The organism is Flagellimonas yonaguniensis (assembly GCF_029193885.1).
GTDB lineage: Bacteria > Bacteroidota > Bacteroidia > Flavobacteriales > Flavobacteriaceae > Flagellimonas > Flagellimonas yonaguniensis.
The window spans coordinates 1-57,671 of record NZ_JARFVB010000012.1; the positions used below are offsets into that span (position 1 = coordinate 1).

49 protein-coding genes and 1 other RNA gene (1 of these 50 running past the window's edge) are annotated in these 57,671 nt (G+C 41.3%); 19 read left to right on the plus strand and 31 right to left on the minus strand.

Going from position 1 to position 57,671, the window contains the following annotated elements; all coding sequences use genetic code 11:
* Positions 1-23: 23 nt before the first annotated feature.
* From PY092_RS15090 to PY092_RS15100, 3 genes are all read right to left on the minus strand, one after another.
* The gene (locus tag PY092_RS15090) at positions 24-326 is read right to left on the minus strand and encodes a hypothetical protein (protein ID WP_275616641.1); all 303 of its coding nucleotides are present in this window, start codon (positions 324-326) and stop codon (positions 24-26) included.
* A gap of 264 nt (positions 327-590) precedes the next feature.
* Positions 591-6,491, minus strand: coding sequence for a DEAD/DEAH box helicase (locus tag PY092_RS15095; RefSeq protein ID WP_275616642.1), 5,901 nt, complete (start codon positions 6,489-6,491; stop codon positions 591-593).
* 5 nt (positions 6,492-6,496) lie between these two features.
* Complete coding sequence (locus PY092_RS15100) at positions 6,497-9,523, minus strand: hypothetical protein (RefSeq protein WP_275616643.1); 3,027 nt, start codon at positions 9,521-9,523, stop codon at positions 6,497-6,499.
* Between the two features lie 520 nt (positions 9,524-10,043).
* Here PY092_RS15100 and PY092_RS15105 point away from each other — a divergent pair.
* From PY092_RS15105 to pcaF, 8 genes are all read left to right on the plus strand, one after another.
* Positions 10,044-10,922, plus strand: coding sequence for an AraC family transcriptional regulator (locus PY092_RS15105; RefSeq protein WP_275616644.1), 879 nt, complete (start codon positions 10,044-10,046; stop codon positions 10,920-10,922).
* Between the two features lie 219 nt (positions 10,923-11,141).
* Complete coding sequence (locus tag PY092_RS15110) at positions 11,142-12,263, plus strand: muconate/chloromuconate family cycloisomerase (protein ID WP_275616645.1); 1,122 nt, start codon at positions 11,142-11,144, stop codon at positions 12,261-12,263.
* Between the two features lie 10 nt (positions 12,264-12,273).
* On the plus strand, positions 12,274-12,564 hold the full coding sequence (locus PY092_RS15115; RefSeq protein ID WP_275616646.1) for a muconolactone Delta-isomerase family protein: 291 nt from the start codon (positions 12,274-12,276) through the stop codon (positions 12,562-12,564).
* 50 nt (positions 12,565-12,614) lie between these two features.
* Positions 12,615-13,535, plus strand: a complete 921-nt coding sequence (gene catA, locus PY092_RS15120) for a catechol 1,2-dioxygenase (RefSeq protein WP_275616647.1) — start codon at positions 12,615-12,617, stop codon at positions 13,533-13,535.
* Between the two features lie 114 nt (positions 13,536-13,649).
* Positions 13,650-14,426, plus strand: coding sequence for a 3-oxoadipate enol-lactonase (pcaD, locus tag PY092_RS15125; protein WP_275616648.1), 777 nt, complete (start codon positions 13,650-13,652; stop codon positions 14,424-14,426).
* Between the two features lie 4 nt (positions 14,427-14,430).
* Entirely contained in the window at positions 14,431-15,774 is a 1,344-nt protein-coding gene (locus tag PY092_RS15130) for a 3-oxoacid CoA-transferase (RefSeq protein WP_275616649.1), read from the plus strand.
* 95 nt (positions 15,775-15,869) lie between these two features.
* Positions 15,870-16,265, plus strand: a complete 396-nt coding sequence (locus tag PY092_RS19720; RefSeq protein WP_417958237.1) for an FUSC family protein — start codon at positions 15,870-15,872, stop codon at positions 16,263-16,265.
* 13 nt (positions 16,266-16,278) lie between these two features.
* Positions 16,279-17,484, plus strand: a complete 1,206-nt coding sequence (gene pcaF / locus PY092_RS15140; RefSeq protein WP_275616651.1) for a 3-oxoadipyl-CoA thiolase — start codon at positions 16,279-16,281, stop codon at positions 17,482-17,484.
* Between the two features lie 81 nt (positions 17,485-17,565).
* On the opposite strand, the gene PY092_RS15145 is transcribed toward pcaF, so the two are convergent.
* The 7 genes from PY092_RS15145 to PY092_RS15175 all read right to left on the minus strand — a co-directional run bounded on the left by PY092_RS15145 (position 17,566) and on the right by PY092_RS15175 (position 25,014).
* Positions 17,566-19,653: a M28 family peptidase gene (locus tag PY092_RS15145; RefSeq protein WP_275616652.1), complete on the minus strand. Its 2,088-nt coding sequence runs from the start codon at positions 19,651-19,653 to the stop codon at positions 17,566-17,568.
* A 178-nt stretch (positions 19,654-19,831) separates the two neighbouring features.
* Positions 19,832-20,371 (minus strand): 1-acyl-sn-glycerol-3-phosphate acyltransferase, encoded by a 540-nt coding sequence (locus PY092_RS15150; protein ID WP_275616653.1) that lies wholly within the window; start codon positions 20,369-20,371, stop codon positions 19,832-19,834.
* Between the two features lie 36 nt (positions 20,372-20,407).
* Positions 20,408-21,535 (minus strand): iron-containing alcohol dehydrogenase family protein, encoded by a 1,128-nt coding sequence (locus PY092_RS15155; RefSeq protein ID WP_275616654.1) that lies wholly within the window; start codon positions 21,533-21,535, stop codon positions 20,408-20,410.
* Positions 21,535-22,239: an HAD family hydrolase gene (locus PY092_RS15160; RefSeq protein WP_275616655.1), complete on the minus strand. Its 705-nt coding sequence runs from the start codon at positions 22,237-22,239 to the stop codon at positions 21,535-21,537. Before PY092_RS15160 ends, PY092_RS15155 begins: the two co-directional genes overlap by 1 nt.
* Complete coding sequence (gene kdsB, locus PY092_RS15165; RefSeq protein ID WP_275616737.1) at positions 22,230-22,943, minus strand: 3-deoxy-manno-octulosonate cytidylyltransferase; 714 nt, start codon at positions 22,941-22,943, stop codon at positions 22,230-22,232. The genes PY092_RS15160 and kdsB overlap by 10 nt, the downstream gene beginning before the upstream one ends.
* Positions 22,944-22,983: 40 nt before the next feature.
* Positions 22,984-23,556 carry a DUF4126 domain-containing protein gene (locus PY092_RS15170; RefSeq protein ID WP_289623260.1) on the minus strand — a complete coding sequence of 191 codons (573 nt, stop codon included), beginning with the start codon at positions 23,554-23,556 and terminating at the stop codon, positions 22,984-22,986.
* Between the two features lie 24 nt (positions 23,557-23,580).
* A complete protein-coding gene (locus PY092_RS15175; protein WP_275616656.1) occupies positions 23,581-25,014 on the minus strand; it encodes an ATP-dependent DNA helicase in 1,434 nt (477 codons plus the stop codon).
* 195 nt (positions 25,015-25,209) lie between these two features.
* Between PY092_RS15175 and PY092_RS15180 the strand changes: the two genes are divergently transcribed.
* Genes PY092_RS15180 through PY092_RS15190 form a run of 3 tightly spaced genes read left to right on the plus strand, consistent with a single transcriptional unit; the run spans position 25,210 to position 27,219 of the window.
* On the plus strand, positions 25,210-25,860 hold the full coding sequence (locus tag PY092_RS15180) for a hypothetical protein (protein WP_275616739.1): 651 nt from the start codon (positions 25,210-25,212) through the stop codon (positions 25,858-25,860).
* 56 nt (positions 25,861-25,916) lie between these two features.
* Positions 25,917-26,675, plus strand: coding sequence for a DUF3822 family protein (locus PY092_RS15185; RefSeq protein ID WP_275616657.1), 759 nt, complete (start codon positions 25,917-25,919; stop codon positions 26,673-26,675).
* A 1-nt stretch (position 26,676) separates the two neighbouring features.
* On the plus strand, positions 26,677-27,219 hold the full coding sequence (locus PY092_RS15190; protein WP_275616658.1) for an RsmD family RNA methyltransferase: 543 nt from the start codon (positions 26,677-26,679) through the stop codon (positions 27,217-27,219).
* On the opposite strand, the gene rnpB is transcribed toward PY092_RS15190, so the two are convergent.
* An RNA gene (gene rnpB / locus PY092_RS15195) (RNase P RNA component class A) lies at positions 27,215-27,538 on the minus strand. The genes PY092_RS15190 and rnpB overlap by 5 nt on opposite strands.
* A gap of 107 nt (positions 27,539-27,645) precedes the next feature.
* On the opposite strand from rnpB, the gene PY092_RS15200 reads away from it, so the two are divergent.
* On the plus strand, positions 27,646-29,427 hold the full coding sequence (locus PY092_RS15200; protein WP_275616659.1) for a DNA polymerase III subunit gamma/tau: 1,782 nt from the start codon (positions 27,646-27,648) through the stop codon (positions 29,425-29,427).
* Here PY092_RS15200 and PY092_RS15205 read toward each other — a convergent pair.
* Genes PY092_RS15205 through PY092_RS15235 form a run of 7 tightly spaced genes read right to left on the minus strand, consistent with a single transcriptional unit; the run spans position 29,416 to position 36,165 of the window.
* The gene (locus PY092_RS15205) at positions 29,416-29,778 is read right to left on the minus strand and encodes a transmembrane 220 family protein (RefSeq protein ID WP_275616660.1); all 363 of its coding nucleotides are present in this window, start codon (positions 29,776-29,778) and stop codon (positions 29,416-29,418) included. The genes PY092_RS15200 and PY092_RS15205 overlap by 12 nt on opposite strands.
* A gap of 2 nt (positions 29,779-29,780) precedes the next feature.
* Positions 29,781-31,154, minus strand: a complete 1,374-nt coding sequence (locus PY092_RS15210) for an alkaline phosphatase family protein (RefSeq protein WP_275616661.1) — start codon at positions 31,152-31,154, stop codon at positions 29,781-29,783.
* Positions 31,151-32,341: a metabolite traffic protein EboE gene (gene eboE, locus PY092_RS15215; protein WP_275616662.1), complete on the minus strand. Its 1,191-nt coding sequence runs from the start codon at positions 32,339-32,341 to the stop codon at positions 31,151-31,153. The genes PY092_RS15210 and eboE overlap by 4 nt, the downstream gene beginning before the upstream one ends.
* The gene (locus PY092_RS15220; RefSeq protein WP_275616663.1) at positions 32,338-33,504 is read right to left on the minus strand and encodes a 3-dehydroquinate synthase; all 1,167 of its coding nucleotides are present in this window, start codon (positions 33,502-33,504) and stop codon (positions 32,338-32,340) included. Before PY092_RS15220 ends, eboE begins: the two co-directional genes overlap by 4 nt.
* Before the next feature lie 3 nt (positions 33,505-33,507).
* A complete protein-coding gene (eboC, locus tag PY092_RS15225; protein WP_275616664.1) occupies positions 33,508-34,407 on the minus strand; it encodes a UbiA-like protein EboC in 900 nt (299 codons plus the stop codon).
* Entirely contained in the window at positions 34,407-35,315 is a 909-nt protein-coding gene (locus PY092_RS15230; RefSeq protein ID WP_275616665.1) for a TatD family hydrolase, read from the minus strand. The genes eboC and PY092_RS15230 overlap by 1 nt, the downstream gene beginning before the upstream one ends.
* Positions 35,316-35,319: 4 nt before the next feature.
* The gene (locus PY092_RS15235; protein WP_275616666.1) at positions 35,320-36,165 is read right to left on the minus strand and encodes an EboA domain-containing protein; all 846 of its coding nucleotides are present in this window, start codon (positions 36,163-36,165) and stop codon (positions 35,320-35,322) included.
* Between the two features lie 94 nt (positions 36,166-36,259).
* Between PY092_RS15235 and PY092_RS15240 the strand changes: the two genes are divergently transcribed.
* Positions 36,260-36,841, plus strand: coding sequence for a MiaE family protein (locus PY092_RS15240; protein WP_275616667.1), 582 nt, complete (start codon positions 36,260-36,262; stop codon positions 36,839-36,841).
* Here the strand turns inward: PY092_RS15240 and ppk1 are convergent.
* From ppk1 to rpsA, 8 genes are all read right to left on the minus strand, one after another.
* Positions 36,838-38,913: a polyphosphate kinase 1 gene (ppk1, locus tag PY092_RS15245; RefSeq protein WP_275616668.1), complete on the minus strand. Its 2,076-nt coding sequence runs from the start codon at positions 38,911-38,913 to the stop codon at positions 36,838-36,840. The two genes, PY092_RS15240 and ppk1, sit on opposite strands and share 4 nt — an antisense overlap.
* Positions 38,914-39,402, minus strand: a complete 489-nt coding sequence (locus PY092_RS15250; RefSeq protein WP_275616669.1) for a SixA phosphatase family protein — start codon at positions 39,400-39,402, stop codon at positions 38,914-38,916.
* An 11-nt stretch (positions 39,403-39,413) separates the two neighbouring features.
* Positions 39,414-40,061, minus strand: coding sequence for a pyridoxamine 5'-phosphate oxidase (gene pdxH / locus PY092_RS15255; protein ID WP_275616670.1), 648 nt, complete (start codon positions 40,059-40,061; stop codon positions 39,414-39,416).
* A 65-nt stretch (positions 40,062-40,126) separates the two neighbouring features.
* Entirely contained in the window at positions 40,127-41,038 is a 912-nt protein-coding gene (locus PY092_RS15260) for a ribonuclease Z (protein WP_275616671.1), read from the minus strand.
* A complete protein-coding gene (locus PY092_RS15265; protein WP_275616672.1) occupies positions 41,035-41,367 on the minus strand; it encodes a ribonuclease Z in 333 nt (110 codons plus the stop codon). Before PY092_RS15265 ends, PY092_RS15260 begins: the two co-directional genes overlap by 4 nt.
* Positions 41,368-41,370: 3 nt before the next feature.
* Positions 41,371-42,297, minus strand: coding sequence for an aspartate carbamoyltransferase catalytic subunit (locus tag PY092_RS15270; protein WP_275616673.1), 927 nt, complete (start codon positions 42,295-42,297; stop codon positions 41,371-41,373).
* A gap of 6 nt (positions 42,298-42,303) precedes the next feature.
* Positions 42,304-42,840 (minus strand): bifunctional pyr operon transcriptional regulator/uracil phosphoribosyltransferase PyrR, encoded by a 537-nt coding sequence (gene pyrR / locus PY092_RS15275; protein WP_275616674.1) that lies wholly within the window; start codon positions 42,838-42,840, stop codon positions 42,304-42,306.
* A 115-nt stretch (positions 42,841-42,955) separates the two neighbouring features.
* Positions 42,956-44,791, minus strand: a complete 1,836-nt coding sequence (gene rpsA / locus PY092_RS15280; protein WP_275616675.1) for a 30S ribosomal protein S1 — start codon at positions 44,789-44,791, stop codon at positions 42,956-42,958.
* 259 nt (positions 44,792-45,050) lie between these two features.
* Here rpsA and PY092_RS15285 point away from each other — a divergent pair, with 259 nt between their 5' ends.
* Complete coding sequence (locus tag PY092_RS15285) at positions 45,051-45,431, plus strand: LysM peptidoglycan-binding domain-containing protein (protein ID WP_275616676.1); 381 nt, start codon at positions 45,051-45,053, stop codon at positions 45,429-45,431.
* Between the two features lie 242 nt (positions 45,432-45,673).
* Entirely contained in the window at positions 45,674-46,876 is a 1,203-nt protein-coding gene (locus PY092_RS15290) for a serine hydrolase domain-containing protein (RefSeq protein ID WP_275616677.1), read from the plus strand.
* A gap of 52 nt (positions 46,877-46,928) precedes the next feature.
* Here PY092_RS15290 and cmk read toward each other — a convergent pair whose 3' ends face one another.
* Both cmk and lon read right to left on the minus strand, forming a co-directional pair.
* Entirely contained in the window at positions 46,929-47,627 is a 699-nt protein-coding gene (cmk, locus tag PY092_RS15295; RefSeq protein WP_275616678.1) for a (d)CMP kinase, read from the minus strand.
* A gap of 49 nt (positions 47,628-47,676) precedes the next feature.
* A complete protein-coding gene (gene lon / locus PY092_RS15300; protein WP_275616679.1) occupies positions 47,677-50,127 on the minus strand; it encodes an endopeptidase La in 2,451 nt (816 codons plus the stop codon).
* A 217-nt stretch (positions 50,128-50,344) separates the two neighbouring features.
* Here lon and PY092_RS15305 point away from each other — a divergent pair, with 217 nt between their 5' ends.
* Genes PY092_RS15305 through PY092_RS15320 form a run of 4 tightly spaced genes read left to right on the plus strand, consistent with a single transcriptional unit; the run spans position 50,345 to position 53,302 of the window.
* Positions 50,345-50,902 carry an RNA polymerase sigma factor gene (locus PY092_RS15305; RefSeq protein WP_275616680.1) on the plus strand — a complete coding sequence of 186 codons (558 nt, stop codon included), beginning with the start codon at positions 50,345-50,347 and terminating at the stop codon, positions 50,900-50,902.
* Between the two features lie 2 nt (positions 50,903-50,904).
* The gene (locus tag PY092_RS15310) at positions 50,905-51,465 is read left to right on the plus strand and encodes a hypothetical protein (protein ID WP_275616681.1); all 561 of its coding nucleotides are present in this window, start codon (positions 50,905-50,907) and stop codon (positions 51,463-51,465) included.
* Positions 51,446-52,543 carry a DUF4097 family beta strand repeat-containing protein gene (locus PY092_RS15315; RefSeq protein ID WP_275616740.1) on the plus strand — a complete coding sequence of 366 codons (1,098 nt, stop codon included), beginning with the start codon at positions 51,446-51,448 and terminating at the stop codon, positions 52,541-52,543. The genes PY092_RS15310 and PY092_RS15315 overlap by 20 nt, the downstream gene beginning before the upstream one ends.
* Before the next feature lie 33 nt (positions 52,544-52,576).
* Entirely contained in the window at positions 52,577-53,302 is a 726-nt protein-coding gene (locus PY092_RS15320; protein ID WP_275616682.1) for a head GIN domain-containing protein, read from the plus strand.
* Positions 53,303-53,366: 64 nt separating this feature from the next.
* Here PY092_RS15320 and PY092_RS15325 read toward each other — a convergent pair whose 3' ends face one another.
* The 3 genes from PY092_RS15325 to PY092_RS15335 all read right to left on the minus strand — a co-directional run.
* Complete coding sequence (locus PY092_RS15325; protein ID WP_275616683.1) at positions 53,367-54,698, minus strand: MFS transporter; 1,332 nt, start codon at positions 54,696-54,698, stop codon at positions 53,367-53,369.
* Positions 54,699-54,808: 110 nt separating this feature from the next.
* Positions 54,809-55,618 carry a M48 family metallopeptidase gene (locus PY092_RS15330; RefSeq protein ID WP_275616684.1) on the minus strand — a complete coding sequence of 270 codons (810 nt, stop codon included), beginning with the start codon at positions 55,616-55,618 and terminating at the stop codon, positions 54,809-54,811.
* Between the two features lie 39 nt (positions 55,619-55,657).
* On the minus strand, positions 55,658-57,671 hold the 3' portion of the coding sequence (locus PY092_RS15335; RefSeq protein WP_275616685.1) for a glycoside hydrolase family 31 protein. The gene runs 386 nt beyond the window's last position; 2,014 of the gene's 2,400 nt are visible here — the last part of the coding sequence; its start codon lies beyond the right edge, outside the window; it ends in the stop codon at positions 55,658-55,660.

A 57,671-nucleotide genomic window follows, 5' to 3' on the forward strand; every position in this document is an offset into this window, starting at 1 on the left:
GACTTTTTACAGATAGATCTAATCTAAAGGTGGGTCACTTTGGCCCGGCGGGGGTGGGTCACTTTCGTCCGGCCAGCTATGGTCACTTTAACCCGGCGAGGGTGGTATACTATGTCCGGCGTTTCCAGTAGTTCATTGATCCATTCAAATTGTGGTAATCCCTTAAATCGTGAAAGTACCATCATAGCCGATTTTAACTGCTCAGCTTCCAATTCGTTAATTGGCTGGTTATTGATAGAATAATCTGAATCAGTATATCTATAAAATGTTCTTCTCCCTTGCTTGGTTTTCTTGAGATCCACCCCGTACCCCTGACTGGACTCCATGAATCGAATATCTTCATACAACTGACGCTTTTTAATTCCCTCGGAATCTGGGTTAAATTCAAAAAGGGACTTATTACAAGCTTCTAATAAGGAAGTGATATCATAACGTCGACCGGGATTGGAAAAACATTTATCAAGCGTTTGATATCTTATAAGAGCGTTCTTGTTAATAGGCATGGTATAAAGATAAAGAATGTGTGCGGTATAATTGCACACATTCTTTTAAACCTTGTTCATAATCCCTAACAAGTATAAATTTTAAAGCTATTGATCAATACTTATATTGTAAATAATATCATGGTTGACGTCTTTACGAATATCAAATACTTCGTTTTCAAGTTTCATATCTTCCGAAGTTAATCGCCGAACTGGTTTGATACCATGTGCAATACCACCATCAATACGAATACTAAAAGAAATGTCACTAGACTTAAATTGAAAAAATCTGTAATGAGGCAACCGAGCTTCCTCTATCACCTTGACTTTAAAATCAAAAGAAGACTCCATTGCCTTCAAGTCATAGGTATAGTCATCAAGTTCTTTGTAGTTGTTAATTATGAACTGAGGATAATAACTAGCTTTAAAATCGTATTTAGACAAATGAACAGCAAGTACGGTTATGGAAATATCCCATAAGTCTTTAAGTTGATTAATGAATTGTAGCAATAAACGCATTGAAAATTCAGATTGGTTAAATTTATCGAAGTAAGAAACCTCAAAACGCTTATTCTTGATTTTTGAACTTAGTTCTTCAAGGTTGCCAAAATTTTCTACCATTAGCTTCGCTAAATCATTACTTTGGGAACATTTTGGCAATGTTTTGATTTTAGCTTCATATAAATGACCCAAAGCAAAACTAGGCAACTGTAAATGACCATAATCATGGACATCGATATCTTCCGCTTTAAAGTATTTCACTAAGGTGTTTTTTGGCCATTCTGCATCAAAGTCAGCATAATTTGAATGTGATATATAACCAAGGGTTTTATTATTTTCTAGCGTTATTGAAAGATGTAATGGATAATGATGAATTCTATCTCCAACTCCTTGAAGTAAGTTAAAACTATATGATAAAAAGTGGGCCGATAACTTATCTTGATTGTTGGCGAAATCTAATGCGCCTTCAACCACAAGATTTACCCTTACACGCTCTCTTTTAAGGTTTTCAAGCCATTCAATGTTCTCAATTTCCCAAACAGAAATATCAGCATTAATATGAACGTTTATTTCCTTTATTCCGTAATGGTAATTAAGGCGGTTAATTTCATCTTCCAAAGAACCGAAAACAGCACTTACACGAGATTTTTCAGCCATTAAATCTTTAGGTAATTGATTCTCAACTGCTACCTGCAACCAGTCTATAGCCATATGCCTATCTAACTGCTCAATCTGCCACTGCGTGGTTCTATCGATTAAACATTTGGTACATGCATTTTGGCAGGTACAGTTATCCAAAACCTCTAGGGCCTGTTTAAGAATTTTTTCACTGAACATTCTAAATTGGCTCGCATAACCAGCGCCTCCTTTTGCCGTGTCATAAATAAAAATGGTTTGATAGCCTTTGTATTTTTTGATTCCAAAACCAAGTTCAGATTCTTCGATCGCAAGATATTCTGCTAATGATTTGGTAAATATTACTGCAAGGGAATACGCTAATTTTTTATTGTTAACAAAAGAATTATCACTGTTTTTTAGTCGGATTTCTATAAAATCAGTTTTAAACTTACTTCCTAAAATAATATGCTCACGAATGTTATGTGCCGTACAAATACTTTCATTATTTGCGTTCTTACCACCTCTTAAACGGGTATGACCTTCCAATCTTTCAGTGGTGATTTCCACCTTACCGCAATCTAGGCAGAGACTATACCCTTCACCTCCACCAGTGTTATAAAACAGGATTTGGGTGTCTTCTTGCTTAGATCTTGATCGATAATCAATAAAATGTGCTTGCTCAGATTCCCAAGGTTCAATATTCACCAGTAAAGGTTCAAGGTATTGGGGTTTACTTCTTTCTGAAACTACCCTATTGGGTGTGCTAAATAAATCTATCGCAAAACCCGTAGGTTCTACCAACTCAGTATGAGGACCTTGATGCTCTCCCAATTCTATTCCAATAAAAGAGTGGCTGTTATTACATTTAGGACAATCTTCATTAATCTTCCCAAAATCTACAGTACGTTGATATCCACAATTTTTACAAGCTTGAACGGAGGTGCGTTGTGAAGACTGCCCCCAATTATTTTTCATAATGATACCCGATGATTTGTAATTTAAACCATCGATTAAAATATAGTTGCCAGGAGCAAACTCTGTCAAAGCCCTTGAAATACTATAACTTGGATTTGATTTAAAATTACCTGAACTTTGTTTTCTTAAATCTGAGAGTGTGATTTTATCAAATTCAACAATACCGGTAGGTAAGCCGGCATTCGGTAAAAAGCCATCCTCTGCCAAATAACCTAAAACAAATTTTTGTAAAAATTGTCCCTTTCTATAGTTCACTGCTTTATAAGCAGGACTATTATCACCAAATTCCTTTGCGATTGTATCCAATTCTTTTTCAAAGTCTATCTTTTGATTTTTAATATTACCCATTACTTGTTTAAAGTTCTTGGAGACTATAAAAATCAATTCTTCAGTGCTGCTATTTCTAAGCGGAGTTTCCTTTTTCAAATGATTTAAAGGGCCTTCTAAATCGACTATTTCAATTTGATCTAACCAGCTTAAAAAGCTTAGGGCTATGGTAATGTTACCATCAAAGAAAAATTTCTCAATATTTTCTTTAATGTTAAGTCCTTTGTTTTCATTCACCTGCCCCCTAATATACATACCAAACAATAGCGAATTCACATGCCGTTCAACAATGGTTCTACTATCAAAGGCGAGTATGGGAGGAGCTATGGTGTGCTCTAAGGCCCATTTAGGATTATTCATCGTTCGTAACCCTATGGGATTTGGTGCGCAAAAAGTTAGCGCTAATGATTTATTCTCAGCCCTTCGCCCAGCGCGTCCTGTTCGTTGTAAATAATTAGCCGGCATCGGAGGAACATTACTCATTACGACAGCGGATATGCCCCCAATATCCACTCCCATCTCCATGGTGGTGGAACAGCTTAAAATATTTATTTCTCCATACTCAAATTGTTCTTCTAACTCGTTAAGCCTCTTTTTATCTTGCTGCGCTGAGTGCTCACCAGCCAAATACAATTTATCAAAATCAAAAATACGTTCGTGAAGGTCATTCCATAACCCTTTATTTCTAGCCTCTAAACTGTTTTCTTCTAGCCAGGCATCTACTTTTTCAATTAAGATGGGTTCGTTATCTTCATCACGATGGTAAGCATAGGGATACGAAGGAAAATTATGACTCTTTGAGGTATCTATTTTATAATTCTCAATATTATTGGATTCTAGACGCCCCTTGATAAGCGGGGAATACCCTCTAAAAACTTTATCTACCAAACGATTGGTTACGGGACATAAATATTCTTTACCTGCAATTTCAAACTGTGTACTTTTAAGAAAATCTAATTTATAGCCGTCAGCATCAGGAGTAAGAATTTTATGTTGCAGCATGCGCCAAATTTTTTCCAATAATTGATTTAATTCATCTTCTCTTTCCTCGTTTATAGCTTCTATGTCATGCCAACCCAAACCTGCGCAAATAAGCAGTACTAATCGCGCCTGAACAATGGAATTCGAATTATAAAGCCCCCATTTCTTAGCATCTTCAACCTCTGAGTTAGCGGGATAGATCAATTGCGAGCGATAAAATTTTGAGGTAAATAATCGCATAGAGTCTTCAAAGAAAAAATTGAAACTATTCCTAATTACATAGTCCGCCGCAATTTTTATTAGTGATTGCCACTCATCCTTATCAATACCTAACTTTACAGCTATTTCCGGTGGTATTACATCATCTAAGGTAGGGTATACAATATTCACCAAACCTAGATTTTCTAACGATCTTTCTCTAGGTATTCGTCGTGCAAATTGATCATATAGCAATGACTTTGCATAGGCCTCGTTTTCTAAGGCTAAATCGTTACCCCGTGCCCCTTTTTTAAATAAGGTCTTGAATTCCTCCTTCTCTATAATCGTATCAATAATCTCTTTCCATGAAGATCTACTTTTCATGTAGGACTGGTTATCTCCTCCCTCTAGTTCTTCATCAATTTTCCTGATATTTTCTTCAATCCCCTTTTTCATAAAAGGGAGGGCGTGCTCTAATTGAATCACGTATTGCGCTCTCGCTTCTATGAGCTCATCTATACTTGCTTCTATCGTGTTCTCGTTCAGTTTTTTAAGAAGGTAATGATAGGTCTGATAACGGATCCAATCGCTTTCACTATCAATATTGATCAAGGCAGAAATTCTTGCAGTACCTTGTCGGCTATCGGTAAAGGATATATATTTTCTTCCTTGATAAAGTGTCTTAGAGGTTATATGTTCTCCTTTTGGGGTTTGATCCAAAATAATGTCTGACAAAATCCTGTTTGTAAATGCCGATGAAATTCTGAAATGTATCGGATACTCATTTTTATTATTACAATGTGGGCAATTAGAATCATCTGTCCATAAAAAATCATCCCCCGATATAATTTCATTATCTGTGGAAATGGAGCAAGACATCAAATCCCTAGTTCCAGAATGATCGTTTTTTATCAATCGAATTAAATTAGTACTACCCTTATCCGGTGCATTTTCATCCCTTTCTTCACTCTCATCATTTTCTAAATGAAAAGCTTCATACCCCACGCTAGATTTTTGAATAATTTTTGCATTTGGTCCATTACCCTTATTAAGTTCGCCCTCCAACATCATATTTCCACAACTTCTGCAGGCTACCAATTCTAATAAAGGATGGCCACAACCACATTTTTTTCCAGCAATAGTATACATGGTACCTATGGCCTTAGTAGGTTTGTTGGTTATGTGTTTGTCACATTTTATATTCGTACACACATAAACCCCACCAATACCCCTTGTAAAAAAATGTCCTCTAACCGGTAATACGTTATGACCACCTATTTTTTGATCTGCCAATAGGTCAATCGCTTTAAGCTGTTCATATTTATTTGAAATACCCAACTTTTCTCCAATTTCTTCCTGGGTAAGACCAGTGGTATTAAGTAATTGATTTCGAAGTACTTTAATATTGTTTTTGGTCAATGGAGCTGGCAAATCAGGTATGTCATTGTCTGATATTTGATTATTGACTCTTTTCCCTTGAATTACTATAATGCTCTCTTTGGAAATACCACATAGCTTCGCCATAAAATTTCGAAGGTTCTCGGTACTACCGGTACCTACAGTAGCGGAAGTTATAGCAAATCGAACATCATTTACGTCAACACCAAACGCTGCAACTACCCGCCGAATCAACAGTGCCATTTCAGCAGCTTTTGAACCCGTTAGGGTGTGCGCTTCATCGAGAAGTATCCATCGTAGAGATCCTTGTGATTTCTCTAGAATCGGCACGTCTGCATTTCTAACTAGCATGTATTCAAGCATCGTTGGGTTTGTGAACAAAACCTGAGGAGGTGTTTCCCTAATCTGATCTCTGGATATTAATTCAGGTAAGGCTTTTTTCTTTTTATCCTTTTTACTTTCTCTATTGGGAGTGTCCCCTGTTAATAATGCGTACTGCACCCCATCTAGAGCCGAACACCATGCGTGCATTCGCTTTTTTTGACTGGCAATCAATGCATTTAAAGGATATAGAAAAATGGCATTAACACCTTGTTGGTTATTACAATTTTTATGAATGTCATGAATAACGGGCAGCATAAAACATTCTGTTTTACCAGAACCAGTACCGGTAGTAACTGCAATTGATTTATTTGTGTTAACCAACATTTCCCAACTTTCCAATTGATGTTTGTAAGGCTTTCGTTCTTTCGGAAATTGATAGTTTTTATTCTTTATTTTATCCAAGGCATCAATGAATTCCTTACTAAAAATATTTGAGGTCTCGCCAAAATTTAATTGACAAGGCTCCCAAGGAAATGTTGACTGAAAAACTGCATCAGCCATTATAGGCTCTTGAGACAACATAAATTTAAAGTAGTCTTGCATTTCTTTGTCACCAGTTGCCCAAAGCGATAAGATTGCATCTGTTAACCTATTTTCTGTTTTTTTATAAAATTCTTGAAAATTCATTGGTTCTATTTGTTTTTTAAGACTTGTAAAATAACTCGATTATAAAAGTCCGGATTTAGGTATTGGCTGTATTGGATGTTTCTTCGAATAGAATCCCTATATTCATCCCCAGCCCAAATAGGATATTCTTTCTGAATATCTTTTATAGACTCAGCTACGGCTATTGGGGCTTTTAACAAAAGTTTTACCGGAAGGTGATCTTTAATTGAAATACCATATTCATTTGTGATATTAGGACTATTATGAGGAAGCTCTCTCAAAACTCGTTCACCAAGCCTTGCTCTTAAATCCCTAACATCTCCGTATAAAATATTTTGATTTTCTATCTGAGACCCATTCAAATATTGTAATAGTTCATCTAAACCAAGTTCTGCTAAATAAGAAGTAAGCAGTTTCAAAATGTTAGGGAAATTCTGAATATTTGTTAGTTCAACTATTTCATTCAAGGCGTATTCCCAGTCCTTCTTTTTAACCCAATGAAAACAGAAACCTAAATCCATTTCCATCTCAGGAATCACTTTTTGAATATGGGTATCCGGGTCATATTGGTTAACCCCTAAAAAGAAAAAAGCTCTTGCTGCCACCAAAGAACTTATTGAGATAGCCCTTAACTGGTCGAAGGTGGAAAACGGTAAGTCGTACTCCAAGCAAATATCAAAATAGGAAAGTAGTTGTAGCCAAATTTCATCTGTGAATTTTGACTGAGAAAGCTGCGCATGGTAGTGATCTATGCGGATATTTTTATCACTTCCTTCAAAGTCTATATCCGTATTTACGAAACGAGGCATAAGCTGTACTCCTTCATTTTCTGAACTTGAAATAATAATAAATTGTTTCGTTAATTCAGTTTCTGGTATTTTAAAATACATACCTTCTTTTAATAAGGGTAATGGCTGTATATTCTCTGATGATACATTTAACGGAATCGCGAATAATTCCAAGTCTTCGTCAAAATTTTCTAAGTGCACTTTACTTTCCAATTGTCCGTCAATATTTAGAAAATTATTGAAATTTGAAATTTCATAGGATTTAGATCGAGACCCTTCTATCAACTCCAAACAAACTTTATTTCTATATTCCATGGCATCTGCCAAATAATATAGTCTAGTGATATCTTCTTTAAATGAAATTAGGGGCTGTGCGGTTTCTTTTATTTCTTTAGTGATCTTTACCCCTGGTTTCAATCTATTTTTAATACTGAGAATAGTATCCTTGTTTGGTGTACTTAAAATTCTAAGACCATAAAGATCTGTAATACAAATTGGTTTATGTTCTGAAATGATTTTTCCATCCTTATCCGTTATAGCCATACCAACAAAAGGGGATGACAAATCAAAATAGAGTTTTTTCTGTCCTCTTTCACCTAAAAAACCCTTTATCTTATTAGGAATTTTAGAAAATTCAGTTTTTACCTTTAACGAATAACTATCCGCATGATTTTCAATGTCTAAAATTTGAGAAGCGTCTAATTTAAATTCAAATGAACCCCTATTCCTTAGTTGTAAAGTAGCCTTATCGATAGCTTTATTGCTATAATTAACCTGTAGATTACCAATATTGTAGAATGTATCGTAAGCAATTAAACCATCTTTTTCAATTTTAAGATCTAAGCAACCAGATGGCATATAGACCAGTTGGGTTAGTTCTTGCCATGAATTATTTGAGTTGTGTTTTTTAACCCAAACCTTAAAGCGATCAATCGAAAGTCTATTGTCATTTTCATCATATACATAAACCATAGGTTTTTTTTGGACCACGGCCATAATGGCGTTAAGTATCCAAGCAGGTTTTTGACTTACAATGGTCCAATCGAAAGAATTTACCGCACTTAGGTATTTTCGAGATTCATAGCCCTTGCTTATTGTAGCTTGTCCTTCAAAGGGAAACCACGACATAACTTCTTCATAAATTGAAATTTCTAACGTTGGTAATTCACTTTTCCATTCTTTTGGAAATAGTAAGGCTGCTTCTTTATTGGTAGTTCCATTTCCCTTGATAAGACGCCATTCGGTATCCGAATATTTTGCCCATAGACTTGGTTCATTTAAATTCGGCATGGTTTGAATAAAATCGGCAACTTCAATCTTTTCTCCTTCGCGAAGTACATAAGCTACAGGAAAATTACTTTCAACATCCCACTCCTGATTTTGATATTGAAAACGGTCGGTCTTAAAATAACGACCACTACCTACTTTTCTAAAAATACAGATTAGAGAATCATTTAAATAGAATTGATATTCATTATCATTAGGTTCAAATCCTAAAATATTAGCCAAAGATTCAGGCGTATACTTATCAGCGAGTCCTAGTCTCAAACTAATAGCTTTTTTATCTTCATTAAATTTCAAAAGCCAATAATTTTTTGGTTTTGAAATGCGCTGTTTTCTAACCAGCGTTCGTTCACGATTTTTTAATTGATTGGTAATAGTAGTCAATACCTCGTCAGAAGCTAAGAGATCATCAAATTCATTTTCTTTATTTAGAATTGATCTTACTATTTCAAAGCAGCTTTCATAGATAACATCATTTTGACTGGATTTCGGGAGGAGGTCTATGATGTGTGGTTTAAACATAAAATCCTCTATAGACTCTGGCTGTTCTTCTAAGACAGCCATTAGAAAATCTTGGTAATAACCCTGATTCTCGGCTATATGAGCTAAGGGAAGTCCGCCTTGAAGGAGAAGGGTCCTAAAGTAAAGCGTGTTTTGTTTTGTAATCCATCGAAAACGAAGTGCTTTAGCACCTTTAACCGCAATTTTATAAAACTCGTTAGCATCAAAAATAAATCTAATGTTTCCGCCAATGGAATCAAAAATTTCTTTTTTACTCGGTTTACCCCCGTGATATTTTTTTTTCCACCATTGTGCGTAATATAGAGCTGCATCTTTAGCGTCTATCGTTAATGGTTTTGAGTATTGTAAAACTTTTATCAATTCATCAACTTCTTCATCGGTTAAAAAATATTTCCAAAGCGGTCTGCCATCATGTTTAACTAATTGATTTGATAGAAGTAGTTTTTTAAAAAAGCTCATTTCTGCGGTTTAAATTATCGCCTAAAAATAATTTCAATGTATGCATTGGTTATGCACAAATTGAAATATTTTAAAATATCATTAAACTTAAAAATAGATTAATTTGACTCAAAAGAACTACGATGTAGGCTAATAATATTCTTTTTGAAATTCAAAAAAAATATACATCAATTCCAGAAGTACTATATTTTATAGTAAATTTATCTAGCAGTAATAGTCGAATTACTTGTAGTAATTTTTAACCTTTATAGCCCAAAAGTTCTTTTACGCTTTTGATTTTCTTGTGAATGAATTCCATTTTTTGGATGTAATACCATCTTAATTCCGAACAAATATCGAACAAATACTATTTTACTTTAGAATAATTAATTGCAATTCAATGGTTTATATAAAATATAATGATGTACAGAACGTGTTCCACAGTATGAAAGAATAGGTTAAGGCTAAATATTCTTAGTAACTCCCCATTCACAAATAAGCCCAATGCATTTTCACCTAGTCAACTTTGTAATGGTTCACTATGAAAAAAAAGCTCTTTTATGATGGTATTTATGGGGAAGATTCCATTGAATTTATCCGGGAAACAATATATATCTCATCGTTAGAGGAGGTTCTGGTACGCCATCATGGGGTCATAAAAAACCATGTTCACGGTAACCTATTTCAGATTTTTCTTCTCGAGGAAGGAAAACTCCAGCTCAATGTGAATGATGATACCATTGACATCGAGGGCACCAGTTTTTTTGCGATTCCAAGAAACGTATTGCACGGCATACAGACAAAGGAAAACATTACAGGCTGGGTAATTACGCTCTCCGATATGGCCATAGAACGAATGCTGGCCTTGGATACCGATATCATCTTTGACATTGAGACCATTACCATAGCCAAATTCGATTTTGACGACCCACTATTTGAGCATCTATATACCACGATGCACAAATGCATTAATGAGTTCAACAGCAATCTTCCTGGAAAGGACTTTGCCCTTGAATATCTTGTGGGCATGTTATTGATACGGCTCTATCGTATTCCCAAAAAGCGTAAGCTGTCCATTATTTCTTCTGATAACGCTTATAACATTTACTACAGGAGGTTTTTGCAACTTATCAGTGAAATGAACGATTTTAAATACCCCATTGCAGGGTATGCCGAACAATTGTCCATCTCTGCAGGTCACTTGAACAGAATCTGTAGGGAAGTTTCTGGCAAATCCCCAAAAGATATCGTCATTGAACATTTTCTTGATGAAGCCAAGGTCAGACTCTCCATTTTTGAAACTTCGATAGCCGAGATATCCTTCGAATTGGGATTCGAATCACCCAATTATTTCACGCGTCTTTTTAAAAACAAATTAGGATTGACCCCACGTGATTACCGAAAAAAGATTGGGGCATAGTACCTTCAGAAATAGACATTTCCAAATTCAAACAAGTCACTTTTAAAACATTTTATGATATATTTTACACAAAATGCATGATTAATGCTATTAATGTTTTGAAAAGATAATTTCCCTTGTCCCATTTTCGTCAATTTTGTTTGGTATTAGCAAATAATACACTCCACATTTAACAATTACGCAATTATTCACATGCGTATTTGACGTTATACTAAAAAAATGGCATACCCTAAAATTGAGAGAATCGAGACCTGTATAGTGGATCTCCCAACGATAAGACCCCATCATTTATCCATGACAGTGATGAAAAAAAACAGTTTTGTAATCATACGACTGTTTTGTAGTGATGGAATTGAAGGAATTGGGGAGTCCACCACCATTGGAGGGTTAAGTTACGGGGAGGAATCTCCTGAAGCCATGCAGCTCAACATCAATACTTATTTTGCTCCGCTCTTGCTTGGAATGGATGCCACCAATATCCATTCGATCATGGACAAATTGGAAAAAAACATAAAGGGAAACCCCATCTGCAAATCTGGTATTGAAACGGCTTTGTTGGATGCACAAGGAAAACGATTGGGAGTTCCGATTTCAACATTACTGGGAGGTGCCCAACACAGCGAACTGGATGTACTTTGGACATTAGCGAGCGGCGATACCGAAAAGGATATTGCGGAAGCGGAAAAACTACTTGCAGAAAACAGGCACAATACTTTTAAAATAAAAACCGGTTGGCAATCCGACAGCAGTGCTGTAACCCATGTAATTGCCATAAAAAAAGCCTTGGGTTCACGAGCAAAGGTAACAGTGGACATTAATCAGGCATGGGATGAGGGTACTGCTAAAACTTACATTAAAAGATTACAAGAAAACAATATAGATCTTATAGAACAGCCTATCAATAAAGAAAATTTTGAAGGTCTGGCAAGACTTGCACAAACCTTTGAAGTTCCCATTATGGCAGATGAAGCCCAACGCACTCTAACCGACGCCCATAATTTGGCAAAAATAAGGGGAGGCAGTGTTTTTGCCCTTAAAATAGGAAAATCCGGTGGTCTCTATAATGTATTGAAGGTAGCTGCCATTGCCGAAGCTGCGGACATTGGCTTGTATGGAGGAACATTGCTGGAAGGCTCCATTGGCACGGTAGCTTCTGCCCATGCCTTCAGCACAATCAAAAAATTGAATTGGGGAACCGAATTATTTGGCCCACTATTGCTCACAGACGATATCATCAAAACAAAATTGGACTATTCCAATTGTACATTGACCATACCAACCGGACCCGGTCTCGGTCTTGAACTAGATGAGGACAAACTAAATCATTATAAACGAAAATAACATTAAGACTATGCTTTACTGTGTTGAAATGGAAGTGAACATCCCAGAAACTTGGGACGAAGAAAAAATAAAGGACTATATCACCCGCGAACAGGCAACATCACAGAAATATCAAAAATCAGGTGAATGGGTATACCTATGGAGGGTGGCCGGACAATATTCAAATATTAGCATTCTTAATGTTGAAAGCCCTGATGAACTTCACAAAATACTTACCGAACTACCTCTATTCCCTTATATGGACATCACGGTAAAAAGCCTTTGCAAGCATCCAAATGCCATACGGGAATCCATGATTTAATCATAAGAGAAATCTGAACAAATGCATATTAACATTAAAATTTAACTAAAATGAACAAAGAAGCAATAGATGCCGTTCTGGAAGAAATTCTTTCCAAAGAAAAACCAGGAGAAGGGAACGAAAGGATCAAAGAAATCTCCAACCGATTATTAAAAGATCTATTTCATGCCATCGCCGAACTGGACATAACTGCAGAAGAAGTATGGAAAGCTTGTGATTGGATTACCGAAGTAGGCAAGAAAAATGAAATTGGATTGGTTGCAGCCGGAACAGGTTTAGAACATTTCTTGGACGAAAAAATGGATTGGGAAGATGCCCAAGCCGGAATTGAGTTAAAAACACCAAGAACCATTGAAGGTCCATTGTACGTAGCGGGTTCCCCTGAGTCATTGAGCTACGCAGAACTGGAAAACGAACCCAATCAAGGAGACGAATCACTTTATATGCAAGGCGAAGTATTGGATGAGGAAGGCAACCCAATTGAAGGTGCCTTGGTAGAAGTATGGCATTGCAATAAACTTGGCTTGTATTCTTACTTTGATAGTAGCCAGTCCGATTACAACCTACGTCGTGCCATTCGAACCGCAGCAGATGGAAAATATCAGTTCAAATCATTTTTACCTGTCGGATATTCCTGTCCTCCAGAAGGTCCTACCGATAGATTGATGAAAGCGCTAGGCCGACATGGATCAAGACCGGCTCACATCCACTTCTTCATAACCGCACCCGGATACAGAAAATTGACCACGCAAATCAACATTGAAGGCGATCCATTGACCTATGATGACTTTGCCTTTGCCACCAAAAAAGACTTGGTGCCACCAGTAAAACATCTTTCGTTGGAAGAAGCTAAAGCTTTGGGCAAAGATGAAGCATTCGCTTCCATCGATTTCAATTTTCACATGGTAAAGGAAAACGAAGCAATTGCCCCTGGAGAAAATAACAGAACCAGAGCTTCGATTACTGCTTAAAATTAATCGTTCAAAGCACTTTAAAGTGCATATAAAACTACCGGGAATGGGCAACTATTCCCGGTAGTACTTATTAAAAACAAAACGTCGCAAAGTCAACCATAATAATAAACTATGGCGGTAGCAAAAGTCAACAACGTTAAAATTCATTACCAATACAAAGATCATGGTCACGAAGAAGTGCTCATCTTTTCCAATTCATTGGGCTGTAATCTCAGCATGTGGTCATATCAGGAAATGCTAAAAGAACATTTCAATATCCTAACCTACGATACTCGAGGACATGGAGATTCGGAAATCACCTTGGGTAAATACACTGTAGAACTATTGGGAAATGATGTTTTGGCATTGGCAGATCATCTAAACATTGAAAAATTTAATTTCTGTGGATTATCCATGGGGGGACTTATTGGTCAATGGTTAGGAATTCATGCGGGCAACCGGCTCAATCATTTGATCATTGCGAATACTGCTGCCAAAATTGGCACGGAGACAGGTTGGAACGATCGTATCCAATTTGTAAATCACAATAAAATGGCCGATTTGGTGGATGGAAGTAAAGTTCGTTGGTTCACTCCGGAATACTGTATTGAATTTCCGCAAGAGGTTTCAAAACTGACGGACCAAATTGCAAATACCTCCCCAGATGGCTACGTGGCCAATTGTGCAGTTGTCCGTGATGCTGATTTTAGGGAACAGCTACATAAAATAAAGACACCCACCTTGATCATAAGCGGTACTAAAGATGAAGTTACCACCGTGGAGCACGGTAAATTTCTCAACGAACAAATAAAGGATTCCGAACATGTTTCCCTTAACGCAGCACATCTATCCAATGTTGAACAAGCAGAAGGGTTTTCGGAATATATCCTCAATTTTATAAAAGAATAAATCTATGAAACATACACCACAAATTAGTTTGGATGAAGCCACCGCTTTGGTAAAAGATGGCGATATTCTATTACAAGGTGGGTTTGGAATGACAGGAAATCCAGTGCATTTAATGCACGCACTGGCCAAAACAGGCACCAAGGATCTTACATTTATTGGAAACAATGTGGGTGAACCAGGTATTGGCGGCGGACTTTTATTGCGCAACGGACAGATAAAAAAAATGATAGGTTCCTATTTTACCAGTAATCCCGAAGCGGTAAAAGCCGCACAATCCGGACAAGTGGAATACGAACTTTTGCCACAGGGAACCTTGGCCGAGGCCATTCGGGCCGGCGGTGCCGGTATCGGAGGTTTTTTCACTCCCACTTCTGCAGGCACTGTATTGGCTGAAGGCAAGGAGACCAAATTGTTGAACGGAGAGGAACAGGTTTTTATCCCTGGTATTCGGGGAAATGTTGCGTTTGTTCGTGCTTGGAAAGCAGACACTGCTGGAAACCTCCAATACCGCATGACGGAACAAAATTTCAACAGGGCGATGGCCACAGCGGCCGACCTGGTAATCGCCGAAGTGGAAGAGATCGTAGAGTTGGGCGAATTGGACCCCAATCAAATCCATACTCCCGGTTGTTTTGTTGATTATTTGGTAGAGGCCAAATTAACCTTGGAAGATCTTGGGAGTTCCGCTTCAGTCTCTTCCGGTCGAAAAGTAAGTGAAAGCCGAATGAACATGGCCCAAAGGGCTTTAAAGGAATTAAGAAAAGGAGATGTGGTGAACTTGGGAATCGGCATTCCCACATTGGTGGCCGACTTGATCCACCCCGAGGATGACATCAACCTACATACTGAAAATGGAATGTTGGGAGTCGGGCCGGCCCCTAAAGATGGAGGGGCACTTGACTATCCCGTAAATGCAGGAAAAATTCCGGTTACCGCCTTGCCGGGATCTAGTTATTTCGACAGTGCAGAATCCTTCGGAATGATAAGAGGCAAACACATCGATGTTGCCGTAATGGGGGGGCTCCAGGTGGACGAACATGGAGATCTTGCCAACTGGGCCGTTCCAGGAAAACCACTGTTGGGGGTGGGCGGTGCAATGGATTTAGCTTCAGGAGCAAAGAAACTGATTATAACAATGACCCATTGCAACAGGGATGGTTCTCCAAAGGTCGTTTCCAAATGTTCACTCCCATTGACCTCTAAAGGGTCGGTTGACATAATCATCACCGACAAGGCTGTCTTCGAATTTATCAATGGAAAGCTTTGTCTAACTGAATTGATGCCAGGGGCCACTTTCGAAGAGGTGCGTACCCTAACATCAGCTAATTTTGTGGAAAAACTAAAATGATGAGCTCATTTGATATCTTATCAAAAAAATTTGACAGATCGTTCTTTATTTACCTTATACGATGTACCATAGGTTTTTTGATAGGCTATTATTTGATGATTACCTTTTCCTCTGAAGATTTCTTTTGGGCATTGCTTTCCATAATCTTGGTAATACCACCCGAGGGAAGAAAATTGGCTCCAAAGTTGACAAGGGAAAGGGTAATTTCCAATTTTATTGGTTCCTTCTCTGGTTTGACCGTATTTTTTATAAGTATTGAATATGTGGCAAAGGTTGTATTGGGAATCGTGGTCACCACAATAATTTGTAAACTGTTCAACTTAATGCAGGTTGTACGACCAGCAATAGTGGCTCTCCTTATAATTCTGATAGAGCACCCGGGGAGCCTCATATCCCCATTCGAACGATTCGCCACTGTTTTGATAGGTTGCTTTATTGGCCTATCCGTAACATTGATTACCTCGTTCGTTATCCGAAAAGCAAAAATTTGACAAAACAATTACAATGAAAGAAGCATATATAATAGACGGTATCAGAACCCCAATAGGAAGTTTCAGGGGTTCCTTGTCCCCAATTCGAACAGATGATTTGGCGGCCATGGTCATAAAAAAACTGGTAGAGCGAAATCCATCAATCCCAACGGACAAAATAGATGATGTCATCCTAGGTTGTCACAATCAAGCAGGGGAAGACAATAGAAACGTTGCCCGAATGGCGCTCTTGTTGGCAGGATTGCCCTATTCCGTGCCCGGAGAGACCATCAACCGTTTATGTTCATCCGGAATGTCCAGTATCGTACATGCGGTAAGAGCCATTAAGGCTGGTGATGGTGATATTTTCATTTCAGGTGGCGTGGAACATATGACCCGTGGTCCGTTGGTGGTTTCCAAAGCTTCAAAACCATTTGGAAATGATTCCAAGATGTACGATTCCAGTTTTGGATGGCGCTTTGTCAATCCAAAATTGAATGAAATGTACGGTACAGACCCCATGGGAATCACAGCAGAGAATCTGGCCGAGAAATATGGTATATCAAGGGAAGACCAAGATAAATTTGCCTATGAATCCCAAATGAAGGCTACCGTAGCCCAAAACAACGGAAGGCTACAAGAAGAGATTATGCCCGTTGAAATACCTCAACGTAAGAAAGACCCCGTCATATTTGAAAAGGACGAATTTGTAAGGCCATCAACTACAGTGGAGATACTGAGCAAATTACGACCGGCCTTTAAAAAAGATGGGACCGTGACCGCAGGTAATGCTTCTGGGCTTAATGATGGTTCTGGAGCTGTTTTTGTGGCATCGGACAATGCTATAAACGAGTATGGATTAAAGCCTATGGCACGAATCGTAAGTTCAGCCGTTGTGGGAGTAGAACCTCGAGTAATGGGTATTGGACCTGTATATGCCACCAATAAGGCCTTGGACAAAGCAGGGCTCACCTTGGACCAAATGGAAGTCATTGAACTCAACGAAGCATTTTCCGCCCAAAGTTTGGCATGTATCAGGGAATGGGGATTGGAAGACAATGACCCTAGGATAAACATCAATGGTGGAGCCATTGCCTTGGGCCATCCACTGGGAATGTCTGGAACCCGAATTACCTATTCTGCTGCATTGGAATTACAAAAACAACAGAAAAGGTTTGCATTGGCCACCATGTGCGTTGGTGTGGGAATGGGTTATGCCATAATATTGGAAAGGGTATAATTAATCCTAATTATGAAGGAATAAAAAAGGGGCATGCTTCGTATAATCATGCCCCTTTCTATTTTAAATGTGTTTTACCTACTAAATGCTTTGTGTCAATTTCAACATTTTATCGGCCAAATCTGCAATGGCAGCAGAATATCTTTCATCCCATTCTTCCAGACGATCTGCAGAACCAAGGGATATTTCATATTCAAGCCCAGGGAGAATCCAAGAGGCATAACCGCTAAATGGATCGGTTGATGCATACAAGGATTTATACCAAGACCCAAAGTACATTCCTTTTTCATCAATAAAACTCTTTTCCAAGGCCAACAATTGTTTGTTGATTTCCTTTATTTCCTTTTTGGACAATGAACCACTGGCCAAGGCACCTTTAATTGCAGCGCTCAACCCTTTTCCATTTTCTTCCAAGGTTAAAATGGACTGCTCCACCTTGTCGAATCCAGCAAAATCTTCATCATACTTTTTGATTTTTTCAACGGCATTCTCAAAATGACCTTTAAGGTCCACAGCGTAACGTTCCACATCGTAGGGAATTATTTCCGCATTGGCCATCCTTAGTGCCATTAGGCCTACCCATTGTTGAATGGTTCCTCCCATTTGAAACTCTGGATCCGCATACTTTTCGTAATAGCTAAAGCTGTCATAATTGGTATGGTACAAGGTTGGACCACCTGCACCTCCGCTCATGGAGGGCACTCCTACGTGCATATAAAACCCGATGTGATCGGAACCACCTCCCAAATTTCCAATGGAAGGCTCTTCCTTTTCACCTCTCCAATGATCGTACAAGGTTTTATCCGAATAGGGGTAATCCACTTGCTTGGCCATTTCGGTCATTATGTTCTTCAAAGTTGGAGATGATGACCCACCGATGTTCTTTCCAGAAACTCCTGCATCAAAATTCATATAGGCCACAGCATTGACCCCCAATTCTTCTTTCATTTGCTCAACCCATTCTGAAGAACCAAGTACACCGTGCTCTTCAGCATCCCAGTGGGCAATCATTATCGACCTCTTTGGAGCCATTCCCTTTTTTGCCATTTCTCCAAGAGTTTCGCTTAAAGAAATAAGCATGGCAGTACCACTGTTGGGGTCGGTTGCTCCAAATGCCCAGGCATCGAAATGGCATCCGATAATAATCCACTCGTCAGGATACGTTGTTCCTTTCATTGTTCCAACGACATTGCTTACCCTAACAAAATCCCTTTTTTGGTCCACCTTAACGCGTACCTTAAGTTCACTTCCACCAGTCAATCGATAAGTGTAGGGAAGTCCACCTTGCCATCCTGAAGGCACTACCTGTCCTTTCATTCGACCAATGATCTCTTTTACCGATCCATATGGCAAAGGCAATACAGGAATGGTATGTAGGTCCGTTTCGGATGGATCCAATCTTTTAATCTTCTTCTTGCCATCCAATGGCAATGCAGGCTCGAAAGGTGTAAGCGGGTCACCTGTGTAATCAACGGTCAAAACAGAGCCCCTTTGAATGGCACTCTCATTGTAGTATACCCCATCTGGATATACTAATCCTTTAGTGTAACCGCTATTCGCTGGGTCCGTAAAAATAATCAAACCGGCTGCACCGTACTGCTCGGCGAACTTGGCCTTGTAGCCCCTAAAGTTTCTTCCATAACGGGCAATCACGATTTTTCCCTTGACATCGATTCCCATTTCCTCCAACTTTTCGAAATCCTCTTTGGTCCCATAATTGGCATAGACAATTTCGGCGGTCACATCACCACTTCCGGAATAGGCATTCCAACCCTTGCCCAAAGTGGGATCGGAGGAATATTTATCTTCGTCCAAAATATATTCTTGTTGGTTTAGTGGCAATCGAATTGGAGTGACCAATTCAACCACAGAGGTCCCTCCATCGGTAGACATATAAATATCATAGGGATAACGCTCAACATCCAGTCCCGCATTATCCATGACCTGAAAAATGTAATCCGCCACCTTTTCATTGGCAGGGGTACCCGCGACGTGTGGTTTTTCGGTTAGCTTTTGGAGGTGTTCCTTAAATTTTGGAAAATCCACGGTACTTATAAAAGTGGATTCCAAAGTTTCTTGTTCTGATTTGGAAGAGGCAGTATATCCATTCCAGTCCTGAGCGGATACAAAGGAGGTGGATATCAACCCTGCTAAAGCAAATAATCTCAAGCGATTTTTTTTTGAGTTTTCAAGCATCATAATCTGATTAGTTTTGGTTTCTCAAATATAGTTAGAAGTCTCATCATGGCCTTGAGAAAAAACTTGCCTTAAATAGAAATGGCAATAATTAAAATTTAACTCCATTCACAAACAGATTCATAAGCAATACTATACCAAGAAATAATTCTTAAAAACTATATTCCGGCACCTTTCCTTTTACCCCTTTATAAAACTCATGGATAAAGGCCATATCTTTTTCCATATCACTGGATGAATAAAAAGGTTCTCCAATTTTGATTTCCTTTTTTCCAAAATCAAAAGCGACCATCAAAATGGGTACATGGGCCTTTTTGGCAATGTGATAAAATCCCGTTCGGAGTTGTTCCACCTTTTTTCGTGTTCCCTCGGGAGCCAAGGCAAGTCGGAATATGTTTCGGGAATTGAAGATTTGGACAATGTTGTCCACCGTATTGGAGTTTTTGAATCGATCTACGGGCGCACCTCCCGTCCACCTGAAAAACCAACCAAAAGGTGGTTTGAAGAGGCTCTTTTTGCCAATGTAGTTGATTTCCTTGTTGATGACCTTCCGAATCAATAATCCCAAAAAGAAATCCAGCCAATGGGTGTGTGGAACCACGATGACCACACATTTATCCAAATTGGGGAAGCTACCTGTGAGTTTCCACCCCAAGAGTTTAAAATAGATGAATTTGGCCAGCGATTGCATTTTTTATTGGAAACCTTGATTTATCAGGAACGTATCTTATATTTTTTGATATAGCGCTTGAAGACGCTCTGGCGTCATGATGGTTTTCCAATCCTTGCCCAAAGCGTTTTCCCATAGAGGTTCCAAGCCCAAAGAAATATTTACCATAACGTCAAAATCATTTTGGGTAAGTTCGGCACAAATCCCCTTTGGCATTGTTATGTTGTGCTTATCCATCATTTTATTGAAAAGTGCCACTCCCTCAGGGTAAAACTCTTCCAAATGCTGAAACACCAAACAATTGCCTATTCCATGTTTAATTCCCAAAAGATAGGAAAGTCCGTAGCTCATTGCATGGGCCACACCTACCTGCGAATAGGCAATGCTCATTCCTCCGTGCCATGAGGCCATCATTAATTTATCCCTTGATTCTTCTGGAGCTATATCTTCTAAAAACACTTGCTTACAGAGTTGCATGGCCTTTTCGCCATAACTTTGGCTAAAGGCATTCAAATAAGTTCCTGTCAACGACTCCACACAATGTATAAAACAATCCATTCCCGTGTAGAACCATTGTTCTTTAGGCACTGTTTTACTGAAATCGGGATCTAATAACACCTGATCAAAGGGTGTGAAATCCGAATTGATACCCAGTTTTTTTTCTGGCCCCAGAAGTACTGTTGTTCTGGACACTTCGGCTCCCGTACCGCTAATGGTAGGAACACCAACATGATACAATGCGGGTTTGTTCACCAAATCCCAACCCTGATAGTCCTTCGCCAAGCCCTTGTTGTTTAAAAGGATGGAAACGGCCTTGGCCAAATCGAGCAGTGTACCACCGCCAATACCGATCACCCCTGAGGGCAGTTCGTTATATTTTTCCCTAATCTGCGCCACCAATGCATCTACTTGGGCTGTTTTGGGCTCTTCTTCCGCCGAGATAAAAATTACCTCATCATTGAACATCAACGGAACCTTTGCCAAGAATTCCTCGTTTTCAAAGAAATCGTCCACCAAAAAAACAAATGGTGCCTCAGAACTCTTGCGCATGGGCAACAAAATATCCCCTAGTTGCGAAAAACACCCGGCCCCAAAAATTACTCTGGGTACCATGGGAAAGTTCTTGAACAGGGTTTTATGGGTGGATGTTGTTTCTTGCTTCTTCAAATTATTATCTGTCTTCATTAGTTGTCCAAATACTTCAAAATATCCTTGAGGCTGTTCAATTTAAGGTGATTGTTCACCATTTCGTCTTCCGACACCATTTCGTGGACCCATGTGGTATGAAACGGCACATGCACTGCCTTTGCCCCAATATTCAAGATAGGCAATACATCCGACTTTAAGGAGTTTCCTATCATCAAAAACTCGTTGACATCTATATCTAAATGCTCCAATAAATTCTGGTAATTACTCTCTTTTTTATCGCTCAACACTTCCACATGATGGAAATACTGGGACAATCCTGACTTTTCCAGTTTCCGCTCTTGATCCAAAAGATCTCCTTTTGTGAGCACGATCAATCGATACTTCCCCACCAATTGGGAAAGGACCTCTTCTACTCCATCGAGCAGTTCCACGGGATGGGAAATCATCTTTTTGCCCAGATTCAATATTTCACCTATGGTTTCTTGAGAAATTTCATTGTTGGAAAGGTCGAGCGCCGATTCTATCATGGAGAGCATAAAACCTTTGATACCGTAACCATAGGTTTCCAAATTGGCCATTTCCATTTTAAAGAGCTCTTGGTCTATTTTGTTCTTGGTCTCGTACCCATCCAAAAGCTCCGCAAATTTCTCTTCGGTATCCCTAAAATAGGTTTCGTTTACCCAAAGGGTATCGTCTGCATCAAAGCCAATGGTCTTTATGTTGGAGAAATCTACTTCCATACTTTTCTTGCGCGTTCCAAATCTTCGGGGGTATCGATTTCGATGCCCGTGACATGGGTTTCCACCATTTTTATTTTTTTACCGTACTCCAAAAAGCGTATGGCCTCAATTTTTTCTTTGGCCTCCAAGGGCAACATGGGCAGCTTTTGAAAATCCATCAATGCCCGTTTTCTAAAAACATAGACCCCTTTGTGCTTATAATAGGTTGCTTCGACTTCCTTATCACGAGGATAAGGAATCGGGGAACGCGAAAAATAGAGTGCAAAGTCTTGGTTGTCCACAATGACTTTTACAGTGTTGGGGTTGGATATTTCCTCCCAATCGGTAATCGGGGTCATTAACGAGCCCAAATCAATTTCCTTTTCCGTATCGTTTTTAAAGACCTGTATAATCTTCCCCAAGCTTGCGGCATCGATAAAAGGTTCGTCCCCCTGCACATTGATCACCACATCCACATCCATATCCTCTACCGCTTCGGCAATTCTATCGCTCCCGCTCTCATGGGTTCTTTTGCTCATGATGACCTTACCACCTATTCCCTGAATCACATCGGAAATTATAGGGCTATCGGTCACCACGTATACGTCATCAAAAAGTCCTGTGTTCACCGCCGCTTCGTAGGTTCGCACAATAACCGGTTTGCCGCCAAGGTCCTGCATTAGTTTGGCTGGAAACCTAGAGGCTTGATAGCGGGCGGGAATCATGGAGATTATTTTCACTTTTAGTTTTTTGGTTGATTGAATATTATTTTGTCTTGGGCCTTATTTTTCGGTAAATCCTAAATATGACCAGTAATATCATAATAACCAGGATCGCCGCGATTGGGGGCACCAAAATGGATGCGGTGCTCACGGCCACGGCCGCCCCCGTTTCCATCGTCGACACCAAAGGATTGGCCAACCCCCCTGTGGTTCCCGTTGAAGTTAACCTTCCCGCAGCATTTGCTCCTTTGATGGCCGTTGCCGTTCCTCCACCAGCGATAATGGCCAAGGACCAGGTCACGACGGGGTCCAAATTAGCCGCAGTGGACACCACTACCGCAGTACCTGCGATTCCAGCTAAAGGAAGTGCAATCCCATCCAAGGCATTGTCCACCCAGGGGATAAAATAGGCGAAAATCTCAACGATCGTTGCCACCCCCAAGGTAATCAAAGCGGTTAGACTACCAATCCATTGCCAGTTTTCGTTCAAGTCCCAAACTCCCATATACGCCGCAAAACTGAGGGCAAAAAGGGGGAGAAAGACGCGAAAACCTGTGGAGGCCGCCAATCCGATTCCGAGGAACAAACTTATTATGGTATCTGGTTCAATATTCATGCTGATGTCTAAAATAGGTTTTTCCTAGTCAAGAAAAAAATCATCCTTGAAACCTATCAAATAGAGTTGGCGCTCCGCTCTTGTTACTGCGGTATATAGCCATCGAAGGTAATCTTTGTCCACCCCGTTGGGTAAATAGGGCTGTTCCACAAAAACCGTGTCCCACTGTCCCCCCTGGGATTTGTGACAGGTAACTGCATACGAAAACTTGACCTGCAATGCATTGAAGAACCGGTTGTTCTTTACACCCAAAAACTTTCGGTACTTGGATTTTTCATGAGCGTAGTCCTTCATTACCTCTTGGTAAAGTTTATTCCCATCCTCGTAGGAAAGTGACGGTGTTTCAGCCGTGATAGTATCCAACAAAAGAACGGTTTCAAAAGGTTTTTGGTTGGGATAATCAACCATTCTCACCTTTACTTCGGCAAACTTAAAACCATACAGCTCTTTTATGGCAAAAAGTTCCAAAACCTCAATAATGTCCCCGTTGGCAATAAATCCTGCTTCGGAATTGGGTTTTAACCAGAAGTAATTGTTCTTTACGACCATCATATAATCGCCCACGGAGATTTCGTTCTCCAGAAACAGAATACGTTCCCGTATGTTTTGATTATAGAGATTGGCCCTTTTGTTAGATCTAACTATTATGGCCGTTTGTTCCTTTCCTTTTTCGGTGTAGGACGAATCGATGGCTTCTTGAATTTCGTTGCCATCGATCAAGCGGACGATGTCCTTATAATTATGCAGGTCGAACTTAAAGTCATCCAAAAATTCCGATTGCAATTGCTCCCGAAGATTGGTGGCATTGTGTAGAATTCCAGAATCATCCGATTGTCGCATGACCTCATCCAGTTCCAAACATTCCACTTCCTTATTATAATTTAAGGACAAACGGTTTTCGTCCAGGGCAGGGCTCAACTCCAATTTTACCGGTGGCAACTGGGCCGTATCCCCAATCAATATCAATTTACAGTTATGTCCCGAGTGGACATAATACATTAAATCGTCCAAAAGGGACCCATTTTCGAACAGTTTGGAATCGGCAGGTGCATCTGGAATCATGGAGGCCTCATCCACTATGAAGACCATGTTTCGGTGCTTGTTTGGGGCCAGTACAAATTGGATTCCCCCACCCGATTGTTTCTTTGGAAAATATATCTTTTTATGGATGGTAAAGGCCTTGTTTCCCGAATAAACTGACATGACTTTGGCCGCCCTACCCGTAGGCGCCATCAAAACGGAACTCATTTTCACTTTCCAAAGACTGCTTACCAAGGTGGCGATCAAGGTTGTCTTTCCCGTTCCAGCAAACCCTTTCAGCAAGAACACATCATCCTTTTTCCCCTCTAAAACAAAGTTAGCCAGCTTATTAAGTGCCAGCCCCTGTTTTTCGGTAGGTTGGTACGGAAATTTTTCGGTTAAAATCTTTAAAAATTCAGCTGCGTTAAAATCCTTCATGAGCGTTAAATATAGCGGTCTTTTTTAAAGCAAAAAGTTTTCCAATAAAAAAAATATTGTAGATTTGTCTGTAACCACTAAATTAACTTTTGAAAGACAGTATCAGATATGTTAAACTTAATTCTTATTGTTGTATTAATATGCCTTGTGACCATAGGGCTTGTTTTCTTGATCGATAGATTTTTACCTCAAAAAATAAAGCCGGTTCTCGTAATTTTATTCGGAATCTTGAGTATTTACCTTGGTTATAAGATATACGATTCCATCAATGCACCTATCGAATTCAATAAAGTACGAAACGAAAGGTTCACTCAAGTCATCAACAAATTAAAGGACATCAGGGATTCCCAGGAAGCTTACAAAATAGTAAATGGAAAGTACGCAGGTGATTTTGAAAGCTTGATCAAATTCATCGATACAGGTAGCTATACAATTACCACACAGCGTGACTCTTCCTTCATGAGGTATGACAGAGCTTACCAAATTGACATGCAACAGGATACTATCATTATTGACACCTTGGGCACCGTAAAGGTAAAAGATTCCTTGTTCGGAGCTGATGACCGCTACAAAACCATGATGAACGTTCCTTTTGCCCAAAACAACGAGAAGTTCGAAATGAAAGCGGACATCATCGACAAAAGTGGCTACAAAGCTCCTGTTTTCGAGGTCAAAGTAAAGAAAGATGTTGTTTTGTATGATCAACCGGAAGACTTGCTTGAGAAGGAAAAAGCATACCAAAGCGTGGAAGAGGTTAACGGTGCTGAAATCAAGGTAGGTTCGTTGACTGATGTTAGTACAAACGGTAACTGGCCACCTATCTATGATAGGAAAAAGAAGAACTAGCTATAGCACAGAACAAATCAAATAGCACTTATAGAAAACTGTCCATTCAAGCTGGCTTGAATGGACTTTCTTTTTGTGTACTGGATACCATTACCAACAAAATCCTTGCCTTTGAACGGGTAACGTTCAAAACACAGCTTACCCCATACCTGATGCTCAAGGAATTGAAGGAGAAACTGAGCAATCAAGGGGAAATCGGAAGGAATTTTTCCGAGGTTCTGGTTATCCATAAAAACAATATGTTCGGCTTGGTTCCCAAGCCACTTTTCAACAAAGAAGAACTACCAAACTATTTAAAGTTCAATGCCAAGATCATGGCAAATGATCTTATCGCCCACGATGAAATTCCAAACCAAGAAATCGTAAACGTTTACATACCTTACACCAATGTGAACAACTATATTTTTGAACTTTTCGGAGCATTTGAATTCAAGCACAGCGGTACCGTTCTCATCAACACCTTGCTGAATCAAAACAGAACAACAAGCGAACCTGTTTGTTATGTGCAAGTATCGGAACGGGAGATGGAGATGATGGTCATATTGGATAAAAAGCTCCTCTTTTACAATCAGTTCGAGTACAGGAACAAAGAGGATTTCCTGTATTATCTACTGTTCGGTTTGGAACAATTGCAAATGGATTTGGAAAAAGTGCAACTCAAACTGTTCGGTGCCATAGAAGAAGGCGACCCGATTTACGAGCTTTGCTACAAATACATTAAAAACGTTGCTGTTTTTGTACCCAGCAACCCTTCCTCTCCTTTGGAGCAATTGGAAAACGAAAGCATTGATTTTTCGATTTTAAGCGCACTTTAACATGCGAATCATTTCAGGAAAATATAAGGGCAAAAGATTGATAGCCCCTAAAAAACTGCCCGTACGCCCCACCACCGATATGGCAAAGGAAGCCCTGTTCAATATTCTGAACAATCGGTTCTATTTTGATGAACTCAAAGTGCTCGATCTATTTTCAGGGACAGGGAACATCAGTTATGAGTTTGCCTCCCGTGGCGTGGAAAACATTACAGCGGTGGACGGCTTTCAAGGATGTGTTCGATACATCTCAAAAACAGCACAAGAGCTGGGATTTTCCATCACTACCATAAAATCAGATGTATTCAAGTTTCTGCAAGGTACACCTGAAAAATTCGACCTTATTTTTGCCGATCCCCCTTATGATTTTGATACGGAGCATTTTTTAAAGATCGCCGATCTTGTTTTTGGCAATGAACTTTTGTTGGAAGACGGTGTTTTGATCATTGAGCATTCCGACCAAACTGACCTTTCGGAACATCCAAAATTTTCGATGCAAAGGAAATATGGCGGAAGCATTTTCAGCTTTTTTGAAATAATAGAATAAAAGCAGGCCATAAGCCGGATTCTGTGCATCCCAAATTAATTTTGGGAACTCCTTATCATTTATCTAGACAAATGGTTGCCCAAGTGTTCCAACCGCCTACCCTCCAACTCGGGCGTGCAGCCCTCGAGCATTGGTTTACATGACGTTTCACCGCATAGAGTTTACCTGATTTCACTACAGCCGAACTGTACTTGCTTTCTGTTGCACTGGTCCTCGCCTTACGGCGGACGGGCGTTACCCGCTATGCCGCACTCTGGTGTCCGGACTTTCCTCTTCAAGCATAGTTGCCCATACTTGCAGCGATAAGGTGGCCTGCTGTGTACAAAGGTAATCCAATTGTTAATAAAAAACGGCCTAACTCTTCCTTAGCAGGCAAGTTTGCCCAATCCTATTTTTATATTTGTAGTAATTCTATTTTCCTGAGTATTGGAACCTTTTATAGTATCAGCTAGAAAATATAGACCCCAAACATTCAAGGATGTTGTGGGCCAGTCTTCCATTACCAATACGCTGCTAAATGCCATCGAGAACAATCATTTGGCCCAGGCCCTATTGTTCTGTGGCCCAAGGGGTGTGGGCAAAACTACCTGTGCCCGTATTTTGGCAAAAAAGATAAACCAAGATGGCACGGAACGGGAAGATGAGGATTTTGCCTTCAATATTTTTGAACTGGATGCTGCCTCCAACAACTCTGTGGACGATATCCGTAGTTTGATAGATCAAGTACGCATTCCTCCGCAAGCAGGCAAGTACAAGGTCTATATTATTGATGAGGTCCATATGCTCTCCCAATCGGCCTTCAATGCTTTTTTGAAGACCTTGGAAGAACCGCCTAAGCACGCCATTTTTATCTTGGCCACCACGGAGAAGCATAAAATCATACCCACCATCCTATCCCGATGCCAAATTTTTGATTTTAAACGCATCACGGTAAAGGATGCTTCGGAATACCTAAAACATATTGCCGAGCAGCAAGGCATCGAGGCTGAAGAGAGTGCACTTCACATCATAGCCCAAAAGGCAGATGGTGCCATGCGCGATGCCCTATCGATTTTTGACCGAGTAGTGAGCTTCTCGGGAAAAGAGCTTACCAGAAAGGCCGTAACGGAAAACCTCAACGTTCTTGATTACGACATTTACTTCTCGGCAACCGATTTGATTCTGGAGAACAACATTCCCGAATTGTTGATCCTGTTCAACAAAACCCTGTCCCTTGGATTTGATGGTCATCATTTCATTACCGGCTTGGCATCACATTTCAGGGATTTGATGGTATGCCAACACCCTGATACCTTAAACTTGCTTGAGGTAGGTGAAGATGTAACCAAACAATATCAAGACCAGGCAAAAAAAGCATCAAAACAATTTCTGTTAAAGGCCATTGACTTGGCCAACGATTGCGACCTGCAATACAAGACAAGCAAAAATCAACGATTACTCGTAGAGCTTACCCTCATGAAATTAGCCTCCATCACTTTCGATGGAGAAAAAAAAAACGCTGATTTCTTAATTCCCGCTTCCTTTTTCAAAGAAGAAACCGTTATCACCAATGGTGTAAAAGCTCCAGAAAACAAGACTGCCAAGACATCCCCAAAAAAGGAGGAAAAGCAAGCAGCAATACCACCGTCCCCAGAAACACAGCCCAACAAAGAAGTTTCCACCCTAAAAGATAAAGAAGCTGAAAAAGAACTGGTCAATGAACCCAAAGAATCATACCAACCAAAAAAGATTCAAATAAAGGGATCGGAAAAACGGGTATCTGGGCTTTCACTGTCTAGCATCAAGGTCAAAAAAGCCCATGAAAACACAAAGTCCCCTAGCATTGACGAAAAAGACTTGCCCAAAGATGCCTTTGAGGAGAAAGAAATGCAACAGCATTGGGACGATTTTGTGCACCAATTGGAAAAACAGGGACGAAAAATACTGGCCAGTAACCTCCAAACCGATGTGCCCAAGCTAAAAAATGAGAATACCATTTGGATCGAGCTTCCCAATGGTACCATGAAAAAAGAAATTGAACGGGAACAAAGCTTAATGCTCGACTACCTGAAACAAAAACTGAACAACTACTCCATTTCACTGTACATTACCGTGAACGAAGAGGTGGCCAAAAAATTTGCCTTTACCCCTGAGGAAAAGTATGAAAAATTACGGGAGAAAAACCCCAATTTGGATTTACTGAGACAAGAGTTTGATCTAGACTTTTGATTTGTTCAAAAAGCGGGTTCTCAATCCATAGACCAACATCACTACAGCCGCAATTAAAGACCCCAAAGACTCCCGTCCTTCTTCAATATTCACGGTTTTCATGCCATGGTCCAACTGTACACCTTCGTAGGTCTCAGGCCAATAAACGAAAAACAGCACCAAAAAGAAAATGGTCAATAAAAAATAGATGCTGGATTTAAGTTTCTTTAGCAGAAAAAGTACGGAAGCCACAGCAGCCGTCAAATAGATCAACACCCACTTTAATGCATCAGGATCATTGAATTGCACCACTATTGCATATCCGAACAACAGCGTGAAAACAACCGCAAAAATTTTGAAAAACGTTTCCATATTTATTGAATTACATGATTTTTAAGCACTTCATAAACTTCGGTTGCCAACAGTTCCGATTTAATCAGGCCGTCTTGGTTATTGGTTGCAAGTATGGGCCAATCCGCTTTGTCCTCTGGAATTCTTCCATGGGAACCTTTTACCAATTCCGCTTTTAAAGGGATAATATCCATCACAGTCCTGAAGCCAAGCTTCTTTTTTAGTAGTTTCCATATCACTTTTGGCATAACCAATTTATCCTTGGGATCGGTAAACATCTCAACAGGGTCGTAACCGGGCTTTTTATGGATATCCACCATTCTGGCGTAATCGGGTGCCACGGCATCATCTTCCCAAAAATAATAGGTAAACCAACTATCCTTGTCCGCAACAAGCACAAAATCCCCAGCGCGTTCGTGGTTCAAATGATTCGCTTCCAGTTCATCCCTTGGAATGACTTTTTCCACACTTGGAATCGTTTTCAAATAGTCGTGTAACTTTTCGTGATCCGTGGTTGTTTTGGCATACACATGGGCAATTTGATGGTCTGCCACAGCAAAGGCATCACTAGCACCTGCATCCAATAGTTCCAATCCTCTTTCCACACGAATTCCCAAATATCCTTTCTTTCTCAGGTATCGGTTAATGTGAATCGGGTTGGACACATCGGTAATACCGTATTCCGATAACAAAACAACATTGGCCGCCTTTCCTTCGTAATATTCCACCAAATCCTTGACCACTGCATCAATTTCCCTCAAATCCTTCTGCAGGATATCAAAGTTCAGACCATGACGTTGTGTGTTATAATCCAAATGGGGCAAGTACACCAAGGTCAAGGTCGGATTGTTTTCCTTATCCATTTCCATAGTGGCATCGGCAATCCATTTACTTGATGCTATGGAAGTTTTCGGCCCCCAGAACTTGAACAGTGGAAAGGTTCCCAACTTCGCCTGAAGCTTGTCCCGCAATTCAACAGGATATGTATAAATGTCGGGGAGCTTTCTACCATCGGCCAGATAGTTGGGGCGTGGTGTGGCACTAAAATCCACAGTACTGTACATATTGTACCACCAGAACATATTGGCACAGGTAAAAGTTGAATCCAAAGTTTTCAGCTCGTCCCAAATTTTGTTGGATTGCACCAAAGGGTTTCCCTGACGCCAAAACTTCACTTCCAATTCTTCTTTAAAAAACCATCCATTACCGACAATGCCATGCTCGGTAGGCCATTTACCCGTTAAATAGGTACTTTGTGCGGAACATGTAACGGCGGGCAGAACAGGCTCTACCACACTATTCTTGCCCTTTTCCAGAAATGATTTTATAAAAGGGGTATGCTCCCCTATCAATCTATGGGTAAGTCCAACTATGTTGATGACAACGGTCTTCTTCATTTTAATCTTGATTTCATCCACTCCAATTCTCTCACAATGGACTCTGTAATCGGTACTTTGAGTTCGTTCGGCAAAACATCCCATGTATAGGTTTCCACTTCAATATGATGGCTTACAAAGTGGTTTTCCATATATTCCAACACCTTTACAATCTGATCTTGCGTGGAATGAAGCAGTCCGTAGTCCCTCAAAAATATGGGCACATGAAAATGGGAGCGTAACTCTTGGAAAGGGGCCTTTTTCTCCAAAACAACGGGCAGATCATTATAGGTCTTTACTTTTCCATCCACCACTTCGGTAACCTGATGCAAATACACCGGTTCATTGAATTCAGCCAAAGTGTCCCAAAGTTCGTCTTCCTTGTTCTTGTTGAAAACAATCTTTAGCGCTGCACTCACTTGAATTTTTCCCACATTGATATTGGCCGCCTTGAACTTTTCAAAAGTCAAATTTGGTGCTTCGTAGGCCAGTGCAAAATGGCATACATCATAACAGACCGTAATATATCTTTTAATCAGTTCTTCCACCTTATCGGGACTCAATTGAAAAGGTTCAAACGCCTTGATGGCCTCGGGAACCAGATAATCCTCATAATAACCGAGCACCTCCTTTGTATTTTCCAAAAATCCATCGGGCTCTGGCTCCACATCCAAATGCATATACCTCCCTGATGCCTTTTCTATTTTGTACAGCTCCAAAGCTACCCGAACCATCTGGTCTGCCCCCTTGGCAAAGGCCTGTTCCTTTTCCGTTGCACTATCAAACCAATGTTTATAGGAAACAGGGGATGTAGAAATACCACATTCCATGCCTTCGGGAGCCAAAAAATCCAATTGTTTGAACATTCTCAGGGTATAGTCCAACCGCTCATTTGTGGTCCAATCGGGTACATGGACCTGATCCTTTACAGGTTCGCCATGAAAGTTCCCGTAGGGAAATCCGTTCATTGTAAACACATAACAATCATGCTCTTCAAGCCATTCCTTGAACCCCTGAAGTTGCCCCTCGTCCAGTTCCAAACTGGCCGCGTTGCTCAATCGTAGCCCCAGACCGAACGCTTGATCGGGAGAGACGGATTGCTTGATTTTTGGTAAATGTTGTTTTAGGCTGGTATATGTTTCTTTCCAATCGCCACCTGCATGGATATTTGTACAATAGGTCAGATGATATTTTTCCTTGATCCTCATATAGAGTTTTGCGGTTTGTACGTAAAGCTTCGGACTGCTTCTTCCATTTTTGGATAATCGATGCTGTGAACATCGGTTTTTGTTCCCATCTTGGGAATCAATGGAATGGTAAGTTCTCCTCCCAAATGCTCACGAAACTCTTCAATTCCGTTCAGTAATTCTTTGATATCCACATCCTTTTCAAACGGAACCTCCAATGAGAACCCTACCTTTTTCATGACATTCAACACCCTGTCCAAGTCATCTTTCAGGACACCTGTTAAACTGGCATAAACCATATCTATTGCCATACCAATCGCTACGGCTTCGCCATGGCGTAGGCTATAATTAGTCATATATTCCAGTTTATGGGCTGACCAATGGCCAAAATCCAAAGGTCTGGAAGAACCACTCTCAAAAGGATCCCCCCCTTCGGCGATGTGCTCCATGTGCAATTCAGCACAGCGATGGATCAGATAAGCCATCGGTTCCATTTCCCGATTGGACAGTGCCTCTGCATTGGATTCAATATATTCAAAGAATTGTTTGTCCTTGATTAAGGCCACCTTAATGGCCTCGGCAATCCCGGCCACCCAGTCACGTTGTTCCAAGGTTTTTAAAAAATCCAGGTCGTTGATGATGGCATAGGGCACTGAAAAAGTACCGAGAAAGTTTTTTTTACCGAAGGCATTCACACTGTTCTTTACCCCTACGGCAGCATCATTTTGGGACAAAACAGTGGTTGGGATTCTGATAAGTTTTACCCCTCTATGAGCGATGGTCGCAGCATACCCTACCATATCCACCACGGCACCGCCACCGATGGCAACAACAAAGGAATGCCTACAAATTGCATTCTCGTTGATGGCTTTAAGACATTGATCCACACTGTACTGATTCTTTTTACTTTGCTCCCCTCCAGGAACAGCAATTAGGTCGGTGAACTGAATCTGATCTTTAAAGTTGTTGCAATAAGATTTTATTTGCCCTTCAAGTTTCGGATGATGCTCCAATACCCCTTCATCCACCACAAAAAGGCATTTGACAGGATAATTTGGACGGTATTCCGCCAATACATCTTTAAATAATGGATTCTTTATCGCAAATAAATGCTGGGTAAAAAGTAACTGATAGCTATACTTTACCTGAAACTCTTGCCGAATAGCGGGTAATTTTTTGTTCATAAGTTAAGTAACTGCAAATTGTTTGGCCAGATACATGGATAACGGCAACAATAAAAGCATTAATACTCCTATAATGATATTGGCATGTGCGACCGCCATGGCAGCGTCCAACAAAATGATGGACAAAACGCCGGACTTAACAGCCTTTTTAATATTCCCCGGTGTATTGTTTTGGTAGGCCTTAATTAAAGGTTTGAATACCATAAAAGCAAAGAGCCCTAAAAACACCATATACCAAAGGTCGCCATTTGCAAATACTTGATGCAAATAAAACACACCAAATAGCACTACTACATACAACAGACCGGCCAGCAATATATTGCCCTTATTCTTTCCGTGTACCTCACCGCGACTTATCATGGTCACGGCAAATATAAACACTATGGGGACTAGCACATAGGGCCAGTTCTCCATAGTATCCAATAAAGAAATACCCATCAGCAGATTTAATCCCCTGCACACTCCCATGTTAAGAGGCCCAAGAAACGCATGATGCTTTGCAAATTTGTCATAGGACAAAATAGCCAATGCCAATAAAATGGAAATCAAACCACAATCCCTGTTTACTAAAAAAGCCAAACAGACACCAACTAAAAGCAAGACAAAACCAAATAGACCTGCCTTTCTTAACGGAACTATTCCACTCGGAATAGGTCTCTCCGGGCGTTCTATTTTATCAATTTCCACATCAAACACGTCATTGAGCACCACACCTCCCGCGTATAAAAACACGGAAGCCATGATCAACATCAGGAACGGCAGCAGGTCCACAATCGGTATTTCAAAAACCTCCAATCCAGCGAATAGGCCCGATATGGACATACCTGCCAGAATATCGGCAACCGCCGTAGGTAAATTGGCAGGCCTGCACAGTTGGAGATATGCCTTTAAGCGTGGATTCATTAAACGATTTTGTTATCCTCTACCTTTGGTTCTTGACCACGAAGTACACTATTGTCATTGAATAGTTTTCGTTGATCAATGGCCTCTGGGGTCAACCAATGCTCCTCTTTCATTTTTCCAGACCTACCAAAGAAGTCCAAAGCATTTTGGTAACAGGTCTTTACCACATCTTCCCGGGCAACTCCGTTCTGTAGCATCAAGTTCGCTGTTTTTGGAACGGCCAAAGGATCGCTCACACCCCAATCGGCTGAACTGTCCACTATAATATTGTCACTACCGAATTTTTTGACTACTTCCACCATACGTTGGTTCCCCATTTTGGTTTTAGGATAAATAGTAAAAGCTGCAGTAAATCCTCGGTCCAACACATCTCTAACAGTCTCTTCGTTATTATGGTCTATTACCACCATTCCAGGATCTATGCCATGTTCCAGACATACCTCCATACTTTTGATGGTACCTGCCTTTTTGTCCCTATGTGGGGTATGAACCTGAACCATCATATTAAAAGCCTTGGCCAATTCCAACTGCTCCCTAAAAAAGCGGTCTTCAGCCTCGGTTTGGTCATCGTAGCCAATTTCACCGATAGCCACCACATTTTCCTTGTGAAGGTACAATGGCAGCAATTCCATTACTTCCTCCGCCAAGGGCACATTGTTGGCCTCTTTGGAGTTGAGCCCAATGGTACAATAGTGTTTTATTCCAAATTGTGAAGCCCTGAAGGGTTCCCAGCCCACAAGGCTGCTAAAATAGTCTTGAAACGACCCCACTTGTGTCCTGGGCTGCCCCAACCAAAAAGACGGTTCAATCAAAGCGACCACACCAGCTGCTGCCATGGCCTCATAATCGTCCGTAGTTCTGGAGGTCATGTGAACGTGTGGGTCTATTATCATTAGTTTATCATCCATGATATTATAAATTTTTCCAGGTTATATCACCCTGCTCCACTTTTGGTAGATGGGTGTTGTAGGTATCGAGTAGTTTCTTAGCCGAATCAGCATCGGAACAAAAACAAACCAAAGTGGCTGCCTTTTGCTCCCTTTCCTCATCACTTTTGAAAAGGCGTTCTATATCATCGACCAACTTGTCTTCCATAAAATTGGATACAGGGCGCCAAAACATGGGGTCAACACCCCTTGATGCCGCCCACCTTTCATGTGCATAATCAGAAATGATCCGTGCCAAATCCTTATTGGCCATTTTATCGACTTCGGGTATCTTCTTCAAATCTTGCTGCATAAAAGCGGACTTCAGATACATTTGGTTCCACTCCGCCGTACTAAAGTATCGGGAAGGGTAAGGATTGTATTGGGAAATAGCATTAAAAACTGTCGCAATATTGGTCCTGAGCGCTTCCACCGCAGCAAACTTAAAGTTGTTGGGATTCGGCAACAAGACCAAATATTTCAGAAATGTTTCCAGCTCGGTCTTGTCCGCTATCTGAATCAGCTGTTGCACAGCCTTCAAAAACTCATCTTGAGCCTCCAACACGGAAGAAAGCATAAATATTCTGGACAGCTCCAAGGTGGAAGCCTGTTGTGTTTCCAAATAATCCTTCCACTCAAAATCGGATGTACCGAAATCCGTAATCGGTTCATCATGAATTTTAGAAGTACATAGGCTGTATGAAATATATAGGTCCCTTTTGCTTTTTGATTCTGAAATTTTTGCTACAGTACCTGTCAACCATTGGAATTCAGGTTCCTTTATATTTAATTTAAGAATATCGGAGAGATAATCTTTTGAGGTTTTGGCCATAAGACGTCTAAAATCTGTTGGTTTTACAAATATAACGAGGGTTCAACGAATTTATTTAATCCTATCGGATTATCTTTGCGGAAAAACGAGTACCATGCTAGGCCTAAAACTACCTACGGACCCAAGATGGGTCAACATCGTTGAAAAGAACATCGAAGAAATCTTGACAGATCATGCCTATTGTGAGCAAAAAGCTGCCAGTACGGCAATTTCCCTCATTATTGGTTTTCCTGAAAAATCGGAATTGGTCAAGGAAATGACCGCTCTTGCTCGCGAGGAAATGGGCCATTTCAATATGGTACATGATAAAATCATCAAACGTGGGTGGGTCTTGGGTCGTGAGCGCAAGGACGAATACGTTGTTCAATTGATGAAATTCTTCCCGAAAGGCGGCAGTAGGGAAACCCACTTGGTGCACAAACTCTTGTACGCAGCTTTGATCGAGGCCCGCAGTTGTGAACGGTTTCGATTGCTTTCAGAGGAAATAGACGACGAGGAACTATCCGAGTTCTACAGAAACCTTATGGTCAGCGAGGCCAACCACTATACTATGTTTTTGAAATTTGCCCGAAAGTACGGCAACAAAGAGGAAGTGGACCAAAAATGGAACGATCTTCTAGAGTACGAGGCCCAATTAATGAAGGGCCTCGGCAAAAAAGAAACCATGCACGGTTAATCTTCCAACTTTCGTTTATAGTAATCGTACATCTCGAATTGGGAACGTAGTTCTGGTTGGCCTTTGGCACGCTTTCTATAAGCATTGTCCTGCTTTGCAGAAAAGACCCGTGCCTTGGAGTTGTCCCTCCAAGAAATGTCGAAGGTATCGAGCAGCTCCTGTCTTATATCAGGATCGTAAATAGGACACCCTACCTCTACCCTAAAATCCAAGTTACGTGTCATCCAGTCCGCTGAGGAAATATAGATTTTCGCATCTCCATCATTTCCAAAAATGAACAACCTTGGGTGCTCCAAGAATTTATCCACAACACTTATGGCCTCAATATTCTCGCTCATACCTTCCACACCGGGAATCAAGCAGCAAATACCCCTTACGATCATTTGAATCTTTACCCCTGCCCTACTGGCCTCATAAAGTTTGTCCACCATCTTGTAGGAAGTCAGACTGTTCATCTTTATTTTGATATAGGCCTCTTTCCCTGCCTTGGCAAAGGCAATCTCATTATCGATCAACTTCATAAAAGTTGATTTGGTGTAATGTGGGGATACGATCAGGTGTTTGTACTTATTGATCTTGTAATTGGTCTCGAAGAAGCCAAATACTTTGTTCATATCCTTCAAAATACCTTGATGTGCCGTGAACAAGGTGTAATCCGTATAGATTTTAGCTGTCGACTCATTAAAGTTTCCTGTACTGATGAACCCATATCGTTTGATTCCCTCAACCTCTTCACGCTCCACCAAACAAATCTTGCTGTGCACTTTTAGTCCCGGTACACCAAAAATCAAATTAACCCCTTCATCCTGTAAATGGTTGGCGTATTCAATATTGTTCTGCTCATCGAATCTAGCCTGTAACTCGATCTGCACGGTAACTTGTTTTCCATTTTTTACAGCATTGACCAAAGCGGAGGCTATCTGGCTATCGCTCGCCAAACGATATATGGTAATTTTAATACTTCGCACTTGTGGGTCCAGTGCAGCTTCTCGCAAAAACTTGGTCACATAACTGAAGGTATGGTATGGGGCGTAGATCATGTAGTCCTTATGGGCTATTATATCCAACAAACTCCCCTTCATGCTGAGTCCTTTTACGGGTAAAGGTTCAATTTTATCATACATCAGGTCATGACGTCCCAAACTAGGGAAGCCCATATAGTCCCTTCGATTGTGGTAACGGCCACCTGGAATCACACTATCGGTATCCATAATGTCCATTTTTTCCTTTAGGAACTGAAGTGTATCCTTGTCAATACTCTTGTCATAAACAAATCGAACGGGATCACTGATTTTTCTATGCTCCACACTGGAAGAAATCTTTTCGATAAAACTCTTGCTCAGATCATTGTCGATATCCAGTTCAGCATCCCTTGTGATCTTGATCATGTGGGCCGAGATGGATTCAAAATCGAACATGGTAAACACGCTGTCCAAACAAAAACGAATCAAATCGTCCAGCATGATCACATAGTCCTTATCCCCTTCTTTGGGCAATACAATGAAACGGTCAATGCCCTTGGGAATCTCGATAAGTGCATATCGATTGTGCCTTCCTTTGGTGGAACCGTTCTTCATTACCACCTTAACGGCCAAATAGGCCGCTGTGTCCTTTAGCAAAGGAAACTCGGTAAGGTCGTTCAGGATGATGGTCATCAATTCCTGGTTTACCTTTTTAAAGAAGTAATCACGAATAAATTCGGCCTGACTTTCACTTACTTCGGTTTCCCGAATGATGAAAATATTCTCTTGACGCAGTTCTTTGTCAATTTGCTTGAAAATCTCCAAACTACGGGCCTGCTGATCGATCACGATTTTTGTGATCTCTTCCAAAAGATCTTTGGCCTTTTCCCCTCCCAATACACTTTTACCTGTTTTTCCAGCATCAACAATACGTTTTACCGTGGCATACCGTACTTTGAAGAACTCATCCAAATTGTTGCTGAAAATCCCTAAAAACCGTAAGCGGTCAATCAGGGGAACCCTATGGTCTTTGCTCTCTTGCAACACTCTGGCATTGAACTGCAGCCAGCTGATTTCCCTGTTTATATATTCGTTCGTTGTTTTTACCATTTATTTTTTCAAGTGTTTTGGAAAGACCATTTGCTTGGTGGTTCCCTTTGATATTTTGGACCAATCATCCACACCAAATGTAATATGGACAAGTCCAGCCGTGGGAACGTTCTCAATATACTGATCTCCCCAAGTATTTGCAAGCGAAGTAAAGGCATAATTATGCCCAAAAATGGCAACGGTGTCCAAACTGTTGTCCAGCTTTTGCACAAATTGCTCTACACTATTGCCCGAAAAGTCATAAAGGGAGTTATTAACACTGTATTTTGATAAATCAAACCCCATGTTCCGCACAAAAATCAGACTGGTATGCAAAGCACGGTTGGCAGGGCTGGAATATATGAAGTCGATAGTGGGCGCATGCAACCCAAAGGTCTTGGATACCAAATGGGCATCGTTTATCCCTCTTTGCTTCAGTGGTCGATCTTTATCGGAGACATCGTAATCCCATGAAGATTTCCCATGTCGCATCAGTATCAATTGTTTCATCTTTCTGGGGTTTATGGTGCCAAACGTTCTATTTTCCAATCATAATCTTCTTGTAGGGAGTATCGGATTCTATCGTGCAGCCTATTGGGACGTCCCTGCCAAAATTCGATGGAAATGGGTCGTACCAAATAACCTCCCCAATACTGGGGTCTGGGCACTTCCTTTCCCTCATATTCTTGCTCAAGTTCCTTTAACTTGCCCTCCAAATATTCACGTGACGGAACCACTTCACTTTGGTCGGAGACTACGGCACCCAATTGGCTACCGTGCGGACGGGATTCAAAATAACCGTCCGATAGATTTTCGGCAATTTTTTCCGCCTTTCCCTTAATGATGACCTGACGCTCCATGTTTGGCCAAAAAAAGGACAGGCAAACCGATGGGTTTGCTTCAATGGCCCTCCCTTTTTCGCTTTGGTAGTTGGTGTAGAAAATAAAGCCTTCAAAAGTGAATTTCTTCATCAAAACGACCCGGCTTTTTGGAAAACCGTCCAAACCAATGGTGGATACCGTCATGGCATTGGGTTCATCCACTCCATCGGAAGCTTCGGTTTCGTGGAACCATTTTTGAAATTGTTCCAGTGGATTTTCCTTCACGGATGCTTCGGTCAGTTCGCTTTTCTCGTAAGATTTTCTGTAATCGCCAAGGTCTTTTTGCATGATGTGAAGTTCGTCAAAAATAGGGTCTCCACAAAGTAAGGGGGTTGTAAAAGTTTTGTGATTTTTCAGTTGCCAAAGTCGAACACCTTACCATCATCGGCCAATTCCACAACCGGGAAAACTTCTTTTGCTTCTTTTTTGAACAGTTCGATGGATTTGTAACGTGTGGAATAATGCCCTAAAATCAAAAGGCTTGCATTGGCTTTTTTGGCAATTTGCGCTGCTTGTTTGGAGGTCGAGTGCTTTGTTTTCTCACAGAGATGTTCCTCGGAATCCAAAAAAGTAGATTCATGGTACAGTACGGTAACATCCTTTATGATGGGCAAAATGGCTTCATTATAAACCGTATCACTACAAAAGGCATAGCTTTTTGGCTCAGGAGGATCCAAAGTGAGTTTTTTATTGGGAATTGTTTTTCCCGATGCATCAACTCCATCCATTCCTTTTTTAATGTTGTTGAACTGACTCTTGTCCACACCAAATTTTCTCGCAATAGCAATGTCCAAAGTTCTGGGCGCTTCCTTTTCTTCAAAGAAAAATCCGTTGGTGTACACCCTGTGAATCAGGGGAACTGTTCGCACAGTAACCTTTTCATCTTCAAAAACAAGCTCGGATTCCTTGGATTCCAATTCGTGGAATATCAAAGGATAATTGGTCCAAGAATCGCCCAATTTCAAAAACAGGGTAATGGCCTGTTTGATGCCTTTTGGACCATAAATATGCAGTTCCTTATCCCTGCCCAATAACCTAAAGGTCGATATCAAACCGGGAAGCCCAAAAAAATGGTCTCCATGTAGATGTGATATAAAAATATGGTTGATCCTGGAAAACTTGACCTTATATTTTCTCAGCTGTACTTGGGTTCCCTCACCACAATCGATCAAAAAAAGATGGTTCTTGATCTCGAGTACCTGCGAAGTAGGATTGGTAAATGTTCGTGGTGTAGCGGCATAACAACCAAGTATCGTAAGTTTCATATGCCTAGGTCACGTTCAATCTCCTCCATTTCAATAAGGTCTTTGGCCTCTTGCAGGGTAGGCACTACACTTATTTCCTCAGGAACTTCATCGTAACTTAATTTGTCGGTCACCAAAACAAAAGATTGTCCAGATGCCCTATGCTGGTTGGAAATGTCCAAAAACTCCAATAAATCGCTCACAGCAATTTTATCAAAAGAAAAAAGGTTGACAACAATGTTGTCGTGCTTCAATTTTGGGTAGGCCTTATTGAGGTTTTCCAAAAAACCGGAAAGTGTAGTGTTCTCTTGGAAAACAATGGTTGTGGTTCCGTCTTTGTCGAAAATCATTTCTTACTTAATTTTTGATGCCAATAGGTAAAGTACGGCCATACGCACCGCTACTCCATTTTCCACCTGATGCAATATAATGGACTGGTCGGAATCGGCCACATCACTGGTAATTTCCACACCACGGTTTATTGGGCCTGGGTGCATGATCACCACTTGCTTGTCCAGACTGTTCAAGAGCTCCTTGTTGACCCCAAATTGCTGGGTGTACTCTCGTGTGGAAGGGAAATAACTGATATCCATTCGCTCATTCTGTACACGCAGCATGTTGGCCACATCGCACCATTCCAAGGCTTTCCTCAGGTTGGTCTCCACTCCAACCCCCAAGGATTCGATATGTTTGGGGATAAGGGTTTTTGGTCCACACACTTTTACATTGGCGCCCTGCAATTTTAGGGCAAAAATATTGGACAGTGCCACTCGGGAATGCAGAATATCCCCTACAATGACGACATTCTTTCCTCCCACATCGCCCAATCTTTCACGGATGGAAAAGGAATCCAACAAAGCTTGCGTGGGATGTTCATGTGCACCATCCCCTGCATTTACAATAGATGCTTTTACGTGCTGGGACAGGAAAATTCCTGCTCCCGGATTGGGGTGCCTCATCACCACCATGTCCACTTTCATGGACAGGATATTGTTCACGGTATCAATCAGGGTCTCTCCCTTCTTTACCGAGGATTGCCCTGCGGAAAAATTGACCACATCCGCTGAAAGCCGTTTCTCGGCCAGTTCAAAAGATAGCTTGGTACGTGTGCTGTTCTCAAAAAAGATATTGGCTATGGTAATATCCCGAAGGGTGGGCACCTTTTTTATAGAACGGTTGATCACTTCCTTAAAATGATCGGCCGTTTCAAAAATGAGCGATATATCCTTTTTGTTCAGATACTTTATTCCCAACAAGTGATTTACACTTAACTCGCTCATTATCTTTTATTTGCTTACTAAATATACTTTGTCTTCACCATCGTTCTCTTCCCACATTACCTTGACCTTTTCCTCGTTTATAGCATCCACCTGTCTACCTCGGTATGTAGGCTGTATGGGCAAGTGCCTGCTGAATCTTCTATCAATCAACGTCAACAATTCAATATTACTTGGTCTCCCAAAGGATTGAATGGCTGTTAAAGCCGCCCGGATACTTCTCCCTGTATAGAGAACATCATCAATGAACACCACTTTTTTGTCCTCCACCAAAAAATTCATTTGTGTGGAATTGGCCTTGAGGATTTCCCCTCGTCCAAAATCGTCCCTAAAAAATGTGATGTCCAAGGAACCAAGGTCAATATGTTTGATCTTGTATTCCTTTTTGAGAATCTTTACCAATCTTTCTGCCAAAAAAACGCCTCTGGGCTGAATACCAATCAATGCGGTATCCTTGAAATCCAAATGGTTTTCCATTAGCTGACAGGCCAACCGGTGCAGTATGATGTTGATTTCCTTTGAAGTAAGCAGAACTTTTTGACTCATAGGCTGTGTACGACCAACTCGGTTGAATACAAAAGTAAGCAATTCTTTAAAATGTTCGGGGCATAAAAAAGCCCCGACTGTTTCCAGCGGGGCTTTGTATCATTGAAAAGTCCGATTACTTTTTCTTGGAATCGGCTTCCATCTTGTCTTTCAATGCTTGCAATGCGGAGTTCGCATCTCCAAGGGTCGGAGCGGCTTCATCGGATGATGCAGCTCTTTTCTTGGCAGCGGCTTTCACATTTCTGTCTTCTTGCTCTCTAAAGATTGCAGTGTGGCTGGCCACAACTCGTTTGAAATCTTTGTTGAACTCGATGATCTTGAATTCGGCCTCTTCACCTTTTACCAATTTCTTGCCGTCTTCTTTTTCCATGTGACGTTGTGGAACAAACCCAACGATGTCCTCGTTGAAGTTAATGGTAGCTCCTTTGTCAACAACCTCTGCAATCGCAGCTTTGTGAATTGTTCCTTCAGCAAACTCTTCGGAATACTTGTCCCAAGGGTTCTCTGTGGTCTGTTTGTGACCTAGGCTCAATTTGCGTCCATCCACGTCCAATTCCAATACTTCCACTTCCAAAGTGTCACCTACAGTAACAAACTCGGATGGGTGTTTGATTTTCTTGGTCCATGAAAGATCGGAAATATAAATCAAACCGTCGATTCCTTCTTCCAACTCTACGAATACACCAAAGTTGGTAAAGTTTCTAACGATTCCTTTATGTCTTGATCCAACAGGATATTTAGAAGTAATATCGGTCCATGGGTCTGGGGTCAATTGCTTGATACCCAACGACATTTTACGATCTTCCCTATCCAAGGTCAATACAACGGCTTCAACTTCGTCACCTACGTTTACAAAGTCTTGTGCAGACCTTAGGTGCGTAGACCAGGACATTTCTGAAACGTGGATCAAACCTTCAACACCTTCGGCAACTTCGATAAATGCACCGTAATCAGCGATCACAACTACCTTACCTTTTACTTTGTCACCTACTTTGATCTCATCACCAAGGGCATCCCATGGGTGTTTCTCCAATTGCTTAAGACCCAACTGGATTCTAGACTTGTTATCATCGAAGTCCAAGATAACCACGTTCAATTTCTGGTCTAGCTCCACAACCTCGTTTGGGTGGTTGATTCTGCTCCAAGAAAGGTCGGTAATGTGTACCAATCCATCCACACCTCCAAGGTCGATAAATACCCCGTAAGATGTAATGTTCTTCACGATACCTTCCAATACTTGACCTTTTTCCAACTGGCCGATGATCTCTTTTTTCTGCTCTTCGATGTCCGCTTCGATCAAAGCTTTGTGCGATACCACTACGTTCTTGAACTCGTGGTTGATCTTCACTACTTTGAACTCCATGGTCTTACCTACGTACTGATCGTAATCACGGATAGGCTTCACATCGATTTGAGAACCTGGCAAGAAGGCTTCGATTCCGAATACGTCAACGATCATACCACCTTTGGTACGGCATTTAACGAATCCAGTAACGATTTCTTCTTTGTCGTGTGCGTTGTTTACACGCTCCCACGCCTTGATGGTTCTTGCTTTTCTGTGGGACAATACCAACTGACCGGTTTTGTCTTCACGGATATCTATAAGTACCTCAACCTTATCACCAACTTTTAGGTCGGGATTGTAGCGGAACTCATTCAAGGAAATCACACCTTCGGACTTGGCATTGATGTCAATGATGGCCTCACGGTCTGTCATGTGAACAACTTCTCCTTCCACTACTTCTTCATCGGCAGTGTCCACAAAGTTTTCCTCTACAAGTGTTTCAAATTCCTTGAGCTTGCTGTCTTCAACGCGCTCAATTCCTTCCTCGTACTTGTCCCAATCAAAATTTTCAAGAAATTCCTGAGGATCTTGTTGGGGTTGCGTTTCTTCTTTTACCTGTGCTGCGGCAGTTTCTTCTACCTCAACGTTTTGTTTTTCTTCAGCCATGCTTGCTGATTAAAATTTGTATTCCACGTTTTACAAGAGTTGAACAATTACCGCGGAAGTGGTTTTAAAATGATTTTCTAAATTCCCTTTTTCTCTTGCCTCCTTGCCAAAAGGGGTGCAAAAATACAATTAAATTATTGATATACAAAGCCTATACGCAAGGTTTCGGCAAAAAAAGTATTACAATAATTTAATGGCAAAATATGAGTAGATTGTCTATCTTGAGACTTCTAATTGTTAACTGTAAAAAAATACCATTATGAGTGTAAAGGCAAAGTACCAACCTGTATTAGATCTAGGCGAGGAATTGGAAGTGAAAAACGGCGATGTTGTTGTGGAAGGCGACATTTTGAAGATAAAAGGAATGACCAAGACCCAATATGAGAAGAACATCTTATGGGACAAGATCAAAGAAATCGGAGGGGAAAAACCATCCGATATCAAAGCGAACATTACCGTAGAGGATGATTCCGTGTACCACAGGCATACCGTGAAGAGCGGGGAATCGTTGAGCAAGATTGCAAAGCATTACTACGGCGACCCGATGAAGTACACCAAAATTTTTGATGCGAACACCAATATCCTAAAGGACCCGAATGTGATTCATCCGGATCAGGTGTTGGTAATTCCTAATTTGTAATAGTTGTCGGTTCGAGCGTAGTCGAGAACGAAACGATATTGTAGAATAAGAAGGCGCCCCTTTTGGGCGCTTTTTTTGTTTTGGAGAAAAGTACTGGCTTCACTTTTCAGTGCCGAAAATGTTTTTGGCATCAACCCATACAATTATACAAGAATCATATCATCATACAATGACCAAGAGTTTGCAACACTCAATAAAAATTACAGTCCTTAGATTGATTTACCTCTTAAAACCATGGAATAATGAGTAAAATTAATTTCGGCTTCATTGTAATTTCCCTTGTATTATTATCGTGTAATTCCAATAAGAAAAAGAAAATCCCCAACGCCGCAGATGAGGTAATCACTTTACAGGAGCGAGTTGAAAGTAATATTTACAAAATAGATGAAAATGGCAAAAATGACTCTATTCCAACCACTATTGAATCAAGAATGAAATCTCTCAATGTACCAGGGGTAAGTATCACTATTTTCGATAACAATAAAATCCTTTGGTCAAAAGGTTATGGTAAAAAAAACAAGGAAACAGAAGAAGATGTAACTGAAAGCACTCTATTTCAAGCGGCATCGATTTCTAAACCAGTTGCCAGTGTTGCCGCATTTAAATTAATTGAAGAAAACAAATTCTCCCTTAATGAAAATATCAACTCAAAATTAATCAGATGGCAAGTTCCTGACAATGAATTTACCGGAACGGAAAAGGTAACCGCTCGTGGAATAATGAGCCATACTTCAGGATTAACCACATCGGGTTTTCAAGGGTACCACAAAAAGGATTCCATTCCAACACTATTGGAAGTATTACAAGGAAGCGAAACAACAAATTCAGAACCTGTGCGTGTTTTCCAAGAACCTGGCACCTCCGAATTTTATTCAGGCGGCGGGATGGAAGTATTGCACATGTTGATGGAGGATGTAACAGGAGAAGAATTTCCCCAACTACTGGACGCTTTGGTTCTTAATCCAACTGAAATGAAGAACAGTTCCTTTGCTTATCCGCTTCCTGAAAAGTTGGATTCTTTAACAGCCAATGGTTACGATGAAAATGGAAAAGTTATTGACGGTGGCTATCATATCTATCCCGAAAAGGCAGCAGCTGGACTTTGGACCAACCCAACGGATTTGGCGTTTTTCATGATAGCTTTGGGACAATCATATCGAGGGGAAGACAGTAAGTTGTTAAGTCAAAAATCAGCCAAGACCATGATGACCCGAGTACCAAATGCAGGTGGCATTGGGATAGGAATAGACGGAGAAGGCAAGGCTTTTCGCTTTAGACACACGGGAGGAAATGCAGGTTTTGTTTGCTACGCTGTCTCTTTTGCGGATACAGGACGTGGAGCTGTGGTTATGACTAACTCTGACAACGGTTTTCCTTTGATTCACGAAATCATACGAACCATATCAAGGGAATATCATTGGCCTGCAATGTGGATGCGGGAATAGACGGGTATCATAACCTAAGTGCTGTCGGTTAATTCGAGAAAATTTTCTATTATCAATTTACTCGTTCAATTACCCGTTGCGAGAAATCGTGGATACGCTCGAACTGCTCCTCCAATCCCATATCACTGTTATCAAACTCAATAGCGTCTTTGGCCTTGGTCAAGGGAGATATGGTTCGGGTAGAATCAATACGGTCGCGCTCCTCTACATTTTTAAGTACTTCGGCATAGGTGACCTCCTCCCCTTTTTCCAACAGCTCTTTGTATCTACGAGCTGCCCTGGTCTCAGGAGAGGCCGTCATAAAGAGTTTTAGCTCTGCATCAGGGAAAACAACGGTTCCAATATCACGACCGTCCATCACAATGCCCTTGTCCTTGCCCATTTCTTGCTGAATCTTGACGAGCTTTTCTCGGACTTCCTTAATGGCTGCCACCTTGCTCACAAACCCAGAAACTTGCATGGTTCTAATCTCTTTTTCCACGTTTTCATCGTTCAAGAACATATCGGAACGTCCAGTTTCCTTGTTGGAGACAAATTTGAGGTGTACTTCGGATAACTTATCGATCAAAGTGGCTTCATCCACCTCCCCTCTATCATTGATGATACCTTCTTGCAAGGCAAAAAAGGTCACGGCACGATACATCGCTCCTGTATCCACATAAATATAATTCAAGGTTGAAGCCAACCTTTTGGCGATGGTACTCTTTCCCGTAGAGGAATATCCATCAATTGCAATCGTTATTTTTCCCATAGGCCAAAAATAGACAGAAAAGGTATTACGCGCTTATGACTTACATCATTTATAGTGTCTTTGCATTCTTTACCTTCTGCTTGGTAATGGCGATATCGATTACCTCACTCATATCCGTCACATAATGGAAGGTAAGCCCTTTGAGGTACTCTTCCTTGATTTCCTCAATATCCTTTTTGTTGTCCATACAGAGAATGATTTCCTTGATTCTAGCTCTTTTGGCCGCCAAGATCTTTTCCTTGATTCCACCTACGGGCAACACCTTGCCCCGAAGGGTAATCTCGCCGGTCATGGCCAAGCTCTTTTTCACTTTACGCTGTGTAAAGAGGGATATCAACGAGGTCAACATAGTGATACCTGCACTTGGACCATCTTTTGGTGTGGCTCCTTCGGGCACGTGAATGTGGACATTGTACTTATCAAATACGCTGGAATCGATACCGTATTCATCCGCATGGGATTTGATGTACTCCATGGCGATAGTGGCTGATTCCTTCATTACTTTACCGAGGTTACCCGTAATGTTCATGGTCCCCTTTCCTTTGGAAAGAATGGACTCGATGAACAAAATATCGCCCCCAACGCTGGTCCATGCCAATCCTGTGACCACACCTGCCACATCATTGTTTTCGTACTTGTCACGCTCCAATCGGGCTGGGCCTAAAATTTCTTCGACATTTTCGTTCGTCAAGGTAACGTTGTACTCCTCTTCCATGGCAATGGATTTTGCTGCGTAGCGTACCACCTTGGCTATTTGTTTTTCCAAGCTTCGCACCCCGGATTCGCGAGTGTAGCCCTCAACGATTTTTTCCAATTGGCGTTTGCCTATTTTCAAATCCTTTTTGGCCAATCCGTGCTCCTCCAACTGTTTGGGCAATAAGTGACGCTTGGCAATCTCCACCTTTTCCTCGATGGTGTAACCAGTCACATTGATGATCTCCATACGATCACGCAAAGCAGGTTGTATGGTGGACAGGTTGTTCGCTGTAGCAATGAACATCACTTTGGACAAATCGTAGCCCATTTCCAAGAAATTATCATGGAACTCACTGTTCTGCTCTGGATCCAACACCTCCAACATAGCTGAAGATGGATCTCCCTGATGACTACTGGCCAGTTTATCGATCTCGTCTAAAATAAATACAGGGTTGGAAGTTCCCGCCTTTTTCAAGCTCTGGATGATCCTACCCGGCATGGCACCTATATATGTTTTTCGGTGTCCGCGTATCTCAGCTTCATCACGTAGACCACCCAAGGACATGCGCACATATTCCCTGCCCAAAGCCTCTGCCACGGATTTTCCTAAGGAGGTTTTACCCACACCGGGAGGTCCGTACAAACATAGGATTGGCGATTTCATATCGTTTCGCAGCTTTAAAACTGCTAAATATTCGATGATTCGACGCTTTACATCCTCCAGACCATAGTGGTCACGGTCCAAAATCTTTTGGGCCCGTTTCAGGTCGAACTTGTCCTTGGAATACTCGTTCCACGGCAAATCCAATAAGAGGTCCAAATAATTCCTTTGAATGGAGTACTCGGCCACTTGTGGATTCATACGTTGCATTTTGGAGAGTTCCTTCTCAAAATGCTCCTGTACTTTTTTGCTCCATTTTTTCTTTTTGGCCTTTTCGGCCATTTCGTCCACCTCTTCCTCATACGACAGCCCACCAAGTTCCTCTTGGATGGTCTTCATTTGTTGATGAAGGAAATATTCACGTTGCTGTTGGTCCATATCACTACGGACCTTGCTTTGTATATCGTTGCGCAATTCCAACTTCTGAAGCTCCATGTTCATGTACTTCAAGGTGGCCAAAGCCCTTTCCTGAAGATTGGGTATTTCCAAAAGTTGTTGTTTTTCCTTTACGGCAAGATTTAAGTTGGATGACACAAAATTGATCAAGAACGAATTGCTCTGGATGTTCTTGATGGCAAAAGTGGCCTCACTCGGAATATTCGGGTTGTCCTTGATGATCTTGAAGGCTAGTTCCTTGATGGAATCAATGATGGCCTCGAATTCACTTCCTTTTTCATCGGGGCGCTCTTCCTTGGCCTCACTGACCTTGGCAGTCATGTATGGCTTCTCGGTAAGAACGGCATCTATTTTAAACCGTTTCTTTCCTTGAATGATCACCGTAGTGTTCCCATCGGGCATTTGGAGCACCCTTAAAATACGTGCAACGGTCCCCATGGTATTGATGTCTTCTGGACCCGGGTTTTCTACACTCTCGTCTTTTTGGGAAACTACACCAATGGTTTTGGAACCATTATTGGCATCCTTGATCAGGTTGATGGATTTATCCCTCCCGGCAGTAATCGGAATGACCACACCAGGAAACAAAACGGTGTTTCTGAGCGGCAATACCGGCAATGTTTCCGGTAAGCTCTCCCTGTTCATCTGTTCTTCGTCCTCCGGGGTCAACAACGGAATCAATTCCGCATCCTCATCAAGCCCTTGTAAATCTATATTGTCAAATTTGGTAATTTTCATCTCTCCCATATCATCTTTTCGGTCATTTTGTCAGAATCGACAAAGAACCAACATTTTTATTCAACATTCAAGTCTTCGCAAATCCTTTAAAATCAATGTTTACAGTAACTCGAAGACTTAGTATCACCCATTAATTGGCAATTCCTGTGCCATTAAAAATCAAATTTTAAGAAAAAAGTGTAACAAATGGTAAATTGGGTAATCTATAAGACAAACCATTCATTTTTTGAGCCAACAAAATGAACATATTGACACACTGCTCAAATCGTGCATGCAGGGCAAACAAAGTGCGCAACTAGAGATTTACAACCGCTATTACAAAGCGATGTACAACACTGCTTTTAGGATTGTAAAACACACTGCCGAGGCCGAGGATGTGATGCAGGAATCGTTCCTGAGCGCATTTACCAAACTGCACACCTTTAAAGGAGACGTCGCCTTTGGGGCATGGTTGAAGCGGATCGTGATCAATAACAGTATCTATCATTACAAAAAGCAGCAGAAAAAACATGCTACTGATTTGGATGATGTAATGTACAAGGTCGAAGATAATGATGGAGTTGCTTCAGATCAAAATGGTTACACAGAACTGAAGGCTCAAAAAGTGATGGAAACCATGAAAAGTTTGAAAGACAATTACAGAGTTTCTTTGACCTTACATTTAATTGAAGGGTACGATTACGAAGAAATAAGTGAAATAATGAACATTAGCTATGCTAATTGTAGAACCATGATTTCGAGGGCCAAACAAAGCCTGAGAAAAAAGTTGACCGTAAATGTTTAGTTATGAACAAGGATAGTTTAGATAGTTTGTTTGAGAGACTCCATGGGGAGTTCGATGTAGCCGAGCCGCAAAGCGGACACCAAGAACGGTTTTTGGAAAAATTGAACCAAAACCAGGGCACGATCACCCTGAACAAAAAGAAGACATCTTGGTGGAGACCTTTGTCCATTGCCGCATCCATAGCTTTAGTGACGATTTTAGGCTACCAGGCCTTTGGACCACAGCAGAGCATAAAGCAACAAGTGGTAAAAATCGCCCCTGAAGTATCCCAGACGGAGTTCTATTTCGCCAATCTTATCGAGGAACAGGTAGAGGTGCTCAAAGATGAGAAAACACCCGAGACCGCTCAATTGGTGGATGACACCTTGGCACAACTACAACGGTTGGACAAAGATTACCAAACCCTTGAGCAAGATTTGGTAAATGGTGGTGACAGCAAGATCATCTTGAGCGCGATGATCACGAATTTCCAGACACGAATCGACCTTTTGAAAGAAGTTTTGAGCCAAATAGAAAACATTAAGAATTTAAAATCACAGAATGATGAAAGCTTTACCATTTAAATACATCTTTTTCGCCTTGGCTTTGATTCCCCTTGTTGCGAGCGCCCACATGGACAACGACAAGTTGAACGGCAGGTATACCAAGGAAAAAACCATAAAAAAAGAGTTCAGCGTAAATGCTGATGCACTATTGAAGGTTGACAACAGCTACGGGAACCTTAACATTACTTCTTGGAACGAAAACCGTATTGTAATCGAGGTGCACGTAAAAACCAATGGCAACGATGAAGACCGTGTAAAGGAACGATTGGATGAAATTGACGTGGATTTTGAGAACAGTTCCAGCATGGTATCCGCACGAACAGATTTTGGAAACCGTAACAACAACTGGGGATGGAGCTGGGGAAAACGCAAAAAAGTCAGTGTGCAAGTGAATTACACGATTAAATTGCCCGTAAAGAACAGTGTTAATCTGAGCAACGACTACGGAAGCATTATCCTGGATCGTGTCGATGGCCATGCCAAAATAAGCTGTGATTACGGTAAGTTGGAAATCGGCGAGCTACGAGGACGTAACAATGAGCTTCGGTTTGACTATACCTCAAGGTCCACTTTTGACTACATTAACAGTGCGGAGATCGTTGCGGATTATTCCGGCTTTAACATTGAAAAAGCAGGTAACTTGAACGTTAGGGCAGATTATACCAATGCCACGATCGAAGAAATGGAAAACCTTGAATATTCCAGCGATTATGGCTCCATTGATGTGAAAAACGTAAAGAATGTAGATGGCAATGGGGACTATATCGGTGTAAAACTGGGCAATGTACATGGCAATGTGGCCATTACCAGCGACTATGGATCCATTAAAATAGACCGCATGGCACCGGATGCAGGTAACCTGGAAATCAGGTCGGACTACACAGGCATCAAAATAGGCTATGATCCCGATTATCATTTTAATTTTGAGATTTCCACCGAATACGCCGGGGTAAGTGGCAAGGACGATTTTGAAATCAGCATCAGCAAGGAAAAATCCACTGAAAAATATTATAGTGGTTACTACGGACAAGCAAATTCTGGAAACAGGGTAAGCATTACCAGTGACTACGGAGGCATATCATTTTATCAGAATTAACATCAAATCAAAAACTATTTTAAACACAAGATCATGAAAAAATTCATTACGCTTACGCTAGCATTGGGAATGTTAGCCTGTACCAATGCCCAGTGGGGCAAAAGAGTCAAGGGCAACGGGGATGTAGTCACCATTGAACGTTCCGTAGGCAACTACGACGAAGTTGCCATGGCCGGCTGGTTCGATGTGGAACTGGTATCCGGCAGCGAGGGAGAAATCACCCTAAAAGGAGAGTCCAATTTGCTGGAGCACATCAAAACAGAAGTGAAAAACGGTAAACTGACCATCAAAGTGGAGAAAGGCATGAACCTAAGACCTTCCAACTGGAAAAATGGCATTTATATCACTGTACCTGTGGAGTCAGTTCATTCGGTAAGCCTTTCAGGTTCTGGCGACCTTGTAGGGAAAACCACGATAAGAGCTGATCATTTCAGTACTGCCATGTCAGGTTCGGGAGATGTAACGCTAACGGTCGAGGCCGATGAATTGGATGCTTCTTTATCCGGTTCGGGCGACATCAACCTATCTGGTAGGGCTACCGACTTTACGGTTTCGGTTTCCGGCTCTGGCGATGTTAAAGCCTATGACCTTGAAGCTGATTTTGTAAAGGCAACGGTTTCCGGTTCTGCGGATATCAAGGTTACCGCAAATCAGTCCATAGAGGCGAGAGTATCAGGTTCCGGCGATATCCATTATCGTGGCAACCCTAAAAAAATCAATTCCAAATCTTCAGGATCGGGAGATATCACTAAAGGATAACACCGAGTTTATCATCAATCAAAGACTGAAAAAGCCCTGATATTCTCAGGGCTTTTTTTATGTATTAACTGGATGTTTTCACTTTGTTCACGCGAAGCAGCAAGCAAATGCCTATCAAAAAAAACAGCCCTAAAAAGATGGTACTGTTGCGCATGCTTCCCGTAAGTTGGGAGATGATTCCGTACATAAAAGTCCCTATGATGATGCCTATCTTTTCGGCAACATCGTAAAAACTGAAAAAGGATGTGGTATCGGTGGTCTCGGGCAAAAATTTGGAATAGGTGGAACGTGATAACGCCTGAATACCTCCCATGACAATCCCCACGAATCCCGCAGCGATATAAAAGTCCATAGGGGTTTGGAGAAAGTAGGCATAAACGCACAATACCCCCCAAATGACATTGATCACGACCAATGTTCTTATATTTCCAAAGGACTTGGATGCCCAGGCCGTGACCGTTGCCCCTAAAATGGCCACAATCTGAATCAGTAGAATACTTACGATCAACCCCATAGTACGTTCATCATCGGAGCCCCAGACAATTTCCTCCTCGCCAAAATATGTCGCGATCAACATAATGGTCTGTACAGCCATGCTATAAGTGAAAAATGCCCCCAAGTACCGTTTTAATTTTCTATTCTGCCCTAGCTGGTGCCAGACCAACTTTAATTCCTTAAAACCATTTAAAATGATATGATGACGCTCTCCTTGCCGCTTATACCCTTTGGGCAAATGTTTAAATGTGTACTGACTAAATAGAATCCACCAAATCCCCACCGAAATAAAAGAGTACTTCATGGCCTTGATCTCCGCAACCTCGTCACCACTATCGGTAATTCCGAAGAAATCGGGCTCCATGACCATAAAAAGATTGAAAACCAATAAAATAACACTACCAATATAGCCAAGGGAAAAACCCTTGGCACTGATACCGTCTTGCTGCTCTGGATAGGCAATATCCGGCAGGTAAGAATTGTTGATGGCAAAACTTACCCAAAACCCGACAAGGCCAAAGAAATAGCAGACAAGGCCAAAATAAATATGCTCCAAAGAAAACCAATATAGGCCAATGCAAGATGCTGCGCCCAAATAACAGAAAAACTTCAGGAACACTTTTTTGTTCCCTAAATAATCAGCCACCCCCGAGATAAGTGGTGTTACAATGGCTATAAAAACAAAGGCCAAGGAAGTCACATAACTGATCAAAGGTGCCCGTGCTATTTCCCCACCAAAGATCGTGACCTGTTCAATGCCAGCCGTCCTGAACAACAATCCATAGAAAAGGGGGAAAATTGCGGAGGATATGACCAAGCTATACACCGAATTGGCCCAATCGTAAAATGCCCATGCATTCAATAATTTTTTGCTTCCTTTCAGTGCCAGTGTCTGCGCCATTATCTTTGTTTACAAAAAAATGTCACTTCGAACCTTTTTTCAAAAAACCCTTTTGGCATCTGTGGATTTTTCTTTTGGTTCGAAGTGACATTCACTGATTATTTTTCAATCTATTTGAATGATGTTACCCCAAATTTACGTGCCTCTTGCTTTGCAGCAGGGGCCCATGCCGTCAAATTGTTGATTCTTGTATCGTTGGATGGATGGGTGCTTAAAAACTCTGGTGGGGCCTGTCCTCCCGAGTTTGCCTTCATACGCTTCCAAAGTTCGGCAGCCTCGCTTGGGTCATATCCTGCTATTGCCATGATCTGCAGCCCTATCCTATCCGCTTCGGTTTCGTGGCTTCGGCTAAACGGTAGCATTACGCCTATCTGCGAACCTATTCCATAAGCTTGGTTAAACAGCCCTCTGGTCTGATCATCTTTTATAGCCACATTACCGGCCACCGCACCAATCTGTTGTAAAGTGCTGGCACTCATACGCTGGGCTCCATGATCGGCCAAGGCATGGGCCACTTCATGCCCCATGACCACTGCTACGCCAGTTTCGTCTTGGGTAATTGGCAAAATCCCTGTATAGAAAACAATTTTTCCACCGGGCATACACCAAGCATTCACAGTTTCATCCTTTACCAAATTGTATTCCCATTTGTAATCCTTTAAATATCCTGGGTGTCCGTTGGCATCCAACCAACGTTCGGCAGCAGAAGCGATGCGCTGACCTACCCTAGTGATCATCTGCGCATCCGATGAACCGGTAACCACATTATTGGATTCCAAAAACTGATCGTATTCAGCAAAGGCCATGGGAAACACTTGGCTATTAGGGTAAAAATTTAATGTGCTTTTCCCTGTAAATGGATTGGTCTTGCACGCAGCGGCCATTACAAGTACCAGCACGGTAAGAATGAGCTTTTTCATATCGTAAACAGTGTTTTTCTTCCTGTAAATTACAAAATTTTATTTTCCGAAAATGTGAAGTTCCGTGAAATCCTTAGGGACTTCGATAGTATTGCCGCCATTGAGTTTTATCTCATTCAGATTGACTTCCTCATTGTCCAACTCCACGGCTTCAATCTTAAATGGAAGGCCATGGAATGTCAATTTAAAACTATCATACGGCGTGATGAAATTTCCATCCTTGAACTGTTGTATGATCAATTCATTTTCCTTGCCCGTCAATTTAAAGCGTCTCAAACTGTATCTGCCCTTTTTATAATCGTACCCTTCTTGCTGATCTTCATACACTTCGGAATTCTCAGTCCCCTCTTTAAAATAGACATCTATCAGGAGCTTGTCGATTTCCTTTTCACCCACATACTGCTGTACGGGATACTTGGGTATCATGGCTCCTTCCTTCACAAAGAGCGGAACACGATGGATTTCTGCCGACACCCAACGCTCTACACCTCCTGAATTCAATTCGTCCGTCCAGTAATTGTACCAGTTCCCTTTGGGGAAATACATCCTTCTTCCTTGTGCATTGGGTTCTTGAACGGGACAGACCAACATTTGTTTTCCGAAAATAAATTCATCTGTGCGAAAATGGGTCTGATGGTCTTTTTGATCGTAAAACACCAAGGATTGAAGCATGGGAAACCCTTCTTTGATGTAGTTGTAGAACATGGTATAGAGATAAGGCAGCAATTGGTACCTCAACTCGATGAACTCCCGAACTATATCCGTGATCTCATCCCCGAACGACCAAGGTTCCTGATCGCCATGGTCCCCACTGGAATGTACTCTGCAAAAGGGGTGGAAAACAGCCAATTGCATCCAACGGGCAAATAGTTCCCCATTGGGTTGCTCTGCAAATCCACCGATATCGGACCCTACAAAGGAGTAGCCGCTCAAGCACATGCGTTGCATCTGCACATTGGCAATCCATAAATGCTCCCAAGTCGCTACGTTATCGCCGGTCCAAGTGGCACAATAACGCTGTGTTCCGGAATACGCGGCCCTGGTAAGTACAAAAGGCCTGCGAGGGAACATAAACTTTTTAACCCCCTCGTAGGTGGCACGAACCATTTGCATCCCATATATATTGTGTGCTTTCCTGTGACTGCAGGGATGTCCGTCGTAATCGTGGCGTACATCCAAATTGGCGGTCTTTGTGGGAACTTCCATGATGGCGGGTTCGTTCATATCGTTCCAAACCCCACTTACCCCCATATCGGCAATCATTTCCTTATAGAGGTCTGCCCACCACTCACGGACTTCGGGATTGGTAAAATCGGGGAATTTACATTCGCCGGGCCATACTTTTCCTTTAAAATGGGGACCGTCCGCCCTTCTGCAGAAGAACCCATTGTCCATGGCCTGTTGATACACCCAATAGTCGCGATCCACCTTAATCCCCGGGTCGATCATGGTAATGGTCTTAAAACCATCTTCCTCCAATTCCTCGATCATTTTTTTGGGATTGGGAAAGTATTGGTTGTTCCAAGTGAAGCATCGGAAGCCTTCCATATAATCGATATCCAGATAAATGGCATCGCAGGGTATGTTCAACTTCCTAAAATTTGAGGCAATGTCCCTTACCTTTTGTTCAGGAAAATAACTCCATTTGGATTGATGGAAACCAAGTGCCCAAAGTGGTGGGAGCTCGGGAACCCCTGTCAAATCCGTATAAGACTCCACAACTTCCTGCATTTGGGGACCATAGAAAAAATAATAGTTCATTTCTCCTCCGTCGGCCCAAAAACTGGTGACGTTTCGCTTTTCACCTGCAAAATCAAAATAGGTGCTGAAAGAGTTATCGAAGAATATTCCGTACGCAATGCTATCCTTCAACCCGATGTAAAAGGGAATGGATTTATACAAGGGCTCTTGGTCTTTGCCATAGGCATAGGAATCCGTTACCCAATTGTTGACCCTCTTGCCCTTGAGGTTGGTATGTGAAGCTTTATCCCCCATTCCGTAATAGCTTTCCCCGGAATGGCACACCTTGCTCATCTTCACTACATTCCCCCCA

What these genes read in the sequence shown, in the direction of transcription:
- PY092_RS15090 (WP_275616641.1), bottom strand. Translation starts at nt 326, where the DNA reads ATGGAGTCCAGTCAGGGGTACGGGGTGGATCTCAAGAAAACCAAGCAA.
- PY092_RS15095 (WP_275616642.1), bottom strand. Translation starts at nt 6,491, where the DNA reads ATGAATTTTCAAGAATTTTATAAAAAAACAGAAAATAGGTTAACAGAT.
- PY092_RS15100 (WP_275616643.1), bottom strand. Translation starts at nt 9,523, where the DNA reads ATGAGCTTTTTTAAAAAACTACTTCTATCAAATCAATTAGTTAAACAT.
- PY092_RS15105 (WP_275616644.1), top strand. Translation starts at nt 10,044, where the DNA reads ATGAAAAAAAAGCTCTTTTATGATGGTATTTATGGGGAAGATTCCATT.
- PY092_RS15110 (WP_275616645.1), top strand. Translation starts at nt 11,142, where the DNA reads ATGGCATACCCTAAAATTGAGAGAATCGAGACCTGTATAGTGGATCTC.
- PY092_RS15115 (WP_275616646.1), top strand. Translation starts at nt 12,274, where the DNA reads ATGCTTTACTGTGTTGAAATGGAAGTGAACATCCCAGAAACTTGGGAC.
- catA (WP_275616647.1), top strand. Translation starts at nt 12,615, where the DNA reads ATGAACAAAGAAGCAATAGATGCCGTTCTGGAAGAAATTCTTTCCAAA.
- pcaD (WP_275616648.1), top strand. Translation starts at nt 13,650, where the DNA reads ATGGCGGTAGCAAAAGTCAACAACGTTAAAATTCATTACCAATACAAA.
- PY092_RS15130 (WP_275616649.1), top strand. Translation starts at nt 14,431, where the DNA reads ATGAAACATACACCACAAATTAGTTTGGATGAAGCCACCGCTTTGGTA.
- PY092_RS19720 (WP_417958237.1), top strand. Translation starts at nt 15,870, where the DNA reads ATGATTACCTTTTCCTCTGAAGATTTCTTTTGGGCATTGCTTTCCATA.
- pcaF (WP_275616651.1), top strand. Translation starts at nt 16,279, where the DNA reads ATGAAAGAAGCATATATAATAGACGGTATCAGAACCCCAATAGGAAGT.
- PY092_RS15150 (WP_275616653.1), bottom strand. Translation starts at nt 20,371, where the DNA reads ATGCAATCGCTGGCCAAATTCATCTATTTTAAACTCTTGGGGTGGAAA.
- PY092_RS15155 (WP_275616654.1), bottom strand. Translation starts at nt 21,535, where the DNA reads ATGAAGACAGATAATAATTTGAAGAAGCAAGAAACAACATCCACCCAT.
- PY092_RS15160 (WP_275616655.1), bottom strand. Translation starts at nt 22,239, where the DNA reads ATGGAAGTAGATTTCTCCAACATAAAGACCATTGGCTTTGATGCAGAC.
- kdsB (WP_275616737.1), bottom strand. Translation starts at nt 22,943, where the DNA reads ATGATTCCCGCCCGCTATCAAGCCTCTAGGTTTCCAGCCAAACTAATG.
- PY092_RS15170 (WP_289623260.1), bottom strand. Translation starts at nt 23,556, where the DNA reads ATGAATATTGAACCAGATACCATAATAAGTTTGTTCCTCGGAATCGGA.
- PY092_RS15175 (WP_275616656.1), bottom strand. Translation starts at nt 25,014, where the DNA reads ATGAAGGATTTTAACGCAGCTGAATTTTTAAAGATTTTAACCGAAAAA.
- PY092_RS15190 (WP_275616658.1), top strand. Translation starts at nt 26,677, where the DNA reads ATGCGAATCATTTCAGGAAAATATAAGGGCAAAAGATTGATAGCCCCT.
- PY092_RS15205 (WP_275616660.1), bottom strand. Translation starts at nt 29,778, where the DNA reads ATGGAAACGTTTTTCAAAATTTTTGCGGTTGTTTTCACGCTGTTGTTC.
- PY092_RS15210 (WP_275616661.1), bottom strand. Translation starts at nt 31,154, where the DNA reads ATGAAGAAGACCGTTGTCATCAACATAGTTGGACTTACCCATAGATTG.
- eboE (WP_275616662.1), bottom strand. Translation starts at nt 32,341, where the DNA reads ATGAGGATCAAGGAAAAATATCATCTGACCTATTGTACAAATATCCAT.
- PY092_RS15220 (WP_275616663.1), bottom strand. Translation starts at nt 33,504, where the DNA reads ATGAACAAAAAATTACCCGCTATTCGGCAAGAGTTTCAGGTAAAGTAT.
- eboC (WP_275616664.1), bottom strand. Translation starts at nt 34,407, where the DNA reads ATGAATCCACGCTTAAAGGCATATCTCCAACTGTGCAGGCCTGCCAAT.
- PY092_RS15230 (WP_275616665.1), bottom strand. Translation starts at nt 35,315, where the DNA reads ATGGATGATAAACTAATGATAATAGACCCACACGTTCACATGACCTCC.
- PY092_RS15235 (WP_275616666.1), bottom strand. Translation starts at nt 36,165, where the DNA reads ATGGCCAAAACCTCAAAAGATTATCTCTCCGATATTCTTAAATTAAAT.
- PY092_RS15240 (WP_275616667.1), top strand. Translation starts at nt 36,260, where the DNA reads ATGCTAGGCCTAAAACTACCTACGGACCCAAGATGGGTCAACATCGTT.
- ppk1 (WP_275616668.1), bottom strand. Translation starts at nt 38,913, where the DNA reads ATGGTAAAAACAACGAACGAATATATAAACAGGGAAATCAGCTGGCTG.
- PY092_RS15250 (WP_275616669.1), bottom strand. Translation starts at nt 39,402, where the DNA reads ATGAAACAATTGATACTGATGCGACATGGGAAATCTTCATGGGATTAC.
- pdxH (WP_275616670.1), bottom strand. Translation starts at nt 40,061, where the DNA reads ATGCAAAAAGACCTTGGCGATTACAGAAAATCTTACGAGAAAAGCGAA.
- PY092_RS15260 (WP_275616671.1), bottom strand. Translation starts at nt 41,038, where the DNA reads ATGAAACTTACGATACTTGGTTGTTATGCCGCTACACCACGAACATTT.
- PY092_RS15265 (WP_275616672.1), bottom strand. Translation starts at nt 41,367, where the DNA reads ATGATTTTCGACAAAGACGGAACCACAACCATTGTTTTCCAAGAGAAC.
- PY092_RS15270 (WP_275616673.1), bottom strand. Translation starts at nt 42,297, where the DNA reads ATGAGCGAGTTAAGTGTAAATCACTTGTTGGGAATAAAGTATCTGAAC.
- pyrR (WP_275616674.1), bottom strand. Translation starts at nt 42,840, where the DNA reads ATGAGTCAAAAAGTTCTGCTTACTTCAAAGGAAATCAACATCATACTG.
- rpsA (WP_275616675.1), bottom strand. Translation starts at nt 44,791, where the DNA reads ATGGCTGAAGAAAAACAAAACGTTGAGGTAGAAGAAACTGCCGCAGCA.
- PY092_RS15285 (WP_275616676.1), top strand. Translation starts at nt 45,051, where the DNA reads ATGAGTGTAAAGGCAAAGTACCAACCTGTATTAGATCTAGGCGAGGAA.
- PY092_RS15290 (WP_275616677.1), top strand. Translation starts at nt 45,674, where the DNA reads ATGAGTAAAATTAATTTCGGCTTCATTGTAATTTCCCTTGTATTATTA.
- cmk (WP_275616678.1), bottom strand. Translation starts at nt 47,627, where the DNA reads ATGGGAAAAATAACGATTGCAATTGATGGATATTCCTCTACGGGAAAG.
- lon (WP_275616679.1), bottom strand. Translation starts at nt 50,127, where the DNA reads ATGGGAGAGATGAAAATTACCAAATTTGACAATATAGATTTACAAGGG.
- PY092_RS15310 (WP_275616681.1), top strand. Translation starts at nt 50,905, where the DNA reads ATGAACAAGGATAGTTTAGATAGTTTGTTTGAGAGACTCCATGGGGAG.
- PY092_RS15315 (WP_275616740.1), top strand. Translation starts at nt 51,446, where the DNA reads ATGAAAGCTTTACCATTTAAATACATCTTTTTCGCCTTGGCTTTGATT.
- PY092_RS15320 (WP_275616682.1), top strand. Translation starts at nt 52,577, where the DNA reads ATGAAAAAATTCATTACGCTTACGCTAGCATTGGGAATGTTAGCCTGT.
- PY092_RS15325 (WP_275616683.1), bottom strand. Translation starts at nt 54,698, where the DNA reads ATGGCGCAGACACTGGCACTGAAAGGAAGCAAAAAATTATTGAATGCA.
- PY092_RS15330 (WP_275616684.1), bottom strand. Translation starts at nt 55,618, where the DNA reads ATGAAAAAGCTCATTCTTACCGTGCTGGTACTTGTAATGGCCGCTGCG.